The organism is Flavobacterium sp. 102 (assembly GCF_003634615.1).
In the GTDB taxonomy this organism is placed as follows: domain Bacteria; phylum Bacteroidota; class Bacteroidia; order Flavobacteriales; family Flavobacteriaceae; genus Flavobacterium.
This window is the reverse complement of sequence record NZ_RBKX01000001.1, coordinates 1,960,830-2,018,500: the sequence shown is the minus strand read 5'-3', so window position 1 is coordinate 2,018,500 and position 57,671 is coordinate 1,960,830. Positions and strand designations below refer to the sequence as shown.

At 36.8% G+C, this 57,671-nt stretch carries 47 protein-coding genes (2 of these 47 cut by a window edge); 26 read left to right on the top strand and 21 right to left on the bottom strand.

Annotation, left to right across the window (positions count from 1 at the left end; all coding sequences use genetic code 11):
• The 3 genes from C8C84_RS08700 to C8C84_RS08690 all read right to left on the bottom strand — a co-directional run.
• Positions 1-509, bottom strand: the 5' end (the start) of a protein-coding gene (locus C8C84_RS08700) for an FAD-binding oxidoreductase (RefSeq protein ID WP_121313160.1). Its footprint begins 895 nt before the window's first position; 509 of the gene's 1,404 nt are visible here — the first part of the coding sequence; it begins with the start codon at positions 507-509; the stop codon falls past the left edge of the window.
• Positions 510-583: 74 nt separating this feature from the next.
• Complete coding sequence (locus C8C84_RS08695) at positions 584-1,801, bottom strand: MFS transporter (protein WP_121313159.1); 1,218 nt, start codon at positions 1,799-1,801, stop codon at positions 584-586.
• On the bottom strand, positions 1,802-2,713 hold the full coding sequence (locus C8C84_RS08690; protein WP_121313158.1) for an AEC family transporter: 912 nt from the start codon (positions 2,711-2,713) through the stop codon (positions 1,802-1,804). It lies immediately after the preceding gene.
• 141 nt (positions 2,714-2,854) lie between these two features.
• On the opposite strand from C8C84_RS08690, the gene meaB reads away from it, so the two are divergent.
• Positions 2,855-3,940 carry a methylmalonyl Co-A mutase-associated GTPase MeaB gene (gene meaB, locus C8C84_RS08685; protein WP_121313157.1) on the top strand — a complete coding sequence of 362 codons (1,086 nt, stop codon included), beginning with the start codon at positions 2,855-2,857 and terminating at the stop codon, positions 3,938-3,940.
• A 54-nt stretch (positions 3,941-3,994) separates the two neighbouring features.
• Here meaB and C8C84_RS08680 read toward each other — a convergent pair whose 3' ends face one another.
• Together C8C84_RS08680 and C8C84_RS08675 are read right to left on the bottom strand one after the other, a co-directional pair.
• Positions 3,995-4,222 carry a hypothetical protein gene (locus C8C84_RS08680; protein WP_121313156.1) on the bottom strand — a complete coding sequence of 76 codons (228 nt, stop codon included), beginning with the start codon at positions 4,220-4,222 and terminating at the stop codon, positions 3,995-3,997.
• 55 nt (positions 4,223-4,277) lie between these two features.
• Positions 4,278-5,651: an MATE family efflux transporter gene (locus C8C84_RS08675; RefSeq protein WP_121313155.1), complete on the bottom strand. Its 1,374-nt coding sequence runs from the start codon at positions 5,649-5,651 to the stop codon at positions 4,278-4,280.
• Positions 5,652-5,867: 216 nt separating this feature from the next.
• Between C8C84_RS08675 and C8C84_RS08670 the strand changes: the two genes are divergently transcribed.
• The 3 genes from C8C84_RS08670 (at position 5,868) to C8C84_RS08660 (ending at position 7,837) form a co-directional block, all read left to right on the top strand.
• Positions 5,868-6,416, top strand: coding sequence for a hypothetical protein (locus C8C84_RS08670; protein WP_121313154.1), 549 nt, complete (start codon positions 5,868-5,870; stop codon positions 6,414-6,416).
• Between the two features lie 78 nt (positions 6,417-6,494).
• On the top strand, positions 6,495-7,013 hold the full coding sequence (locus C8C84_RS08665; protein ID WP_121312279.1) for a helix-turn-helix domain-containing protein: 519 nt from the start codon (positions 6,495-6,497) through the stop codon (positions 7,011-7,013).
• Complete coding sequence (locus C8C84_RS08660) at positions 6,968-7,837, top strand: IS3 family transposase (protein ID WP_121312278.1); 870 nt, start codon at positions 6,968-6,970, stop codon at positions 7,835-7,837. The genes C8C84_RS08665 and C8C84_RS08660 overlap by 46 nt, the downstream gene beginning before the upstream one ends.
• 51 nt (positions 7,838-7,888) lie before the next feature.
• On the opposite strand, the gene C8C84_RS08655 is transcribed toward C8C84_RS08660, so the two are convergent.
• A complete protein-coding gene (locus C8C84_RS08655; RefSeq protein ID WP_121313153.1) occupies positions 7,889-8,764 on the bottom strand; it encodes a PPK2 family polyphosphate kinase in 876 nt (291 codons plus the stop codon).
• A 147-nt stretch (positions 8,765-8,911) separates the two neighbouring features.
• Here C8C84_RS08655 and C8C84_RS08650 point away from each other — a divergent pair, with 147 nt between their 5' ends.
• The 4 genes from C8C84_RS08650 (at position 8,912) to C8C84_RS08635 (ending at position 12,145) form a co-directional block, all read left to right on the top strand.
• Entirely contained in the window at positions 8,912-9,742 is an 831-nt protein-coding gene (locus C8C84_RS08650; protein ID WP_121313152.1) for a hypothetical protein, read from the top strand.
• Between the two features lie 131 nt (positions 9,743-9,873).
• Positions 9,874-10,374, top strand: coding sequence for an RNA polymerase sigma factor (locus tag C8C84_RS08645; protein ID WP_199717122.1), 501 nt, complete (start codon positions 9,874-9,876; stop codon positions 10,372-10,374).
• Between the two features lie 2 nt (positions 10,375-10,376).
• Positions 10,377-11,309, top strand: a complete 933-nt coding sequence (locus C8C84_RS08640; RefSeq protein ID WP_121313150.1) for a hypothetical protein — start codon at positions 10,377-10,379, stop codon at positions 11,307-11,309.
• A 128-nt stretch (positions 11,310-11,437) separates the two neighbouring features.
• The gene (locus C8C84_RS08635) at positions 11,438-12,145 is read left to right on the top strand and encodes an SIMPL domain-containing protein (protein ID WP_121313149.1); all 708 of its coding nucleotides are present in this window, start codon (positions 11,438-11,440) and stop codon (positions 12,143-12,145) included.
• A gap of 76 nt (positions 12,146-12,221) precedes the next feature.
• On the opposite strand, the gene C8C84_RS08630 is transcribed toward C8C84_RS08635, so the two are convergent.
• Positions 12,222-13,304, bottom strand: coding sequence for a PAS domain-containing sensor histidine kinase (locus C8C84_RS08630; RefSeq protein ID WP_158592558.1), 1,083 nt, complete (start codon positions 13,302-13,304; stop codon positions 12,222-12,224).
• Between the two features lie 52 nt (positions 13,305-13,356).
• Positions 13,357-14,991, bottom strand: coding sequence for an ABC-F family ATP-binding cassette domain-containing protein (locus C8C84_RS08625; RefSeq protein ID WP_121313147.1), 1,635 nt, complete (start codon positions 14,989-14,991; stop codon positions 13,357-13,359).
• A 145-nt stretch (positions 14,992-15,136) separates the two neighbouring features.
• On the opposite strand from C8C84_RS08625, the gene C8C84_RS08620 reads away from it, so the two are divergent.
• Positions 15,137-18,376 (top strand): reprolysin-like metallopeptidase, encoded by a 3,240-nt coding sequence (locus C8C84_RS08620; protein ID WP_121313146.1) that lies wholly within the window; start codon positions 15,137-15,139, stop codon positions 18,374-18,376.
• Between the two features lie 98 nt (positions 18,377-18,474).
• A complete protein-coding gene (locus tag C8C84_RS08615) occupies positions 18,475-19,698 on the top strand; it encodes an MFS transporter (protein WP_121313145.1) in 1,224 nt (407 codons plus the stop codon).
• Here C8C84_RS08615 and C8C84_RS08610 read toward each other — a convergent pair.
• The 5 genes from C8C84_RS08610 to C8C84_RS08590 all read right to left on the bottom strand — a co-directional run bounded on the left by C8C84_RS08610 (position 19,691) and on the right by C8C84_RS08590 (position 22,726).
• Positions 19,691-20,002, bottom strand: coding sequence for a hypothetical protein (locus tag C8C84_RS08610; RefSeq protein WP_121313144.1), 312 nt, complete (start codon positions 20,000-20,002; stop codon positions 19,691-19,693). The genes C8C84_RS08615 and C8C84_RS08610 overlap by 8 nt on opposite strands.
• Entirely contained in the window at positions 20,003-20,218 is a 216-nt protein-coding gene (locus C8C84_RS08605) for a putative signal transducing protein (protein WP_121313143.1), read from the bottom strand.
• 69 nt (positions 20,219-20,287) lie between these two features.
• On the bottom strand, positions 20,288-20,908 hold the full coding sequence (locus tag C8C84_RS08600; protein ID WP_121313142.1) for a DEAD/DEAH box helicase: 621 nt from the start codon (positions 20,906-20,908) through the stop codon (positions 20,288-20,290).
• 60 nt (positions 20,909-20,968) lie between these two features.
• Entirely contained in the window at positions 20,969-22,132 is a 1,164-nt protein-coding gene (locus C8C84_RS08595; protein ID WP_121313141.1) for a sigma-54 dependent transcriptional regulator, read from the bottom strand.
• A gap of 87 nt (positions 22,133-22,219) precedes the next feature.
• Positions 22,220-22,726, bottom strand: a complete 507-nt coding sequence (locus C8C84_RS08590) for a hypothetical protein (protein WP_121313140.1) — start codon at positions 22,724-22,726, stop codon at positions 22,220-22,222.
• A gap of 126 nt (positions 22,727-22,852) precedes the next feature.
• On the opposite strand from C8C84_RS08590, the gene panB reads away from it, so the two are divergent.
• The 8 genes from panB to C8C84_RS08550 all read left to right on the top strand — a co-directional run bounded on the left by panB (position 22,853) and on the right by C8C84_RS08550 (position 34,070).
• Positions 22,853-23,671 (top strand): 3-methyl-2-oxobutanoate hydroxymethyltransferase, encoded by an 819-nt coding sequence (gene panB / locus C8C84_RS08585; RefSeq protein ID WP_121315012.1) that lies wholly within the window; start codon positions 22,853-22,855, stop codon positions 23,669-23,671.
• A gap of 58 nt (positions 23,672-23,729) precedes the next feature.
• Positions 23,730-24,083: a four helix bundle protein gene (locus C8C84_RS08580; protein ID WP_121313139.1), complete on the top strand. Its 354-nt coding sequence runs from the start codon at positions 23,730-23,732 to the stop codon at positions 24,081-24,083.
• 33 nt (positions 24,084-24,116) lie between these two features.
• Positions 24,117-24,806 carry an RluA family pseudouridine synthase gene (locus tag C8C84_RS08575; protein WP_121313138.1) on the top strand — a complete coding sequence of 230 codons (690 nt, stop codon included), beginning with the start codon at positions 24,117-24,119 and terminating at the stop codon, positions 24,804-24,806.
• 80 nt (positions 24,807-24,886) lie between these two features.
• On the top strand, positions 24,887-26,233 hold the full coding sequence (locus tag C8C84_RS08570; RefSeq protein WP_121313137.1) for a hypothetical protein: 1,347 nt from the start codon (positions 24,887-24,889) through the stop codon (positions 26,231-26,233).
• Positions 26,234-26,290: 57 nt separating this feature from the next.
• The gene (locus tag C8C84_RS08565) at positions 26,291-27,622 is read left to right on the top strand and encodes an aldehyde dehydrogenase (protein ID WP_121313136.1); all 1,332 of its coding nucleotides are present in this window, start codon (positions 26,291-26,293) and stop codon (positions 27,620-27,622) included.
• 106 nt (positions 27,623-27,728) lie between these two features.
• Complete coding sequence (locus tag C8C84_RS08560) at positions 27,729-31,685, top strand: PAS domain S-box protein (protein ID WP_147406829.1); 3,957 nt, start codon at positions 27,729-27,731, stop codon at positions 31,683-31,685.
• Between the two features lie 13 nt (positions 31,686-31,698).
• Positions 31,699-32,556, top strand: a complete 858-nt coding sequence (locus C8C84_RS08555) for a neutral zinc metallopeptidase (RefSeq protein ID WP_121313134.1) — start codon at positions 31,699-31,701, stop codon at positions 32,554-32,556.
• Positions 32,557-32,714: 158 nt separating this feature from the next.
• Entirely contained in the window at positions 32,715-34,070 is a 1,356-nt protein-coding gene (locus tag C8C84_RS08550) for a hydroxymethylglutaryl-CoA synthase family protein (RefSeq protein WP_121313133.1), read from the top strand.
• 2 nt (positions 34,071-34,072) lie between these two features.
• Here C8C84_RS08550 and C8C84_RS08545 read toward each other — a convergent pair whose 3' ends face one another.
• From C8C84_RS08545 to C8C84_RS08530, 4 genes are all read right to left on the bottom strand, one after another.
• Positions 34,073-35,608: a YifB family Mg chelatase-like AAA ATPase gene (locus C8C84_RS08545; protein WP_121313132.1), complete on the bottom strand. Its 1,536-nt coding sequence runs from the start codon at positions 35,606-35,608 to the stop codon at positions 34,073-34,075.
• Between the two features lie 82 nt (positions 35,609-35,690).
• Positions 35,691-36,596 (bottom strand): patatin family protein, encoded by a 906-nt coding sequence (locus C8C84_RS08540; protein WP_121313131.1) that lies wholly within the window; start codon positions 36,594-36,596, stop codon positions 35,691-35,693.
• The gene (locus C8C84_RS08535; RefSeq protein WP_121313130.1) at positions 36,593-38,656 is read right to left on the bottom strand and encodes a M1 family metallopeptidase; all 2,064 of its coding nucleotides are present in this window, start codon (positions 38,654-38,656) and stop codon (positions 36,593-36,595) included. Before C8C84_RS08535 ends, C8C84_RS08540 begins: the two co-directional genes overlap by 4 nt.
• 22 nt (positions 38,657-38,678) lie before the next feature.
• A complete protein-coding gene (locus C8C84_RS08530; protein ID WP_121313129.1) occupies positions 38,679-39,731 on the bottom strand; it encodes an acyltransferase in 1,053 nt (350 codons plus the stop codon).
• 123 nt (positions 39,732-39,854) lie between these two features.
• Between C8C84_RS08530 and recG the strand changes: the two genes are divergently transcribed.
• The 7 genes from recG (at position 39,855) to C8C84_RS08495 (ending at position 52,017) form a co-directional block, all read left to right on the top strand.
• The gene (recG, locus tag C8C84_RS08525; protein WP_121313128.1) at positions 39,855-41,960 is read left to right on the top strand and encodes an ATP-dependent DNA helicase RecG; all 2,106 of its coding nucleotides are present in this window, start codon (positions 39,855-39,857) and stop codon (positions 41,958-41,960) included.
• A 110-nt stretch (positions 41,961-42,070) separates the two neighbouring features.
• Entirely contained in the window at positions 42,071-43,123 is a 1,053-nt protein-coding gene (locus C8C84_RS08520) for an efflux RND transporter periplasmic adaptor subunit (RefSeq protein WP_121313127.1), read from the top strand.
• A gap of 2 nt (positions 43,124-43,125) precedes the next feature.
• Positions 43,126-46,239 carry an efflux RND transporter permease subunit gene (locus C8C84_RS08515; RefSeq protein WP_121313126.1) on the top strand — a complete coding sequence of 1,038 codons (3,114 nt, stop codon included), beginning with the start codon at positions 43,126-43,128 and terminating at the stop codon, positions 46,237-46,239.
• Between the two features lie 11 nt (positions 46,240-46,250).
• Positions 46,251-47,558 carry a TolC family protein gene (locus C8C84_RS08510; protein ID WP_121313125.1) on the top strand — a complete coding sequence of 436 codons (1,308 nt, stop codon included), beginning with the start codon at positions 46,251-46,253 and terminating at the stop codon, positions 47,556-47,558.
• 31 nt (positions 47,559-47,589) lie between these two features.
• The gene (locus C8C84_RS08505) at positions 47,590-48,453 is read left to right on the top strand and encodes a bestrophin family protein (RefSeq protein ID WP_121313124.1); all 864 of its coding nucleotides are present in this window, start codon (positions 47,590-47,592) and stop codon (positions 48,451-48,453) included.
• Positions 48,454-48,664: 211 nt separating this feature from the next.
• On the top strand, positions 48,665-51,124 hold the full coding sequence (pheT, locus tag C8C84_RS08500; protein ID WP_349680459.1) for a phenylalanine--tRNA ligase subunit beta: 2,460 nt from the start codon (positions 48,665-48,667) through the stop codon (positions 51,122-51,124).
• Between the two features lie 182 nt (positions 51,125-51,306).
• Complete coding sequence (locus tag C8C84_RS08495; protein ID WP_121313122.1) at positions 51,307-52,017, top strand: hypothetical protein; 711 nt, start codon at positions 51,307-51,309, stop codon at positions 52,015-52,017.
• Positions 52,018-52,055: 38 nt separating this feature from the next.
• On the opposite strand, the gene C8C84_RS08490 is transcribed toward C8C84_RS08495, so the two are convergent.
• The gene (locus C8C84_RS08490; RefSeq protein WP_121313121.1) at positions 52,056-52,577 is read right to left on the bottom strand and encodes a helix-turn-helix domain-containing protein; all 522 of its coding nucleotides are present in this window, start codon (positions 52,575-52,577) and stop codon (positions 52,056-52,058) included.
• Between the two features lie 228 nt (positions 52,578-52,805).
• Positions 52,806-54,581: a 30S ribosomal protein S1 gene (rpsA, locus tag C8C84_RS08485; RefSeq protein ID WP_121313120.1), complete on the bottom strand. Its 1,776-nt coding sequence runs from the start codon at positions 54,579-54,581 to the stop codon at positions 52,806-52,808.
• Between the two features lie 349 nt (positions 54,582-54,930).
• Between rpsA and C8C84_RS08480 the strand changes: the two genes are divergently transcribed.
• Positions 54,931-56,193: a cation:dicarboxylate symporter family transporter gene (locus tag C8C84_RS08480; RefSeq protein WP_304465958.1), complete on the top strand. Its 1,263-nt coding sequence runs from the start codon at positions 54,931-54,933 to the stop codon at positions 56,191-56,193.
• A gap of 44 nt (positions 56,194-56,237) precedes the next feature.
• Here the strand turns inward: C8C84_RS08480 and C8C84_RS08475 are convergent, their stop codons facing one another.
• Together C8C84_RS08475 and cmk are read right to left on the bottom strand one after the other, a co-directional pair.
• On the bottom strand, positions 56,238-57,494 hold the full coding sequence (locus C8C84_RS08475) for a nucleoside permease (protein WP_121313119.1): 1,257 nt from the start codon (positions 57,492-57,494) through the stop codon (positions 56,238-56,240).
• 67 nt (positions 57,495-57,561) lie between these two features.
• Positions 57,562-57,671 carry the 3' portion of a (d)CMP kinase gene (cmk, locus tag C8C84_RS08470; RefSeq protein WP_121313118.1) on the bottom strand. Its footprint extends 586 nt past the window's final position, so 110 of the gene's 696 nt are visible here — the last part of the coding sequence; its start codon lies off the right edge, out of view — the gene reads right to left on this strand; it ends in the stop codon at positions 57,562-57,564.

The window sequence follows — 57,671 nt, the reverse complement described above, 5'->3', positions numbered from 1 at the left end:
ACTTCTAAATTCAGCACATAATCTTTGGTTACACCATATTTGACCGCTCTTGCGCCGCCAGAATTTTCGGCGATGTTACCGCCAATCCAACAACTGCCCATGCTGCTCGGATCCACAGGATATAACAACCCTTTTTCAGAAACCATTTCGCGTAATATTTGGGTAATCACAGCCGGTTCAACGGTTACTTGCAGATTTTGCTCATCAATTTCAATGATTTTATCCAAGCGTTCCATTGACAAACCGATACCTTGATAAATGCTCAATGCACCGCCACTCAAACCGGTTCGGGCACCAATAGGTGTTGTTGGAATTTTATAATCGTTGGCCAATTTTAAAATGGCTGAAATTTCTTGAGCATTTGCAGGTTTTACCACAACACTTGGCGGAAAAACATAATCTTCAGTTTCGTCGTGACCGTAATGATTTCGGGTTTCTTGGTCGGTAAAAATATTAGTGTCGCCAACTATGGCAGTTAGTTTTTGAATTATTTCGGGATGAAGTGACATGGTGTAAAAATTGAGAAGTAAATATAATTTATTTCACAGAGATACACAAAGAAGTACTGAGATTCACAGAGAATTTATTGGGCATTTTTGTTTTTCAAATTGGGAAGATAATAACAGATAATTCCAATTAGCGGTAGAAAAGAACAAACGTGATACACATATTGAATCGAAGTATAATCGGCTAAAGTGCCTAGTAAAGCCGAACCCAAAGCGCCCATTCCAAAAGCAAAACCATAGAACAATCCTGAGACCATGCCGAGTTTTCTAGGCAATAATTCTTGGGCATAAACCAGTATTGCCGGGAAAGCGGAAGAAATGATGATTCCGATGATAATCATTAAAACATCGGTCCAAAACAAATTGACATAAGGCAATAATAAAGCAAAAGGCGCCGCACCAAAAACTGACAACCAAATCACATATTTGCGTCCGATTTTATCACCTAAAGGTCCGCCCATAATAGTTCCGGCCGCATAAGCGAACAAATAAATAAACATGTGAAACTGTGCTTCTTTGATGGAAAGATTGAATTTGTCTATCACATAAAAAGTATAATAGGTTGACAAACTCGCGGAGTAGAAAAATTTGGAAAAAATAACAATTAACAAGATTGCTATCGCCCATTTCACTTTGCTTTTGGACAAACGTTGAAAATCAGCAAACACGACTTTTTTAGGTTGGCGATTGATCAAATGGTCACGGTACCAAAAAGCAATCTTACTTAGAATTCCCAAACCGATTGTCGCCGCAATGATAAACCAAAGAATGTAGACTTGAGAATTGGGCACAACGATTAAAGCTACTAACAAAGGACCAAGTGCCGTTCCGAAATTACCGCCAACTTGAAAAATAGACTGGGCCAAACCACGTCTTCCGCCAGAAGCCAAATTAGAAATTCGCGCTGATTCCGGATGAAAAATAGACGAACCGGTTCCGATTAGCATTACCGACAGTAATATCCAATAGAAATTATCGGCAAACGAAATCGAAATGATTCCCGCCAAGGAAAACAACATGCCATAAATCTGTGAAAAAGGTTTAGGATGTTTGTCGGTATAATAACCCACGAAAGGCTGAAATATAGAAGCGGTCAACTGGAACGCGAACGTAATCAAACCGATTTGTGAAAAGGACAAATTATAATTCTGCTTTAGAATAGGATAAACCGACGGAATAATCGCTTGGATTAAATCGTTGAGCAAATGCGCAAAACTGATAGAAAAAAGAATCGAGTAAACCGTTTTTTGGGCTAAATCTTTATTTTTCGACGAAACATTTACAATCGTGTCCATTTAAAAAGTGGTTAAAATAAAATACCAAAAAGCCAAAGATATAAACGACAACGGAATTCCGATGCCAACCATCATACTGCTTAATTTGGGTTTTAATCCGTAATTAGAAGCCAAAATCGCTCCCGTAATCATTGGCGCCATCGCCGATTCCATGATGGAAACATCAACCACTAATCCATCTCCGCCCAAAATAACTTTGTATAACAAAACGAAAACTGCCGGTGTGATGATTAATTTGAATAATAATCCTAATCTTAAGAATTTCCAGTGCTGACTATCTCTTTCAATTTTTAATTGCAAACCAACGGCAATCAAAGCCACCGGAGTAACTGTCGCACCGAGTTTTAGAAACACCGTTTGGAATTGGTCGATAAAATCAAGTTGGAGCAAGTTCATTACACAAGCCAAAACAAAGGCTATAAACGGAGGAAAAAGCAATATCTTCTTGACGATTTCACTTCGGTTAGGATCGCCTTTGGCAAAAATTCCGGCAGTGATGATTCCGAGTGTGGTCATCACGACAAACGAACCGGTTTGGTCAACAATAATCGCGGTTTTTAAACCTTCGTCTCCGTAAAGTGCTTGAATGATAGGAAAACCAACAAAAGAAGTATTGCCTAAACCTGCGGTAATAATCAAACAGCCTATCAATCGATTAGGCCAACCCATTTTTTTTCCGATAAAATAGAAAAAAACGAATGACAATAAAAAACCAATCCAAGCAACGCCTAAAGGATAAAGCAAATCTGTTGAAATGCGAACTTTTGGAATATAATACAATGCCAAAGCCGGCAAAGCGATATAGATTACGAATTGGTTTAGGGCTAAGTGTCCGTTTTTAGGGAAAGCTGCGATTCTTTGCATGCCCAATCCCATAATCAAACAAAGAAAAACTAGTAGAATGTTATCCATTCGAAGTGTAAAATTATTTTGCAAAGGAACGGCAAAAAAAACAAACAGCCGAAAATTGAACACTAAAGGTTTCTTAAAAAATGGTGTCTTTCCATTTTTGCGCAAATATTATTTCACTAAATTTACACAAACGATTTTCCTTTGAAAGACCAATCCCATAAAAAAAGTGCGTTACACGAGAAAGACGGAATCTCACAACCTGAGAGTTTCAGCCAATCTTCTTTGAATAAAGTGATTCGCAGTCGCAAAATTCAACCCAGTTCTACAGCATTGGTCAACGGCATTTTGGCAGGCGATATTGCTGCGTTGAGTCGTGCAATTACTTTGGTGGAAAGTACGAATGTTACTCATTTGGCGAAAGCCAACGACATCATTAAGGCTTGTTTGCCGCATGCTAATCAATCCGTTAGAATAGGAATTACGGGTGTTCCCGGTGTTGGAAAAAGTACGTTTATAGAAGCCTTTGGTAAACACTTAACCTCTTTAGGGAAAAAAGTCGCTGTCTTGGCAGTTGATCCAAGTAGTACGATTTCGCATGGCAGTATTTTGGGCGACAAAACCCGTATGGAAGAATTGGTCAAAGACAAAAATGCTTACATTCGACCGAGTGCTTCGGGTGAAACCCTTGGCGGTGTGGCTCGGAAAACGCGTGAAACGATTATCCTTTGCGAAGCGGCGGGATTTGATACGATTGTCATTGAAACCGTTGGCGTAGGTCAAAGCGAAACGGCTGTTCACAGTATGGTCGATTTCTTTTTGCTGTTGAAAATTTCCGGCGCCGGCGATGAATTACAAGGCATCAAACGCGGAATCATGGAAATGGCGGATGCGATAGTCATCAACAAAGCCGATGGTGATAATGTCGCTAAAGCCAAATTAGCGAAAACCGAATTCAACCGTGCTTTGCATTTATTTCCGGCGAAAAGTTCGGGTTGGATTCCAACAGTCTCGACATGCAGTGCTTATGAAAAAACCGGTATTGATGATGTTTGGCAAACGATTTCCAACTATTTAGAATTGGTCAAAAGCAATCATTATTTTGAAGAAAAACGCAAAGACCAAAACCAATATTGGATGATGGAAACCATCAACGAGCAGTTGAAAAACAACTTCTACCATCATCCTGAAATCATTGCTTTATTGGAACAAAACAAAAAAGCCGTGCAAAACGATGAATTGTCACCATTTGCAGCAGCTATGAATTTGTTGGAGAAGTATTTTAAATAAGTTGCAGTCACAGTCGCAGTTTTTTACTGAGCACTGAACACTGAGCACTGACAACTACTCCTCGTAAGCTTCCATTTCTTTGTCGTAAAACTCTCCGGCGAGTGTAATTAAATGCTCCATTTCTGCTTCTAGCTCAGTTTCATCTTCTCCTTCTAAATCTTCCATAAATTCTACTTCATCGTCTTTTAGATTGATGATAAATCGTGGAAAATCAAGGTGAATGACAAAAATATCATCCGGGTAATTGGAGTTATCTGCGAGTACGAATTTTGGTAATTCCATTTTTTGAGTTATAAATTATGAGTTATGACACGAGCCTTAGGCGAACTGAGCGGAGCTAGTTTTGTTTCAATAACTTCTTGGTTAAAAAATTAAAGCGAATATACAAAAATATGGCGGCGGCTGTTAATCCGGCTAATAATCCTAACCAAACCCCTACGGCTTTCATATCTGTATACAATCCTAAATAGATTGAAACCGGAAAACCAATAATCCAGTAAGCTACAAAAGTAATATACATCGGAATCTTTACGTCTTGCAAACCGCGTAACGCGCCAAGAACTACGACTTGGATTCCGTCTGATATTTGGAAAAATGCCGCTACTATAAGCAATTGCGCTGAAATTGTAATTACTTCTTGATTTTCTAACAAAGTGGTTGCCTCATCCATATTGACAAAAATATAGGGCAAAACGTTGTGCAACAATATAAAAAGTAAGGCAAAAACAATTTCCAACAAAACGGTCAAAAGAAAAATCGACAATCCGACGCTACGCAACATCACGTAATCTTGTTTGCCTTTTTGGTTTCCGACTCTAATCATTCCGGTAACACTCAATCCCATAGCAAACATAAAGGTTAATGAAGCCAAACTCAACGCGATTTGATTCGCAGCTTGACTGGTTGTTCCAATCATTCCGCACAACCAAATGGCTCCGGTGAACAAAGCGACTTCAAAAAACATCTGCATCGAAGAAGGAAATCCTATTCTGATGATTTTAATATTGATTTCTCTTTTGATTTCCTTCAATGTAAAACCCTCAAAATAATAGTGAAACTTGGCTTTGCTTTTCATGATATAGTGCATAAAAAGCAACATGATAATTCGGGAAGCAATCGTACCAATAGCCGCACCAATGATTCCTAACTTTGGAAAAAACCAAATACCGTAGATCAATAAATAATTGATAATTATATTAACCACGTTACCTATGATGGTTGCCCACATCGAATACTTGGTTTGACTCATTCCGTCGGCAAACTGCTTATAAGCCTGAAAGATAATCAACGGAACCAATGAAAACCCAACGATATCCAAATAAGGTTTCGCCAATTGAACCACGGCTTCAGGTTGTCCCATATAAGACAACAGCGGTTTCGAAAAAAAGATAACGCCAAAAAGAAACAATCCTAAAATTGTACACAAATACAAACCATGGTGAAAAGCCAATCGGCCTTCTTCTCGATTTGCTTTTCCATGCGCTTCGGCAACCAATGGCGTAATGGCGGTTGAAAAACCAATGCCAAGTGACATCGCAATAAAAACAAAACTGTTCCCTAGAGAAACAGCTGCCAATTCGGTCGGGCCAATTTTCCCAACCATAATATTATCAACGATACCCACTAAGGTATGACCAATCATACCCAAAATTACGGGATAAGCCAGTTGGAGATTGTATCGGAACTCTTTGGTGTATTGTGCTAAATTCACTTTGCAAAAATTTGACTGCAAAAGTACTTAGGTTAACTGAAATAAAGCAACAAACTTTTAATTAATACAGATAATCCTGTATGAGCATAAAGAATTATATAACAAACAATAATAAATGTGTAACAAAGTCGGTTGGTAATCCCAATACTTTTGCACCGTCAAATTAATACCGACTATGGTTTTAAAACAAGACAAAAAATAAAAATTATACTATTTATGAAAATTTCAACTACGATTAAAATGCTTTTGGTTTTAGCAATAACTTTAGGTTCAGCTACTAAAACTATCGCCCAAGAAACTACGCCTACAGAAAACTATGATCAAAAATTTAAATTAGGTATCGGAATCAGCGGTGGCTATGTTTTTCAAGACCCTTATGAATTGGCGCTTGGAGTAGATGCCAGATTACAATATGATTTATCAAAAAGAAACTCTTTAACGCTTACAACCGGTTTTTCTAACCTTTTTGTTAGCGGAGACGACAACGATTTAGGATTTATCCCGGTAAAAGCAGGTTTTAAAGCGTTTATTTGGAATGACCAATTCTACATCATGGGTGAAGTTGGAGCAGCTATTGCTGTGACCAATGATTATGACAAAACTTCATTCTTAGTGGCTCCAAGTATCGGATATGCTACAAAATATGTGGATATTAGTTTGCGTTACGAACATTACACAGATTTCCCAAAAATGAATGACAACGGAACTGTTGGTAAAGGTATTGGTCAATTAGGTGTTCGTTTGGCTTATGGTTTCGAACTGTAAACTAAACATTCTGTTAAACAAAAAAGGTGCTGAAATAGACTGCCCCCAAAAAGTTAGACACTTATTGGGGGCATTTTTATGAGTAGAAAAATCAAGTATGACATTGACTTCAAGAAGTCAATCGTTGAGAAAGTTATTAATGGAAAATCTGGTTGTAAGTCAATAGCGATTGAGTTTTCCTTGCAACATGGTATGGTTAGGCGTTGGGTTTCTTTTTACCACAAGTATGGTATTGAAGGACTTAAACCAATAAAAAACAGCTATTCTGCTGAGTTTAAACTAAAGGCTATTAATGAGATGAGAAATAAATACTTATCTTTATCTGAAACCTGTATCCTTTTTAAAATTCCTAGTATTGGTTCTTTGATGAAATGGATAGCGATTTATGATAGTGAGGGTTCAGCAGGTTTAGCATTAGAAAGAAGAGGAAAACATAAAGCTATGCCTAAAAAATCTAAAAAAGCCTTAACCCGAGAGGAAGAACTACTGGAAGAGTTAGCCGATTTAAAGGCAGAGAATGCCTATCTAAAAAAGCTTCATGCCTTAGTTCAATCAGAAAAAGAGAAAGAAGAAAAACGCAAATCATCCAAGAACTAAGGCAACAGCATGGATTAGCCACGCTACTCAAACATGCTGGGATGGCCAGAAGTACTTTCTATTACCATCGAAAAGAGCTAGGTAAAGAAGATAAGTATAAATCTGCTAAAGAGGAAATTAAACTTATATATCATCAGCACAAAGGTCGCTTCGGATATAGAAGAATATTGTTAGAAGTTAAGAAAAGAGGATATGTAATCAATCACAAAACGGTTTACAAACTTATGAAGGAGCAAGGCCTAAAGAGCCTGATTAGAGGCAAAAAGTATGTCTCTTATAAAGGGGAACTAGGTAAAATAGCGCCAAACTTACTTCAGAGAAACTTCAAAGCAGCACAGCCTAATGAAAAGTGGGCTACTGACATAACCGAGTTCCGGGTTAAAGAAAAGAAACTTTATCTATCGCCGGTTATTGATTTGTTTAATGGAGAGATTATTAGTTATACAACTTCGGAGAGCCCAAATATCAAACAGGTTATAGATATGCTAAAAAAATGTAAGCGTAATAAAAGTGATAAAACATTGATATTGCACTCAGATCAAGGTTGGCAATACCAAATGAAAGCATATCAATTTATGCTTAAACGAAAAAACATAAGTGCTAGTATGTCCAGAAAAGGAAACTGCCTAGATAATGCAATTATAGAGAACTTCTTTGGAACGCTAAAATCTGAACTGTTTTATCTTAAAAAGTATGATTCTATAGCAGAATTAAATAAAGATATTATAGAGTATATAAAATACTATAACAACGATAGAATAAGGCTTAACTTAAATGGAATGAGCCCGATACAATACCGAGCTCATTCAAAAAATCTTAATTAATTTTTAACCGTCCAACTTTTGGGGTTAAGTCCAGAAATTCAGCGCCTTTTTTTATGCTTTTAATTGATTGCGGTAAACCTCAATATTGGCTTTTACTTTTGGATCCAATTCGGGTTCCGTAATATCCGTCAGTTTTTCTAAAGCTTCCCAAATCGTTTGCGCCACTATATAACGCGCCACGCCTTTGTCATCAGCCGGAATTACATACCACGGCGCATGGTCTTTGTTGGTGTTATTAATCGCTTCTTCGTAATATTTCATATAATCATCCCAACGCTCGCGTTCTTTCAAATCACCGGTCGAAAATTTCCAATTGTCTTCTGCATTTTCCAAGCGCTTGAGTAAACGTTCTCTTTGCTCCTCTTTGCTCATGTGGAAATAAAACTTTAAAATTGTTGTCCCGTTTTGCGCTAAGTGCTTTTCAAAATCATTGATTTGTTCCATACGGTTTTCCCAAAACTGTGGTGTAATGTCTTCCACTTTTTCAATTCCGGGTAAATTTTCGAATAAAATATATTCCGGATGCACTCGTGTCACCAAAACATTTTCATAATGCGTTCGATTGAACACAGCAAACTTCCCTTTTTCGGGCAAAGCCAAATAATGACGCCACAAATAATCGTGCTCCAACTCAGTTGAATTCGGTGTTTTAAAACTGTGAATCACGACACCTCGCGGATTGAATTCCTTAAAAACTTCGCGAATTAAACTGTCTTTCCCACTCGTATCCATGCCTTGCAAACAAATCAAAAACGCATGCCGATTGTGCGCATACATCGCATCTTGTCGCTTGCTCAACTTCACTTGGACCTTATCCAAAGCCAAGGCTTCCTCATCCTTATCAGTATCAATGTCAAGTCTGGTCGGTAATTTTGACAAATCGATTTTGCCTTTTACTCTAAAATCTTCAGGATTGATGTTTTTCATAGTGTCAATGTTTATATTTGTAGGAGCTGATTCCCGCTGTCCGTTATATCTTTTATTGCTTTGTCACCCTGAGCGCAGTCGAAGGGCTTTTTATTTAAAGCAATAAAAGGATGCCGCTTCCATCGGGGCTAAAACAATTGCTAACTTATGGAAAAATTTCAACTTTCGCTACTATTTAAAATCATCGGAATTGGTTCTGCATCAGGATTAGTTTACCACGAGGACAAACTTTACATTATTTCAGACAACAGTACTTTTCTTTATGAATACAGTATTCCAACAGAAAACCTCAACAAAATAGCTCTGGTAGAAAATGCTCAAGATAACATCGTCAAAAAAGACAAACCCGATTTTGAAGCCATCGCTTTAAAAGGAACCGACTTAGTGCTTTTGGGTTCCGGCTCGACGGAAAACCGAAATATGATTTTCAATTATGCGATTCCAACCGGTAAAATTCAAAAAAACAACATTGGTGTCATTTACCAAAAAATCAAACAAGAATTCGCTATCTCAGACGATGAATTGAATATTGAAGGTTTAATCATGGACAATAACCAGATCTATTTCTTCCAACGTGGTAATGGTCTTAAAGGAAAAAATGCCGTAATTTTCAGCAAAGACACTCCACAAAATCAACAATTCGAATATGTTTCAATCGATTTGCCTACAATCAAAAACATAACAGCTACATTCACCGATGCCATTTTAGTAGAAGATAAAATCTATTTCCTGGCTTCCGCCGAAGATACCGCTTCAACCTATCTCGACGGTGAAGTTTTAGGAAGCATCATCGGACGTATGGATGCCAAAACTTTAAAAGTAGAATTCACCCAAGAAATTTCGAATACGAATAAATTTGAAGGCCTGACTTTATACAAACAATCCGAAAAAGAAATCGAATTTTTACTCTGTGAAGACACTGATTCGGAAATTTTGGAATCAAATATTTATAAATTAGTTCTCGATAAAACAAAATAAACTGAATACTGAATACTGAACACTGCCAACTTTTTTTTCACCTCATCCCAACCTTTTTAAACAAATAGTCCTCTTTACTTATAAAGACATCCATAGTGATCACCGAAACGCAAATATCAGCCTGTAAAAAAATGCAACGTGAAGCGCAGCGGCAAGTATATGAATACTTGTCACCCAAGCTATACCGAACGTGCAAACGCTATTTAAAAAAGGAAGAAGAAATTGAAGAAGTATTGGCCGATGCTTTTTACACGATTTTCACCAAATTGGATCAGTTGAAAGAAGTAGGCGCTTTTGAAGCTTGGGCTCGAAAAATAACCGTAAACCAATGTTTGTTACAATTGAAACGCAATGTAAATTTCAATTTGTATTTAGAGGAAACATCGTTTAGCATTCAGCCTCAAAGTCCACAAGAAACGCCTTTAGAAGAAGAAGATTTGCTCAACTTACTCAATTTGATTCCGGAAGGTTGTAAAACCATCTTTAACCTTTTTGTTATTGAAGGCTACGGTCACAAAGAAATAGCGGCTATGCTTCATATTTCCGAAGGCACATCGAAATCACAGTTGAATGTTGCGAAGACCAAGTTAAAAGATTTAGTCAATAATCTTTATTATCAAAAAGCAAAGTAATCATGGAAAATCAAGATATTTTTAATCAATTTAAAAAGGCAGCCGACAACGCTGAATCGCCCGATTTTGCTTCTATGGAGAAAGTCTGGAACAGAGTTGAAGAAAAACTCGACAAAAAAGAATTGACAAAAGCCAATAACCTTTGGAAGAAAATTGCGGTGGCTGCGTCAGTTCTACTGGTTGCTACATTGGGTTACCAATTTTTGAAAAATGACCAGCCGAATATGAAGACTAATGAGGTTATTGTCCAAAAAGACAGTATTCCAAAACTAAGTACGCCAAATAATGACGCTATTGTTACGACTGAAACGGTTCATCCGGATATTAAAAAAGACGCTGATGTCATTTTGAAAAAACAAATTGTTACCGCAAGTCAGGTAGCTGTTCAAGAAAACATTCAGATTGAAGAAGATAAAAATATAACTCCTGTAGCTGACAAAGAGCTCAACAAAGACTATCTTAATCCTCTTCCTCAAACGAACCAAGGTTATATCGTTGCAGAAAAACGAGAAGATAGAAAAGCAAAATCGCAAGATGTAGAACTCTTTATCAACAAAGAAAATAAAGTCTCGAATGCCAAAAAAGAAAAACCTTTACTGGTTTTTGATGACAAAGTAACCAATAAACAAACAGTGAAAGAAGTAGAAATGGATGAAATTGAATCCATCATCGTACTTCCCGATCCTCTCTATATTATCAATGGTATTGAATATACCGAACAACAATTATTTGGGCCCAACCCAACCAGTCCTTATACACCTTTAAACGAACAAGAAATCGATTCTATTTCCATACTGCAGGATGAAAAAGCGACTTCCATTTATGGTGAAAAAGGCAAAAAAGGCGTCGTAATTATCTCGACTAAAAACGGAAAACCGGCTGAAAAAAAAACAAATAGGAGCCTTTTAAACATTATAGAAAAGAGCAAAAAATAATTTCGAAGTTTGGTCTGTCAGAAGTAAAAACCCACCATTTTTTTCATGCGGGTTTTATTTTAATCATATACTATTTTTAAAAATAATTCGTTTACTAATTATAGTAATCATAAATACCTATACTCAACATGAAAAAAATCTTTGTACTAATCGCCATTTTTACTTCAATTACTGCTTTCAGCCAAGAGAAGAATTTTATTGACAAACCTTATCTTGAAGTACAAGGCAAAGCCGATACTTTGGTCACACCTAACCGAATTTACATTGATGTTTTGATTTCTGAAAAAGATACTAAGGGTAAAAAATCGGTTGAAGACTTAGAAAATGAAATGCTGACCAAATTGAAATCATTAGGCATTGACACTGAAAAAAATGTGACTATGCAAGACATGATGAGTAATTACAAAAAATACTTCTTGAAACAAACTGATATTCAAAAAGCAAAATCTTATTCTGTTCTAGTTTACGATGCTAAAACAACAGCAAAAGTTTTTATTGGTTTAGAAGAAGTTGGGATTTCTAATATATCAATTGATAAGCTGGAACATAGTGAAGAAAAGAAAATCCAACTAGTTATCAATAGTAAAGCGATGGAAAATGCTAAGGCCAATGCGTTGAGTTTTACCAAACCATTGGGACAAAACATAGGCAAAGCCTTATTTATCAATCAGACTAAAAATATTGCTTACAGAGGTAGCGGAGATCAAATCAGAATTCGTGATGCTGCTTTACAAGAAGTTGCCTATAAAACAAAAAGTCAGGATTACAATGAAAATATTGAATTTGAAAAAATAAAAATCTCAAGTGAAATAGGCGTTCGTTTCGCTTTGGAATAATTAAATTGTGGTAATTTGTTAATGTGAAAACCCGCCAAGTTCTTAGAATTTGACGGGTTTTGTTTGTATCATGAAATTAAAAAATCAAACTGATGGTTGTTCCTTTTTGAAGTTGACTTTGAATAGTAATCCTGGCTTCAATTTTATCCGCTAAATTCTGCGCCAATTGCATGCCCATTCCCATTCCTATTTCGTTATTCGTGCCTCTTGTAGACCTGTAATTGTTATTTAAAATAGTACTAATCATCTCATCCGACATACCGATTCCGTTATCGGAAACTGTTAAAACATTGTCGTTAAAATGAATAGTAATCTCTCCATTTATTGGTGTAAACTTAATCGCATTGGTAATCATGCTTCTGGCAATAATGGTCACAATTTCCATATCGGAAAACAAATTACCTTCAGCATCTAGTGCTAAATTTACAGTGATATTTTTTGTTTTGCAATCACTTTTATAAATGCTCAAAATGGATTGAATGATAGACTTCATATCTAAACCAACTTTATTGACCTTGATGGTATTAAAATTAGATCTCGACCAATTTAAAGTGGTTTCCAACATATCTAAAACTTCTGTAGACTGTTTGTTGATCTTCTCAATAAATGGCGCGAAATCTTCTTGAGACATATTATCTTCCAAAGCCATTGAAGAGATTGTGGTCAAATTGTGTAATGGAGCTCTCAAATCATGCCCTAGTACCGATAACATTCGGTCATTATTGCTATTGATACTTTTTAATTCTTCTTGTAAAGCGATTTCTTTATCAATATCAACAAAAGCCACTACATGTAATTTATCTACGACTGAGGCTTTGATTTCATACCACTTTTTTAGGCTGTTCTTACACGTAACTTGTGATTTCATCTTTACAAAAACCTTTCCTTCTTGTTTCGAATTAACCTCTTCTTGATCCCAAGCAGTTATGACCTTTTCTCGGTAAATATCATCCGGATAAGCATGTTCATACCATGTTTCTATGGTTGGAATTTCTCCCAAAGTATATCCTATTTCCTCTAAAAATTTTTCATTCAAAAAGGTATTCAGATGAACACCATCGATAACTTCAGCTATAATAAACGGATAAGGCAAAAAATCAGCTACCTTATGAAGCTCAAATCTGGAAATTTGCAACTCACTCTTCTTCTCTTTCTTCATAAAAAACATTTGATTAGAATAAAGTAACTTTATCCAGCCTAAGATAATAAAATTATTTCTCTATTTCTCGCAAATTTTCCATCTTTTTCAAAGCCAAGAAACCTTTAATATCTTCAAAATGTTCTTTCACGCGTTTGTTTCCAAATTCGAATACTTTGGTCGCCAAACCATCTAAGAAATCACGGTCGTGAGAAACTAAAATTAACGTTCCGTCAAAGTCTTTTAAAGCGTCTTTGATGATGTCTTTCGTTTTCATGTCTAAGTGATTCGAAGGCTCATCGAGAATCAGTAAGTTCACCGGTTCCAATAATAATTTGATCATCGCCAAACGCGTTTTTTCACCACCGGAAAGCACTTTTACCTTTTTGGTAACATCATCCCCATGGAACATAAATGCGCCCAAAATATCTTTGATTTTCGTACGAACATCGCCTACCGCAATATCATCAATGGTCGAGAAAATAGTAGCGTTCTCGTCTAACAACGATGCTTGATTTTGGGCAAAATAACCAATCTGTGCATTGTGCCCAATTTCTACTGAACCGCCATTAATTTCAATTTCCTTCATGATGGCTTTAATCATCGTCGATTTTCCTTCGCCATTTTTACCTACGAAAGCCACTTTTTCGCCACGTTCAATCACCATATTGGCATCTTTAAAAATCAAATGATCGCCATACGATTTGTGCAAGTCTCTAACAATTACAGGATATTGCCCAGAACGAACCGAAGGTGGAAATTTCAATTTCAAAGCCGAAGTATCGATTTCGTCAATCTCTACCGGAACAATTTTTTCCAGCATTTTCACACGCGATTGCACCGACAATGTTTTGGAAAATGTGCCTTTAAAACGATCAATAAATTCCTGATTTTCAGCAATCATTTTTTGTTGCTCGTCATAGGCTTTTTGTTGGTGAACTCTGCGGTCTTTACGCAGTTCTAAATAATGAGAATATTTGGCTTTGTAATCGTAAATTCTTCCCATTGTCACTTCGATGGTACGATTGGTAATATTGTCAACAAACGCTCTATCGTGGGAAATCACTACAACCGCTTTCGCAGAATTGATTAAGAAATCCTCTAACCACTGAATACTTTCGATATCCATATGGTTCGTCGGCTCATCCAGCAAAATCAAATCGGGTTTTTGTAAAAGGATTTTAGCCAATTCGATACGCATTCTCCAACCACCGGAAAACTCCGAGGTTTGGCGCGCAAAATCTTCTCTTTCAAAACCCAAACCTACTAATATTTTCTCTACTTCCGCCTCATAATTGATTTCTTCAATCGCATAAAACTTCTCGCTCAAATCAGAAACGCGTTCGATTAATTTCATGTACTCATCGCTTTCATAATCAGTGCGAATGGTCAATTGCTCATTGATTTCGTCGATTTCGGCTTTCATTTTAAAAATTTGGCCAAAAGCTTTTGAAGCTTCTTCCATCACAGTCGCACCATCCGTCGTAAGCAAATGTTGTGGCAAATAGGCAATCACCGCTTCTTTCGGAGCCGAAATATTTCCGGTCGAAGGTTTGGCTTCACCGGCTATTATTTTTAAAAGTGTTGATTTTCCGGCACCATTTTTACCCATTAAGGCAATTTTGTCATTTTCATTAATGGCGAAAGAAACATCGCTGAATAAAGTAGTTCCGCCAAAATTTACGGAGATATCGTTAACTGTAATCATCTTAGATTGTTAGACTGCTTAGATTGTTAGACTTCTTGAATTTTTGAAGGTGCAAAGATAGTATAGAAACAAGTATTGACAATGTTTTATTTGAGCATGAAACTCAACTTAAATCGTTATCTTAGTTACCTCAAAACCCCACCCAATGAAAAAAAACCTACTTCCCCTACTGTGTTCTCTTTTTATTTTGAATGCCAATGCCCAAGAAATATGGCAAAAAGTTTCCCAAATCGAAGCCTCCGCTTCAGGTAAAAAGAATCGGATTTCTATCCCGCAAACGGAACACTACTTCAAACTCGATCTATTCACTTTTAAAAAAGCACTTCAAAATGCACCCATGCGAGGCCAAATCTCTACATTAGTTTTACCTTTTCCCGATGGCAATGGAAAACTGCAATATTTCCGAATCTACGAAGCACCGGTGATGCACCCTGATTTGGCTGTCCGTTATCCTGATAATAAATCGTATGTAGGACAAAGTGTTGAAAAACGTTCGGCAATAATTCGCTTTAGCGTGACCTTATTTGGGCTTCATACGATGACACTTGCGGTCAACAATGGCACTTCATATACTGAACCCTTTTCAGAAGACGGAAAATATTACGTGAGTTATTTGCGTGAAGGAATGACAACTAATCATATATTCCAATGCCATACGGAGGAAATGCAACCTAAATTAAATATCAATGAAATTAACGCACAACCATTAGACAATGGTGTTTACAGAACATATCGCACAGGAATTGTAACAACTATTGAATATTCGGCATTTCAAATTGCACAAGCCGGACTTCAATCAGCTCCTTTGGCAGAAAAAAAAGCCGCTGTTTTGGCTGCTGTTGTTGTTACACTCACGCGTGTCAACTCGATGTTCGAACGTGATCTTTCGGTTTTTCTGCAATTGATTCCCAATGAAGACGAGGTTATTTTTATTGATACAGACAACCTAACCAATGACGATGTTGGCGCTCTTATCGGAGAAACACAAGAAACACTTGACGATATTATTGGTACGGCTAATTATGATTTCGGACATGGCGTAGGAACATCCGGTGGTGGATTGGGCGGCGGACAACCATGCGCAGAAGGGGCAAAAGCATTTGGTGCAACCGGTCTCGGTTCCCCTGTTGGAGACCCTTTTGATATTGATTATGTAGCACACGAAATGGGTCATCAGTTTGGCGCAGCTCATACTTTTAACAACGAATGTGGTGGCAATCGTGACAACAATTGGTCTTACGAACCCGGAAGCGGAAGTTCTATTATGGCCTATGCCGGAATTTGTGATCCCAATATCCAAAGCAATTCAAACGCACAATTTTTCGCAGGCAGTATCGCACAAATACGAAATACCATTAATAGTGCCGGCGGCAGTTGTGTCGCAATCACTTCAAATATGAACATACCGCCTATAATCAGCGCGGGAATGGATTACACTATTCCGAAAGGAACGGCTTTCATCCTGACCGGAACAGCTTTAGATGATGATAGTGATGCGCTAACCTATACGTGGGAACAATATGACCGCCAAATTTCTGTACAGCCTCCTGTAGCAACGGCAACCGAAGGACCAAATTTCAAACCACAGGTCATTACAGATATTCCTGTGCGTTATCTTCCACAACTTTCAGATGTTTTGGCTAACAATCTTGCACCAACTTGGGAAGTGATTTCAAATGTGGGACGCGAATACAATTTTGCTTTTACTGTACGTGACAACAATATAAATGGGGGTGAATCAGCAACAGATTTTATGAAAGTGACCGTTTCTGACACCTCCGGTCCTTTCATGATAACAGCGCCAAATACTACTGTGGATTGGGTTGCTGCTTCTAATCAACTCGTTGTTTGGGATGTGGCCGGAACAACATCGAATGGTGTCAATACCGCGACTGTAGATATTTTGTTGTCGACCGATGGTGGGCTTGCTTTTTCAATTCCGCTTGCCATTAATGTTCCAAATGATGGTAGCGAAACGATTACCGTTCCGAACTTACCCGGTAATGCCAATCGAATTATGGTGCGCGGTCACGAAAACATTTTCTATGATGTATCGAACCTGGATTTTACCATATCAACAGCAACAGCAACTTTCCTATTGGAAAACAACAGTGTACAAAATGTTGATGCGTGTTTAGGAACTGAAGTGAACTATATCTTTGAATATGAAACCTTTTCCGGATTTACAGGCACAACCAATTTTTCAATTTCAGGTATGCCTGCAGAAATTATAGCTTCTTTTACTCCAACTGTAATTAATGAAAACGGAACGGTTACCTTGACTCTAACCAATACACAAAATGCTGCTGTTGGTTTTTATCCGTTGACCATTACTGCGGTTTCGGGTTCAATTACCAAAACAGCATCCGTTTATCTGAATCTACTTAGTAACACTTTTGGAACATTGGCTTTGATTAGTCCTCCCAACGGTGCAACCGGAGTTGTATTTTCACCTAATTTTACTTGGTCAGCCGATTCCAATGCTTCCCAATACACCATTGAAATTGCAACTGATTCTGGGTTTAACAATATTATCTCAACTGCGGTTACCTCAACAAACGCTTATACAGTAACCGGATTGAATGAAGCTACGGTATATTACTGGAGTGTACGTCCGGAAAATACTGCTTGTAATGGTAGTTTAAGTGCTACTTCACAATTTACCACGGGTGATTTTGTTTGCTCCGATTTTGCTTCCGCAAATGTTCCTGTGGTTATTCCCTCAGAAGATGTGGCTACAGTCTATTCCACTTTAAATATCGCTGAAAATTTTAATGTCGAAAGCGCTACCGTGTCACTTGACATTTCGCATACTTGGCTCACTGACATTGCTGTAAAATTGATTAGTCCATCCGGAACGGTAATCAATCTCTTTAGTCACAAATGCGGCGATGCCGATGATGCTGAGGCCATTTTTGCGGATAGTGGAGTCATTTTAACTTGCAATGGAACAACCCCTGTAATTTCAGGAACAATAAAACCCGAAACACTATTGAGCACGCTGGCTGGTGAACCAAGTTTTGGAACCTGGCAACTTGAAGTATTTGATGAATTTCCACAGGATGGCGGTTTCATTAATTCATGGAGCTTGAATCTTTGCCATGTAATACCTGCCTTGTCAACACCAACTTTTATTACTGCGATAGATTTTACCATTTATCCAAATCCGAACAACGGTTCATTTAACGTTGAAGCTAACAACCTAACAGGATTATATGAATTGGCCGTTTATGACATGCGAGGGCGTAAAATTTACCATCACCAACCGATTTTAAATGGCGGGAATTGGATAGAAAATATTCAGTTGGAAGCACAAGCCGGAATGTACCTGATTGAATTATCAGGCAACGGAACAAAGGCAGTAAAAAAATTCGTGGTAAAATAATAACGATAACGTTGTAATTGGTTAGTAAGTTAAACTAGTCTATTGAAAGCATTATTTTCAAAAATATTTTGGTTACTTTTAAACTAAGATTTGAAAATATGCCTTTAATAGATTATAGTTTCCTGAGTAAAATTTTACCCAAAGCCAAGATTAAAAAAGGCTTTAGAAAAGCCAAAAAATCTTATCTCAATAGGGTTCGATTGGCAACATCACTGTTTTTCTTTGGTATGGGATTCTGTTTTTCCACTTGGGCAAGTCGCATTCCGGACATGAAATCTATGTTGCAACTAAACGAAGCTGAATTGGGAACAATGCTTTTTGCTTTACCGATTGGTCAATTGGTAGCAATGCCTTTTTCGGGTAGAATTGTTACTAAGTACGGTAGCCGAAATATTGCTATTTTAGGATTATTCTTTTATGCTATTTGTTTGACATTATTAGGATTAGCTTCGACGAGTTGGCACTTGGCCGGCGGATTATTTTTGTTCGGCTTCTTTGGCAATTTTTGCAATATTGCTGTGAATACACAAGGTGTTTATACCCAACAATTGTTTGACAAACCTATCATTGGTTCATTTCATGGTTCGTGGAGTTTGGCCGGATTTTGTGGTGCTTTGGTGGGTTTATTAATGCTGGCCTTTAAACTAACACCATTTCAACATTTTTTAGTGGCTTTTGGATTTGTAGTGATTATCCTTTTAACCAATTACAAATACATCATCAAAGCCAAATCAAAGCAAGAAGAAGAAAAATCGAGTTATTCTTTTTGGAAGAAGCCGGATAAAACCTTATTGTGGTTGGGTGTGATTTGTTTTTGTGGTATGGCGAGCGAAGGCATCATGTTTGATTGGAGTGGCGTTTATTTCAAGGAAATTATAAAAGCTCCGGGCGCTTTAGTGGTTTTGGGTTATACTACCTTTATGATTAGCATGGCTTCGGGACGATTTTTGAGTGATATTTTAGTGGGGAAATATGGTGCCAAAAAAATCCTAATCATCAGTGGTTTAGTAATTTCAAGCGGATTATATATGGCGGTTTTATTGCCTTATATGATTCCGTGTATGATTGCTTTTATGTTGGTTGGTTTTGGCGTTTCTAATGTCGTACCCATCATTTTCAATGTCGCAGGAAATAATAAAAACGTACCAACAGGAATAGCCTTAACGATAGTTTCGAGTATTAGTTTTCTTGGTTTTTTAATTGGTCCACCATTAATTGGCTTTATCGCAGAATTGACGAGTTTAAGATATTCGTTTGCGATAATTGGCGTTTTTGGGGTATTTATTTCTTTGCTAGTACTTAAGTTGAAGATTTTTAAATAGAATCACTTCTTTCAAACTTGACATATTTAGTGTATTCTAAGGTCTCTTTGTTCAACAAATATAAGTTCCCAAAATAACAGCCAACGAGATAAAAAGAATCCAATTTTTTATCGTCTTGAATTTTAATTTCAAAGTTATCGACGATATCAATGTTATAAGTAAACGAAATCGGATTACCTATAAAAGTACCTTGTTCATAATCCCATGTTCCTTCCATTCTGCCGGGTAAAAATAAAAACCTGTCTAAAACCAAGATGGTCAATGCAAAAAGAAGGAATGGTATTATTTCAACTCTTTTTTTCATTTAAATACTCAATCGGAACTCCTCAATTACCGGATTGGCTTTGCCGTAATCAATTTCGTGAATAAACAATTCCACGGGTTTACTCGTTTGAATACTCGGAATTACATTCGCCTGATTGTTATCTCTGATGACCACATTGATACTGGCTTCTTCCAATTTTTCTTTTAAAGTAAAGGCGAGAATAGCTTCTCCTGAAAATATTTTTATAAGTCCCATTTGTATTAGTTATGAGTTAATGAATTATAAGTTATGAGTTACTGATCACTAAAAACTGAGCACTGATCACTACGCTTCTTCTTCCATCTCAAAGAAAAGCGGTTCAATCATGACTTTCTCAGCCAGTACTTCTACCCTTTCGGTGATTTGAGAACAAAAGAAAATTCGTTGTGTTTTTTCAACACTCATCATCAATCGTTGAATGATCGCATCATGACGCAAACGGAAAAGTATGTCAGCATCATCTACAACAAACATTTTTACGGTATTGATATTAAATCCGGCAGAAGCAAACATGGCGTTGATTCTGTTTGGTGTTCCGATAAGAATATCTAAACCCATTGAAATCACATTTTTATCGTAATCGATATCACCTTTTTCATGTACCCCGAGTATACTTAAATCTGTATAAGTACCGAATTTCAAAAATAGCTCTTCCATTTCCAAAACACGCTCTTTGTTTTCTACAATAATTAAAGTTCTGGTGCTTTCACCTATGGATTTCTCCATTCGTTGGATCACATTTAAAACAATGGTCGTCGTTTTTCCGGTCCCATCCGGTGATTGAATAACGGCATCTGCACCACTTTTGATGGTTGAAAAAGTCTCTTGTTGCATTTCATTGGCTTCGGTTAAACCGTGTTCGATGAGTGCTTGTTGGAGTTGTGGGTTTATTTTTTTTAAGTTCATTATTTAAGGGATAAGTTAAAAGGGATAAGGGAATAGACTTTTGCCTAATCCCTTATCTCTTTATTTACTCGCAAATAGTTTTACATCAGTTTCAGAAATCTCACTTCCACCAAGAATAATTAAGCGTTCTACTACGTTTCTCAGTTCGCGTATATTTCCGGTCCAATCGTACTCTTGTAATAATTTAATGGCGTCTTTGGAAAATGATTTTGGAGCGTTTCCTTGCTCTTCAGCGATTTTTACCGCGAAATGTTCAATCAATAAAGGAATGTCATCGCGTCTGTCATTTAGCGAAGGTACTTTAATTAAAATTACCGCCAAACGATGGTATAAATCTTCTCGGAAACGACCTTCGGCAATTTCTTTTTTCAAATCTTTATTCGTTGCCGCAACGACACGCACATTGATTTTAATGTCTTTATCGGCGCCAACTCTTTGAATTAAACTTTCTTGTAACGCACGCAATACTTTGGCCTGCGCTGACAAACTCATATCACCAATTTCATCTAAGAAAATGGTTCCACCATCGGCAGCTTCGAATTTTCCGGCACGGTCTTTTACGGCGGAAGTAAACGCTCCTTTTACGTGACCAAACAATTCACTTTCGATTAATTCAGACGGAATCGCAGCACAATTGACCTCAATCATTGGCGCAGCAGCTCTTTCACTTTTTTCGTGTAATTGATGGGCAACCAATTCTTTTCCGGTTCCGTTTGGTCCTGTAATCAAAACACGAGCATCAGTCAGCGCCACTTTGTCAACCATCTGTTTGATTTGATTGATAGGTTCGCTTTCTCCAATGATTTCGTAGTTTTTAGAAACTTTTTTCTTGAGGATTTTATTTTCAACGACCAATTGTTTTTTGTCCAAAGCATTGCGGACAGTATTAAGAAGTCGATTTAAATCAGGTGGTTTTGAAATATAATCAAAAGCCCCTAAACGCATCGTGTTAACAGCCGTTTCCAAATCACCGTGACCGGAAATCATCACCATTGGAATTTCGGGTTTGATTTTTTTTACGGCTTCGAGTAGTTCTTCACCGCTCATTTTAGGCATTTTGATGTCGCAAAGGACTAAATCGTAATCTTCATTTTTGATTTTTTCAAAACCTTGTTTTCCGTCTTCGGCTTCTTCAACAGTATAAGTATCGCTTTCTTCTGAAAGTATTTTGATTAATACTCTTCGGATGGCAGCTTCGTCTTCGATGATTAATATCTTCGGCATTTTTGATTAATTTGATAAAAATGCAAAGTTAAGCATGTAAAGCATTTTATCACTATATAAATGCAAGAATCAAGTAATTTTATTGGTTTATAAAGACATTAGTAAACTTTGAAAAACCAGGTTATCGCCTGCATTTTCCTGAGCAATGGGTTGGAATAGATACCAAAGTAGAAAATCCAACAAATAATCATTGTTTTCCGGTAACGAAATTATGTTGGTAACAACCGTTCCGCCATTGGTTTCCAAACTATAAGAAAGCAATTCCGAAGCTTCATTGGTAATCACAAACTCTGCCAAAGGGTTATTTCTGATTTTGAGGTGAAGCTTAACACCTTTATATTCGATTGTCGTTTGGCTGGAAAACCATTTTTCGGAATACGCTTTTAAAACCACATTGCTCTTGTAATTCAATATCTGCAATTTACTTTTCCAAAAACCTGAATGTTGAATGGAATAAAGTTGCCCTTCAATATTAATTATAGCAGAGCGGTTCCATTTAGAGGTTTGATACTCTAATTCGCCTATCTTCTTTTCACCAACGTAAAAAAGATACTTTTCCTCGCTTAGCTTTTTCCAATTTCTATTAGTTTCCATAACTACTTTTTTTTCAAATTAGTACATCACTTAAAAAAATAGTTACACCTTTGTTGTCCGTAAGAAAGTGATTTGGTCAAATTTTACAATTCCTTTTTATTAACTTTACTTTTTAAAAACACAACGATGTCTACAGCAAAAAAAGATTACAAAAGAATCACTACAAAGTCATTATTTGACATGAAAGCCAATGGCGAAAAAATATCGATGCTTACTGCTTATGATTTTACCATGGCGAAGATTGTCGATACTGCCGGAGTTGATGTAATCTTGGTGGGCGATTCTGCGAGTAACGTAATGGCCGGACACGAAACTACTTTGCCGATTACTTTGGACCAAATGATTTATCATGCTTCTTCGGTGGTAAGAGCCATAGAAAGAGCTTTGGTTGTGGTGGATTTGCCTTTTGGAAGTTACCAATCAGATCCAAAAGAAGCCTTGCGTTCTGCGATTAGAATCATGAAAGAAAGCGGCGGTCATGCAGTAAAATTAGAAGGTGGAAGCGAAATAAAAGAAAGTATCAAACGCATTCTAAATGCCGGAATTCCGGTAATGGGTCATTTGGGTTTGACTCCACAATCTATATACAAATTCGGAACTTATACCGTTCGCGCCAAAGAAGAAGCCGAAGCAGAAAAGCTAATTGAAGATGCTAAATTGTTAGAGAGAATAGGCTGTTTTGCGTTGGTTTTGGAAAAAATACCCGCTTCTTTAGCAGAGAAAGTAGCTAAGACGATTTCGATTCCTGTAATCGGAATTGGTGCCGGCGGCGGTGTTGACGGACAAGTATTGGTAATTCACGATATGTTGGGCATGAACAATGAATTTAGTCCTCGATTCCTTCGCCGTTATTTAAACTTATACGAGCAAATGACTTCGGCTATTGGCAATTATGTGGCTGATGTAAAGTCGAGTGATTTCCCTAATTCGAGTGAGCAATATTGATCAGACTTCTTAGAAAAGTTAGATGGTTAGACTTCTTAGATAAATTTAGATTTTACATATGCATCAATTTAAAGAACTGGAAATTTGGAAAAGGAGCAGACTATTTTGTTCTAAAATTTATCTAATAACATCATCATTCCCTGCTGATGAAAAATTTGGTTTAACCAATCAACTGCGAAGAGCTAGTGTATCAATTCCTTCTAATATAGCTGAAGGTTGTTCAAGAAGCAGTAACAAAGATTTTTCTAGATTTCTTGAAATTGCAATTGGTTCAATTTATGAAATCGAAACACAATTATTGATAGCTTTTGATTTAGGTTATATCAATCAATTAGAGTTGGATAAATTAGTTAATGATTTAGACACAATCATCAAAATGATATCTAAATTTCGTTCTTCATTAAAAATCTAACAATCCAACAATCTATAAATCTAACAATCGATTTTGAAAATAGTTTCCACCAAAGATAATCTCCAAATTCTTCACGAAGACAATCACATCATTGTGGTTAACAAACGTGTAGGCGATATTGTTCAAGGTGATAAAACCGGTGACAAACCGCTTTCAGAAATCGTCAAAGAATATATCAAAGAAAAGTACAACAAACCCGGAGAAGTCTTTTTGGGAGTGGTTCACAGATTAGACCGACCGACGACAGGCATTATTGTTTTTGCCAGAACCAGCAAGGCTTTGACACGTTTGAATGAATTGTTTAGTAACAGAGAAACACAAAAAACGTATTGGGCTGTCGTGAAAAACAAACCACCAAAAACAGAAGATAATTTAGTTCATTTTCTGAAAAGAAACGAAAAAAACAACACTTCTAAAGCGCATCTCAAAGAAGTTTCCGAAAGCAAAAAAGCGAGTTTGGATTATAAAATCATCTCCGCACTCAACAACTATTTTGCTTTAGAAATCAATCTTCACACCGGAAGACACCACCAAATCAGAGCACAATTGTCCGCAATCGGCTGTCCAATTAAAGGCGATTTAAAATATGGCTTCGATCGAAGTAATCCCGATGGTGGCATTCATCTTCATGCTCGAAAATTGGTTTTCATCCATCCGGTTACCAAAGAAACCCTTGAAATCATTGCGCCAACACCAAATGAAGTTATTTGGAATGCTTTGTAAACTAAAATAACTACTTTTACGTTTATAGTTACGTTAGGGTTATTGAAAATCCAACTGTTACAAACCTAAATCAATCTAGTATGAAGAAAATCATTTTAACCGTAAGTCTGTTTATTGGACTAAGCACTTTTGCTCAAGACCATTTTTCGGGTATTAGCACTTCTAATCGAGTTGGTATTTTAAATGCCAATATCAATCCGGCAGAATTAGCCAATTTGTCTAAAAAATTCGAAGTCAATATTTATGGCTTGAGTTTTAATGTAGCCAATAACAAAATTGCTTTTAGTGATTTTAATTCGGATACCGATTTTGAGCAACTGCTTTTTCAAGGCTCTAGCCCTGTAAATGCTCGTGTTGACGCGGAAATTCTCGGCCCCGGATTTGCTATGCGTTGGCAAAAATGGGGATTCGCCATTACTACAAAAGCGCATGCCAAATTTGACATGGTAGATATTGACCCAACCATTGGAAATGCAATTACCAATGACAATTTTATTCTAAACACAACGCTTTTAGACAATCCCGGCAATCAAAGGTTAAGTGGTACTTCTTATGGAGAAGTGGGTTTGTCTGCAGCACGAACTTTTTTTGAAACTGAAAACCACCGATTCAGTGCCGGCGTTACTTTAAAAATATTATTTCCGGGATCTTATTCCAATTTTGGTTTGAGCAACCTCAACGGAACCGTTAATGAAAATGCTTCAGGTGCATATTTGACAACTAATTCGCCTGCGACTTTAAACATTGCTTATTCGGGAAATTTGGCGGAAAGTTTTACCAATTTTGATGACTACAGCAAATCCATTTTTGGAGGATTAAATGGTTTTGCCGGAGATATCGGGTTTAATTACCAATGGAAAAAAGGAAAAGACTATAAATTAAATGCTGGCTTAGCCATCAGAAACATTGGAAGCATGACTTTCAAAGAAGACAACAATTCGTCTACTAATTATGTTTTAGACATTCAACCCAATACACAAAACCCACAAGGTTTGGATTTGAGCTCATTTGAAAATGTTGATAGCCTGAGAGATGTAGAGCAAATACTTACTGACAATGGTTATTTAACGCAAACCAGCGGTCAAACTGATTTTAAAGTAAAATTACCAACAGTGCTTTCGACTTATGCTGATTTCAAGTTGGTTCCGAAAGTTTATATCACAGCTTATTTACAACAGAAAATAAATAAAGATTCGAGCAATAGCCAAATCACCGTTCCGAATATTTTCAGCATTACACCGAGAGTAAATTTAGGTTTCTTTGAAACTTATGTTCCGGTTACTTTCAATGAAATATCGGGAACTAATGTTGGCTTCGGATTCAGATTAGGCGGTTTCTATCTTGGAACAAGTTCATTAGTATCAGCCTTAATCAGCGACAGCAAACAAGGTGATATTTACACCGGATTCCGTTGGGCATTTCTATAATAAAAATAACATTGTCTGCTAAAAAATCCTATATTAGCCTAGCTAATAGAACCTACCATGATTTTTAAGACGGATATCAATTACAGAAAACAATCGTTACTGAAATTACTAAAAGCCGTTCAGGAGCAAGAAGCCGAAATCATACAGGCTTTGTATGATGATTTCAAAAAACCGGCTTTTGAAGCAGTGGTAACCGAAACGAGCTATGTCTTAGCTGAATTAAACCATACGATTAAAAATATCAATAAATGGGCAAAACCTACTTGGGTTTTGCCTTCTTTTTTAAATTTTCCTTCTACCGATTATTTGTATAAAGAACCTTACGGCAAAGTACTCATTATTGCACCTTGGAATTATCCGTACCAACTGGCTTTAGCGCCATTAATTGCCGCCGTTGCTGCCGGAAATCAAGTCGTAGTAAAACCCTCGGAATTGACTCCGAATACTTCAAAAATCATCGCTAAAATCATCAGCAAAAGCTTTGATGAAAATCATGTGGAATGTGTTGAAGGCGGAATTGATGTCGCTCAAGAATTATTGGCAAAACGCTGGGACTATATTTTCTTTACCGGAAGTGTTGCCGTTGGAAAAATGGTAGCCAAAGCTGCTGCGGAAAATCTAACGCCGGTTACTTTGGAATTAGGTGGAAAAAATCCGTGTATCATTGAGCAAAGTGCCAATTTGAAATTGACTGCCAAGCGAATCGTTTGGGGCAAATTTCTGAATGCGGGACAAACTTGCATTGCACCGGATTATCTTTTGGTTCACCAAAGTATAAAACCAAAATTGATCGATTTTCTCAAAGAAGAAATTATTTTGGCTTACGGAGAAAATCCGGAAGTATCGCCTGATTTTCCTCGCATCATCAATGAAAAAAACTGGAAGCGACAAGTTTCATTTTTAGAAAACCAAACCATTCTCTTAGGTGGAAAAGCAAACTCAAAAGATTTTTATATTGCTCCTACTTTATTGGACAATCCAAGCTTAGAAAGTTTGGTCATGAAAGAAGAAATTTTCGGACCAATACTGCCAATTTTGAGTTATGATTCTGAAGCCGATTTGGAACAAATAATAACCCAATATGAGAAACCACTTTCACTGTATGTTTTTACCAAAAATAAAACTTTTGCTCACAAAATAATTTCGAAATATTCCTTTGGTGGTGGTTGTATCAATGACACCGTAATTCACTTTGCCAACAAGCGTTTGCCCTTTGGAGGCGTTGGTCAAAGTGGCATTGGTGCCTATCACGGCAAGTTAAGTTTTACTCTTTTTTCGCATCAAAAAGCGATGGTAAAAAAAGCCAATTGGCTCGACATTCCAACAAGATATGCACCCTATAAAGGCAAAATAACGGCAATGAAAAAGTTATTAAATTGGTTTTCTTAAATTAAGATTTTAAAAAGTGAACAGAGTTTTTATTTTTGTGTATATTTAATGCGAAAGTTTCTATTTTAAATTTAAATTGTTTAATTGGTTAAACACCTACTATACATTGAATTATCTTTTTTCATTTGCCAATATCAATAGCTATATAATAATCTGTTTATTATTGATTATCTCTTTGTTGTTTTACGTAGCTATTCACAAGACTTTACAAAAAAAACTAAATCTCAGCAAGAAATACTCTGAATTTGAACCCAAGGAAGAACAATTTCGTATCTATTTTCTTTTTTTTGGTATCACTATTCCTTTAATTGAAACGATAGTTGATATTTTTGAATTAAGAGTTACACATCATGTCATCATCAATTTTACCGTTGGCGCAACGATGTTACTGTTCTATTTTCTATGCAGTCGATATGACTATTTCTACAAGCGCATCACTATCTTTTTTCCGTTGTTTTACTTTGGTTATTTTTGCTACATTGGCTACCACTTATTTTTTAAACCATTTGAATTAATCTCTTACGCCAGTTTTATCGTTGCCTTTTTTCTTTCTTATTTTGTAATCAGAAACATTCTTCAATACTGGATTTTTGTCTTAAGCATTTTTATTTTTTTACTCTTTAGTTACCAAACTGAGTTAATTGAAACCAAATTGACTGTTTTGTTGGTTTGCACCTTTCTCTCGACTGTAGCCATCCATATTTCAAGACACCTAGCGTTATTAGAAACAAAAAATAAATTTCTTTTTTCCGACATCATTGTTAACAATGGAAATTCACTGATTATAACCACTAATAAAAAAGGAGAACTCTCTTTTTGCAGCAAATCTGTAGAAACTATTTTGGGATACACTGTAGAAGAAGTTTTGGGAATGGGCTATTGGAATTTGACCGAAGATCCTGAATTTATTGGAGAAGCATATCACAAAAGTTTTGTAGATGATCGCACTTATATTCGAAAACTAAAATGCAAAAACGGAGATTATAAATTCATCCAGTGGAAAGACAAAAAATACTCTGACAATGTGGTCATTGGAATCGGTCAAGATGTTACAGAGCAAGTAAAAATCAAAGACCAATACAGAAGTTTGATCGAATCAGCAGCCGATTTAATCTATGAAATTGATTTGAATGCAATCGTAACTTATGTCAACCAATTTGCTGTCAAAACACTTATTTCAGAAAAGGAAGATATTTTGGGCAAGCATTTTTCCAAGTTTGTTCGAGCTGATTATCTTGATTATGTAACCGATTTTTACAAAGAAATACCAGAAAATCAAGAATACAATGATTTGGTTTTTCCGTTGCTAAAAAAAGACGGAGAAACGATTTGGGTTTCGCAGAAAGTGACTTTAAAAAGAAATGATTTTGGAGAAGTCATTGGCTATTCAGCCATTGCCCGAGACATTACACTGGTTAAAAATCTAGAAATTGAACATTACAATCGCAGTAAAAAAGTTAGGATTCACAATGAAACACTGAAAATATTAACCTCTCAAAGTTATTCTAACAAAGATACATTTAACGGAATTCTTAAAAACATTCTGAAAGTAGCTTCAACCAATTGTTCCATAGATAGGGTTGGTTATTGGTCATATATTCCGGAAGGATTAAAGTGTGATAGTATTTATTACTTAAAAAGTGATCGCTTTGAAAAGAACTTTTTTCTAGGCAAAGAAACTTATCCAAACTATTTTGACAACATAGAAACCGGTATGCAAATTGTCGCTTCTAATGTTTATAACAACACTATTACCCAAGAACTTTGTTATGATTATATTCCAAAAAACGGCATTATGTCGTTGCTTGATACACCCATATTTATCAACGGTAAAATAATTGGAATTCTGTGTTTCGAAAAAACAGACATCGCTTTCGAATGGGACAATGAAGATATCAACTTTGCGCGCTCTATTGCCGATTTGATCGCCATTGCCATTGAGGCGCAATTACTATTGGAATCGGATAAAAAATTATCCTATAAGAGCGAAATCCTTACGGTAATCAGTAAAAACATTGATAAGTTCCTACTCAACAAAGATACTGATGAAACCCTGAAAGGCATCGTCAATGAAATTGGAAACGTGCTAAAAGTAGATAAGATATCCTTTTTCGCAAAAAATGTAAAAGAAGATAATTATTACCAAAGATTGCGTTGGATTGCTGCTGAAAAAGGCTTTACAGAACCTAATCCACAACTACAAAATATCAGTCCGGGATTGCTTTCATATGTACAAAATTTTTTAATTGACGATTATTACTATGCTGCAATCGTCAAAAAAATAAAAGACGACACAACCAAAAGTTTCTTAGAAGCTCTAAACATCAAATCAGTTTTATTCCTTCCTATTTTTGTAAAAAATGAAATGCATGGGTTTCTAGTTTTTGATGACTCCACTTTAGAAAGAGTATGGTCTATAGACGAAATAACAATCTTGCAATCATTGGCTAATAACATTTCTTCCGCTTTTGAAAGAAACATTAACGAAGACATTATTAAAGAAAGTGAAGAGAAATTCAGGCTTTTAGCCAATAACATTCCGGGAACGGTTCATCTCTCTAAATATGATGAAAAATGGTCTAAAATTTATCTCAATGACGAAATAGAAAAACTGACCGGTTATCCTAAAGAAGACTTCCTGCTCAATAAAATATTCTATATAGATTTAGTACATCCGGATGACATTAATATTGTTAAAGATAAAGCTGATGAATTGTTTAAAAACAAACAAAAAATTCATTTAATCTACCGAATAGTCAATAAATCAGGACAATCAATTTGGGTTGAAGAATTTGGTGAACCCATCTTCAAAGACAATGAAATCGTATACATTGTTGGAATTTTTATCGACATCACCACCAGAATGGAAGCTGAAGAAGCCATTAAAGCTAAAAATTATGCCGAAGCCGCCAATAGAGCCAAATCGGAATTTTTAGCCAATATGAGTCATGAAATCAGAACACCTTTGAACGGAATCATAGGTTTTACAGAATTGTTGATGAATACCAATTTGGAAAATATCCAGAAAAAATACATGGATACCATCAACCAATCGGCCAATTCCTTAATGGAAGTAATTAATAACATACTCGATTTCTCTAAAATAGAATCGGGTAAATTGGAACTCACAGTCGACAAAATAAATATCACCGAATTGCTGAACCAAGTAGTCGATTTGATTCAGTATGAAGCCAATCTCAAGAATCTGAAACTCAATTTAATTGTTGGAAAAGAAGTTCCAAAATACATTTGGGTAGATTACATTCGCCTGAAACAAATCTTAATTAACTTGTTGAGTAATGCTGTGAAATTTACCGAAAAAGGCAGTATTGACTTATCAATTTCAACATTCAAATTAATTGACGAAGACAGCGTTCAATTACAATTTTCAGTAAAAGACACCGGAATTGGTATCAAAAAAAGCAACCAGTTAAAAATATTTGAGGCATTCTCACAAGAAGACAATTCTACTTCTAAAAGGTTTGGCGGAACCGGTTTAGGACTTTCCATTTCAAACCAACTTTTAAGTTTGATGAACAGCAAACTGGAGTTAAGCAGCGAACCTAATAAAGGAAGTGAGTTTAGTTTTATATTAGACGTAACCTATTCAAATTTGTCTACAGAAAACAATAAATCAATTGATAATTCGGCTAAACCAAGTCATCCTTCAAAAGTTATCACTACAGCGGACAAAGTTGTTTTTATAGTAGAAGACAACAAAATCAACATGCTTTTGGCTAAAACACTAGTCAAACAAATTTTGCCCAATGCCCAAATTATCGAACTCGCAAATGGTAAAGAAGCGGTTGATAAAGTACAAACTTTAGTCCCCGATTTAATTTTGATGGATATTCAAATGCCAATAATGAATGGCTATGAATCGACTGTGGCCATAAGACAATTGCCAAACGCAGAAAATATTCCAATCATAGCATTAACCGCAGGAACAGTTATTGGTGAAAAAGAAAAATGTCTTGAAAACGGCATGAACGATTACATTCCAAAACCAATAGACAAAGAACTTTTAGAAAGAATTATTAAAGATTTAATGAAGTTAAACTAAAATCACAAATATCATGAAATGGCAAAAAAAAGAGAGCGGCAATTTTGAAGACCGAAGAGGTATGTCAGGTGGCGGAAAAGCACTTTTAGGTGGTGGCGTTATAGGAATTATAGTTTTGTTACTTAACATGTTTGGCGGCGAAACCGGACAAACGATAGGCAATATAATAGAACAAACCCAAGGAACACAAACGCAGACAGAAGGGACAAAAACCCGAGAATTATCAGCAGAAGAAAAAGAACTTGGTGAATTTTCAAAGGCGTGTTTTGTGTACAACAATGAAACTTGGTCCAAAATCTTCCAAGAAAATAATATGGACTTTGAAGAACCCGGAATGGTGATATTTGATGATGGTGTAAACACTGCTTGCGGTAGTGCCACCTCAGCTTCGGGACCTTTTTATTGTCCGGGAGACAAAAAAATCTATATGGATTTGCGTTTCTTCGAAGAACTAAAAACCCGATTTGGAGCAGAAGGTGGCGATTTTGCCATTGCTTATGTGATTGCTCATGAAATGGGTCACCATTTGCAGACCATCATGGGAACTTCAGGAAAAGTGAGACAATTGCAACAAAACAAAAGCGAAACCGAAGCCAATAAATTATCCGTTTGCCTAGAATTACAAGCCGATTTTTATGCAGGCGTTTGGGCACATTACAATAAAAACCTTTTAGAAGAAGGCGATATTGAAGAAGCTTTGAGTGCAGCTCATGCCGTTGGTGACGATGCTATTCAAAGCAAAATGCAAGGTCAAGTCAAACCTGATAGTTTCACTCACGGAACGTCTGAACAACGCATGTATTGGTTCAAAAAAGGCTATAACTCAGGCGACATTAAACAAGGCGATACGTTCTCAGCACTTTTGGATTAAAAAAATCAGTTATTTTTAGCAAAAATCACAATTCAAAAATTTAAAGTCCTCTTTTTTGAATTAATCATAAATCGTGTTTGATACCCTAATTTTAAAGACAATTTCAATTCATTTTGAAGTTGTCTTTTTTAATTTTACAAATCAAAAATCGAAAATAAATGAAAGCAGGCATCGATAGCATCGCATTTGATATTCCGCAAATATACCTTCCCATAACCACTTTAGCCGAAAACAGGAACATTGAAGCCGACAAGCTTGTTAAAGGTTTGGGTTTGCACAAAATGAGTTTCCTCGATGTTCATCAGGATGTGGTAACCATGGCGTCAAATGCGGCTTTAAAGCTTATTCGACAAGAGGATTTGAGTCCAAAAGAAATCAACCGAATTTACGTTGGAACCGAAAGCGGCATCGATAGTTCAAAACCGGTGGCTTCTTATGTTTTGTCAAATTTAGAAAATGTCTTAGGCGAAGGCAGTTTCCGAAACTGTGATGTAGTCGATTTGACTTTTGCCTGCATCGGTGCGATTGACGCGTTGCAAAATTGCCTCGATTACATTCGGTTAAATCCAACAAAAAAAGCGATGGTAATTGCTTCCGACAATGCTAAATACGACTTAAATTCAACCGGAGAATATACCCAAGGTGCCGGCGCTATTGCGATGTTAATCACTGCTGAACCGAAAATTTTAAGTTTCTCAAATGAAGTTGGCGTTTCAACCCAAGGCGTATTCGATTTCTTTAAACCCCGACGAACGGTCAATAAACTTGAGAATTTACAATTAGAAAATAATCCCGACTGGAATGGTGTTTTAGAAAGCGAAATTACCATTTACAAAGAGCAACCAGTTTTCGACGGACAATATTCAAATCAATGTTATATTAACCGAATTTCTGAAGCCTACGAACATTACAAATCCGAAAGCAACCAAAGTGGGAAAATCTATGAAAACTGGGCAAACATTTTAATGCATCTTCCCTATTGTTTTCAAGGCAGAAGAACATTTATCGAAATTTTTGCCAAAGAAAATCAGGAGTTATTAGAAGCTCAAATCGGAGAAACGACTAAAGATAAAATCAAAGCTTTAGCCAAAAGCGCAGAATATTTAGCTTTAGTAAACGATAAGATTTTGCCTTCCGAAATTGCCTCGGGTCAAATTGGTAATATTTACACCGGTTCTATTTTCTTAGGATTGTTATCAACCTTATGTTATCATTTCCAACAAAAATCAGATTTGACGAATAAAAGATTCGGATTCATAGCCTACGGAAGTGGTTCCAAATCAAAAGTCTTTGAAGCGGAAGTTTCCCCTGAATGGCAATCGGCAATTGAAAAAGTAAAACTTTTCGAAACTTTGGAACAAGCTATAGCCATTGATTTCCCAACTTATGAAAAGCTCCATAAAAAAGAATTAAAAAACTCCGTTATTGCTCCTACAACTGAGTTTTATTTGGATTCGATTGAGAAAGAAAATCCGGTTTTGGTTGGCGCGCGGTATTATAAATTCAAATCATGAAATCATCCCAACCAACCTTCTCTATCCAAACTCCTATACTGAATCGCTTCCGCAATATGATTGGAACTAACAACTTCAGCCTGCTCCAAATCGGCTATCGTTCGCGCTACTTTTAGGATTCTGTCATACGCTCTGGCGGAAAAATTCAATCTTTCCATCGCAGTTTTCAAAAGCTGTAACGAAACGGCATCCAAAACACACCAAGTTCTAATTTGCTTCGTGGTCATTTGCGCATTGTAATGAATGTTGTCCAATGCCACAAAACGTTGTGATTGAATTTCTCTGGCTTTCGTCACACGCTCCCGAATCAACACACTACTTTCAGCCGGTCGCGTTTCCGTAAGTTTTTCAAAAGGCACCGGTGTGACTTCAATGTGAATGTCAATTCTATCTAACAATGGTCCGGAAATCTTGCTTAAATACCGTTGCATTTCCGCTGGTGACGAACTAACAGGCGCATCGGGATCATTGAAATAACCGCCCGGACTCGGATTCATACTCGCTACCAACATAAATGATGATGGATAAGTAATCGTAAATTTGGCTCTCGAAATCGTCACTTCACGGTCTTCTAAAGGTTGGCGCATGACTTCCAAAACTTCTCGTTTGAATTCCGGCAATTCATCCAAAAATAAAACACCATTGTGTGCTAAGGAAATTTCGCCCGGTTGCGGGTAACTGCCGCCGCCAACCAAAGAAACCGAGCTTGCCGTGTGATGCGGACTCCGGAAAGGTCTTTGGTTCATCAATCCGGCATCTTTTATTTTACCGGCAACGCTGTGGATTTTGGTAGTTTCCAAAGCTTCTTTTATTGTCATTGGCGGTAAAATGCTCGGTAATCTTTTGGCCAACATCGTTTTTCCTGAACCCGGCGGACCAATCAAAATAATGTTATGACCACCTGCTGCCGCAATTTCCATACACCGTTTGATGCTTTCTTGCCCTTTCACATCAGAAAAATCAAATTCCGGGAAATCTAAAGTTTTGTTGAATTCGTCATGTGTATTAATAATTGTCGGCTCAATAGTTCCTTTGCCTTCAAAAAAATCAATGACTTGCAATACATTTTCCACTCCGTAAACATCTAAACCAGTAACGATTGCCGCTTCTTTTACATTTTGTATCGGTAGAAAAAAACCTCTAAATCCTTCTTCTTTGGCTTTAATTGCAATAGACAAAGCACCTTTTATCGGTTGTAAACCGCCATCAAGCGACAATTCACCCATAATGACGTATTGATCAACTTCATCTGCTTTGATTTGGTTGGTCGCTGCCAAAATACCGATGGCCAAAGTCAAGTCGTATGCCGAACCCTCTTTCCGTAAATCGGCTGGTGCCATATTGATAATGATTTTCTTTACCGGTAAACTATAACCGTTGTTTTTTAGTGCAGCGGCAATGCGATAACTGCTTTCTTTGATAGCGTTATCAGGCAAACCAACCAAATGATAACCAACACCTTTATCAATATTGACTTCCACCGTTATAGTGGTTGCTTCAACACCAAAGACGGCACTTCCAAAGACTTTTACCAACATATCTTACTATTTATTAAATAAAAATAATAAAATAGTTACAAAAAAACGATTTAAAAGTAAGATTATTTTCAACAGAAATGTGTTACTGCAAATTATCACTCATCAATTCGCTCTTATTTTTAGCGTATTGATAGCCTTTGTGCCACCAACCCTTCATCTTGTCTTTGTTAAAAATCAAAGCGTTGTCCGTGAGTTGTGTTGGTGTATAGTATAAATTGAGTTTGGCCTCTTTATTTTTGGCCGCCAGTTTTCCAATGGTAATGTCGTGCTTTTCTACTTGTGTCAAAAGCGTTTGAAACAAATCAATCATCAAGGAAAAAGGATTTCTGCCAATTTTTTTGGTACGAACTTGGACTTCGGTCTCTAAGATTACAACATCGACTTCAGTGGCACCGCGGTTAATAGCTTCCCGAATCGGAACCAAACTCGAAAATCCGCCATCGCCATATTCATATCCGTTTTTGGTCACCAAGCTCATGAACGGAATGTAATTACAGGAAATCCAAATCCATTCGCAAAACTCATCGTAATCGTAATCCTTAATCGATTTGTATTCGACTTCATTTTTGGAAAGATTGGTCACAGTAACCACTACTTCACAGGCTGTTGATTTAAGTAAAACAAACTCTTCTCTAGTGAAATTTTCTTTAATATATTCCAAAAGTTTATGGCTTTCACCAAAAGTTCTTCTGCCTTTTAAAAACTGTTTCAAAACGTTCCAGTGGTTGATGGAAACCATTTCATTGGGCGTATTTTTGTTTTTGACTACAAACGGACTGATGTCAAAAATACTGCGCATATTGACATTAGAATAGATATTGTAAATCTTATCGACTTCACCTAAAGCCAAATGCGGAATCAACAAACTTCCGGTCGAACTGCCAATTAGAATATCATATTCACAACCGTTTTCCTGCATTAAATATTGCGCAACGCCGCCTGCAAATGCACCTTTACTTCCACCACCCGAAATCACTAAGGCTCTCATGGTTTTTCGTTTAACAGTTTTTGCAATTGGCTTTTATCGGTTTCGGGTAATGTTGGCAATAACGACTCAAACAATCCACGAATAGTTTCATCTTTCATTAACTGCCGAATCTTATCACGTCCAAACTTGCTGAACTGCCATTTGTGATGCGTTGTCGCATTGACCAAGCTTTTTAAAACTGCTGTATCTTTAATATTTATGGACAACATATTGCTGATAGCATTTTGGCGTACTGAACTTTCATATTTGGCCGAAGTATAATCGACTAATTCATTATAATAACTTGTTTTTTCAGCACTTTCTTTTTCATCAGATAAAATCGAGAATGTCAAAAACAGTATTCGCAAACTCTTGTCGTTTCCGCCTATCCAGTTTTGGGCTTTCGCCAAATAAGTTGCTCGACTTTCCGGAAAATTTTTCCATAAATTCATAAAAGCAATTTCTTTGGTTTCATAAGAAGCATCGTCTAATAATGACTCGTATTGCAATTTAAACGCTATAGGAATTTCAGTAGTAAATTCTGCCACAGCTTGGCGAACTTTAACATTATTAGTTTGCATAGCCAAAGTCAAAAACGCTGCTTTATCTTCAAATGAAACGGCTGCTAATTGGTACAAAATCTCCGTTTTCACCGGATAAAAAACATCGGTTTCTAATAACGTCGAGAATTTTTGTCTGTTTTCTGCCAAAGATTTTTTACGCAATTGTTGGGTTTCAAAAAGCGTTCGCATAAAAGCATTTTTCCTCAACAATACATTGGCTTCATCGGTTTGAAAATGATAATCTTCCAGCCAAACTTTTTTGAACTCTTCTGTGTCAAATGCCGGAGCTGCTTTCTTTATTTCGGCTAAGAAATCATCCGTTTCTACATTTTTAAATTGGTGCTTTTTCAAATAGGTTTTCACTGCTTTTTGAAACAACTTCGGACCGATAGCTTCGCGAATAACATGCAAAGCCCAAGCGCCTTTTTGGTAAAATGACAACGAACTTGCTTTCTCATTCATCACCGGAATCGTATCGGTTTTAGCAGCATTTTTCAATTGCAAGGAAGTTCGATACAATTGATGGTAAAAATAATCATCGCCAAAAACTTCGCGTTCTGCCAACAAAGCATAATAAGTCGCAAAACCTTCTTGCAACCAATGGTCTTTCCCTGATTTTGCCGTAACCAAATCGCCAAACCACTGGTGTGCCAACTCATGTGCGTTGACATTCACATAATTTCTATCGTTGAAACCAATATCATCTACGACGAAATCTTGCGCAAAAATGGTACAACTTGTATTCTCCATTCCCGCGTAAAGAAAATCTTCTACCGGGATTTGCTTGTAGATTTGCCAAGGATATTTAAAACCAATTTCTTTCTCCAAATAATCAAACATTTTCTTCGAATGGCGATAAGTTGACTCAAACTTGGCTGTGTCTTTCGGCTGGATAAAAAACTGCAACGGAATACCCGATTTGGAAGCAATGACTTTATTTCTGAAATCACCGATGACCATTGCCAATAAATAGGAACTCATTGGTTTTTGCATTTCGTAAAGCCATATTTTTTTGTCTTTATCCGGAAAAGTTTCCTTTAAAATGCCATTCACCAATACATTATAATTCTCATCATAGGTAACATTCAAATTAAAAACCAATTTCTCATTAACATCATCAAAACTCGGCAACCAATGACTGGTATATTTGCCTTGTCCTTGTGTCCAAATTTGGTTGCTTCCGACATTAAAATACATGGTTTGCTTGGGAAAAGCTTGGTAAATAAATTTGAGTTTGTTTTTGCCTTTTACAAAACCTTCGAACAGCACTAACTCTTTGTTGTTATTTTTAAATTTTACCGATTTTCCATTAATTTCAACTGTGCTAAAAGTCATATTCACAGCATCAATTCTAATCGAATCAATAGCCGAAATCACTTTGAATTCATAGGTAACAACGCCATCCACTTTTTTAGTTTCCATTTCCGGATATACGGAAGCATTGCATTTGATAAAATCCACTTTTGGGGTTTGTTGGGCAAAAGAAATAAAGGAAAAGAGAAAGAAAAAGTATTTCATAGCGATAGGGTTTCGATTTGAACTAGGTTAATTTATCTTTCCATTTTAAGATGGGTTTTTCAATGATAACCCAAGACAAATAGCTGATAAAAATAACGAAAGCAGTTTGAATAAAAAATTCTAAATAAGAAAAATTACCCAAAGTTGAAGGCGTTTTCACGTCTAATCGATTCAGTACAACAATCCAGTATCTTGGTACTATATTGTGATATAAATATACTCCATAACTGATTAAACCAATAAAACTTAACATTTTGTTTTCAAGAATTTTAGTAACTAAAAAACTATCTTGATGGTAACGACAATAGGCAATAATAGCCACTGCAATACAAGACACCAAAAAGCGGTCAAAAAATATTGAGAACTCGTAAACAAAATAGTGCACAAAAATAAAAATCACCGAAACAACAGCGAGCACCGATACTATTTTAATAAAAACCGATTTCCATTGTGGTTTAATGACTTCTACGTAAGCCAATAAGGCGCCAATTCCAAAAGCATTAATACACGAAACGGTCAACACATAAGTAATTCCATCCATAAATAACGGAGCCAAAGTTCCAACCAAAATGGCTGTCAATAAAAGTCCTAAAATTCTATTTCTGAAAAACACCAATACCAAAAAGGGCCAAACCAAATAAAACTGTTCTTCAACAGCCAGTGACCATAAATGCGCCAAACAGCCAAACCATCTTCCTTCATTATAAATTAGATAATTGCTGGCATAAAAGAAATACCAAGCAAAATTATCCCGAAAACTATTGCCGATAATCCCATCTGTGAAATACATTAAAAACAGCACTATATAATAGATTGGAAATATTCTTAGACTACGCCTTATCACAAAACTTTTAATAAGTTGGTAGCTTGTTGCCGTTTTTGCTTTAATTTTTAACACCCCTTCAAATAAAATCCTAGAAATCAAGTATCCACTTAAAACAAAAAAAATATTAACCCCAAAAGGGCCAACAGGTATCATTTTCATAAAATGACCCTCAGGAAATCTATGCCAAATAATTACCATAAGAACAGCTATTGCCCTAATACCATTTAATCCGGAGATGTATTTAGTCATAAAAATAGTAAGTCAGAAAAAAAATAAATATAGAATTTCAAATCAATATAAAATGAAATTTAAGCTAAAAAAATAAACTATATTCGCATGTACATACTTTTTAAGTGTCTTCTATAGTATTTCATGAATAATCTTCTGCAAACTCCCATCGAATACCTCAAAGGCGTTGGTCCGCAACGCGGAGAATTGTTGCGCAAGGAAATTGGCATTCACCGCTATGAAGATTTACTTAATTTTTACCCGAATCGTTACATTGACAGAACGCGTTATTACAAGATTAACGAACTGAATAACAATCCGGCTGAAGTACAAATCATTGGCAAAATTATCAATATTAAAACCGTCGAATTTGGCAAAGCCAAAAAAAGATTAGTCGCTTCTTTCGTAGACGAAACCGGTCAAATGGAACTCAACTGGTTCCAAGGTCACAAATGGATTCGCGATACGTTAAAACTCAATACACCTTATGTCATTTTTGGAAAAGTAACCAATTTCAACGGTCAATACAGCATGGCGCATCCGGAAATGGAACTGCTCAACGAACACGAACAAAGTTTGCGTTCGGCGATGCAACCGGTTTATCCATCAACCGAAACTTTGACCAATCGCGGCATTTCCAATCGCGTGGTGAATAAAATGATGCAACAAGTTTTTTTGGAAACCCAAGCCCAATTTTCAGAAACGCTACCGCAATATTTAATCGAGGAACTAAAGTTGATTCCGAAAAACGCAGCGTTATTCAACATTCATTTCCCTAAAAGTCCCGAACTTTTGGCGAAAGCGCAATTCCGATTGAAATTTGAAGAATTGTTTTTTATCCAATTGCAATTGATTACCAAAAACCTGGTTCGCAAGCATAAGATTAAAGGACATCCGTTTACGATTGTTGGTGACAATTTCAATAATTTCTACCAAAACCATTTGCCGTTTGAGTTGACGAATGCGCAGAAAAAAGTGCTTAAAGAAATTCGAAACGACATGGGCACAAATGCACAAATGAACCGATTATTACAAGGCGATGTTGGTTCGGGAAAAACGATTGTTGCTTTAATGGCGATGTTGATTGCGTTGGATAATGGTTTCCAAAGTTGCTTGATGGCGCCAACGGAAATTTTGGCCAACCAACATTACAACGGCTTAACCGAATTGGCTAAAGATCTTAACATCAATATCAAAATACTCACCGGTTCAACCAAAACTGCGGAACGGAAAATCATTCACGAAGCGTTGGAAAATGGTAGTCTTCATATACTTATTGGAACTCACGCTTTACTCGAAGACAAAGTAAAATTTAATAATTTGGGTTTGGCGATTATTGACGAGCAACATCGTTTTGGAGTAGAACAACGTTCCAAACTTTGGCAAAAAAACGACATTCCACCACATGTTTTGGTGATGACTGCTACGCCTATTCCGAGAACACTGGCGATGAGTTTGTATGGCGATTTGGATATTTCTGTCATCGACGAATTGCCACCGGGAAGAAAACCAATCCAAACCGTACATCGATATGACAGCAACCGTTTGAAAGTGTGGAAGTTTATTAAAGACGAAATTGCAAAAGGCCGCCAAATCTACATCGTTTATCCTTTGATTAAAGAAAGTGAAACAATGGATTACAAAGATTTGATGGATGGCTACGAAAGCATTTCGAGAGATTTTCCTTTACCACAATACAGTATTTCCATCGTTCACGGCAAAATGAAACCTGCTGATAAAGATGCCGAAATGAAACGCTTCGCAGAAGGCAAAACCAATATTATGGTGGCGACTACTGTGATTGAAGTTGGGGTCAATATTCCGAATGCCAGTGTCATGATTATTGAAAGCGCCGAACGTTTTGGCTTGTCACAATTACATCAGCTTCGCGGTCGCGTTGGTCGTGGTGCCGAACAAAGTTATTGCATTTTAATGACTTCTTTCAAATTGTCGAGCGATAGTAAAATTCGCTTAGAGACTATGGTAAAAACCAACGATGGTTTTGAAATTGCCGAAGTCGATTTAAAACTCCGCGGTCCGGGCGATATTATGGGCAAACAACAAAGTGGTGTGTTGAATTTGCAAATTGCCGATTTGGTCAAAGACAAAGACATTTTGCTTTTGGCACGACACGAAGCCTTAAAACTTCTGAAAAAAGATGCTTCAATGACTTTACCCGAACACCAAAGTCTTCGAGCGGTCTTTATTGAACTCACTAAAAAGAAAAATATCTGGAATTATATCAGTTAAAGATATTTGTACCTACAAGTGTTAAATAAAAACTAAGTGTACCGCCGTTTTCATTGGTAAGAATTAGATTTGCATGAACAACTATCATCTAATTAAGACGAAGAATTTCAATGAAAGTAAAAAATATTGTCATCGCCATTTTAGTCATTGCTCTCGGAGGAATGATTGTATACAGAATCACCAAGAACAAAGCCGAAAAAGGAAAAGACAAAAATGATAAAAAACCGCCTATTGGGGTTAGTGCGTTTGTTGTTAAAGGTCAAGATTTTTCCAATACCATTTCGCTTTCCGGTTCTATTGAAGCCAATGAGCAAATTGAAATCAGAAGTGAAGTTTCCGGAATTGTAGAAACCATTTCTTTCACAGAAGGCAGCAATGTCAGCAAAGGGCAAGTCTTATTTAAAGTCAATGATATAGAACTCAGAGCGCAATTGGCTCAAGCCAAAACCAGAGAAAGTTTGTCTTCAGAAAACGAACGAAGAGCCAAATTACTGCTACAAAAAGAAGCCATCAGCCAAGAAGAATACGACATCGCCAGTGCCGATTTCAGAACCGCTAAAGCACAAACCCAATTGATACAAGCACAAATTGGTAAAACCACGGTAAGAGCACCATTTTCCGGAAAGATTGGTTTGAGAAGTATTTCTCCGGGAACTTATGTCACGCCGGCGACTTTGATAGCCAAATTAGTTAGTACTAATCCATTAAAAATCACGTTCTCTATTCCTGAAAAATACGCTACAGAAATCAATAAAAATGCTGTAATCACTTTCACGGTGCCAAATGTAACCGACAAATTCACTGCCAAGATTTACGCTTTGGAACCTGCCATTGAAGCCACTACAAGAACATTGCAAATCAGAGCATTGACAGACAATTCTAACGGAAAATTATTGCCCGGAACTTTTGCGAATATCGAATTGCCTTTAAAAAACATCAAAGATGCTATCATCATTCCAACGGAAGCGATTGTTCCGATTCAAGATGGTAAAAAAGTGTTTATTGCCAACAACGGTAAGGCGAAAGAAATAAAAATTACAACCTTAACCCGAACCGATAAAGATGTTGTTGTTACTTCAGGGCTGAAAATCGGTGATACGGTACTGACTTCCGGTGTAATGTCCTTAAAAGAGGAAGCAGACATTAAAGTAAAACTTAAATAATTATGAGTTTATCCACTTTAAGTATCAAACGACCGGTTTTTACGATTGTAATTAACCTGACCATTGTTCTTTTCGGAATTATCGGTTACAGCTATTTGGGCGTAAGAGAATTTCCTTCAATTGATCCGGCGCAAATTTCGGTACGTACCAATTACACCGGTGCGAATGCCGAAATTATCGAATCGCAAATCACCGAACCTTTAGAAAAAGCCATCAATTCCATCGACGGAATTCGAAATATCACTTCTTCGAGTAACCAAGGTTCCAGTAATATCACCATCGAATTTAAGTTAGAGAAAAACCTGGAAGAAGCGGCCAATGATGTTCGTGATAAAGTATCGCAAGCGATTAGAAGTTTGCCGCAAGATATTGATGCGCCGCCGGTAGTTTCTAAGGCAGATGCCGATTCTGAAGCGATTATTTCAATGACGGTTCAAAGCGATACCAAAAACGTATTGGAATTGAGCGATTATGCCGAAAATGTAATCGCCGAACGTTTGCAAACGATTCCCGGTGTGAGTAGCGTTCAAATTTGGGGACAAAAAAGATACTCAATGCGCATTTGGATTGATCCTGTAAAATTGAGTTCTTACGGCATTACCGTTTCGGAAGTCAGAGCCGCTTTGGAAAAACAAAATGTCGAATTACCCTCGGGAAAATTAACCGGTGCCAACACCGAGTTGATGGTTAAAACCATGGGGAACTTGTCGAATGAAACCGAATTCAACAATATCATTATTATTGCCAATGGAGATAAAACTGTTCGTTTGAGTGACATTGGTCGAGCCGAATTAGGTCCGGAGAATATTGAAACCCAGCTGAAAGCCAACGACCAACCGATGGTTGCTTTGGCCGTTATTCCGCAACCGGGAACCAATTACTTAGATATAGCTGAAGAATTTTACAAACAATTCGACCTTTTCAAAAAAGATTTGCCTAAAGACATTCAAATTAATGTTGCTTTAGACAATACGCTATTTATCAAAAAATCTGTTATTGAAGTAGCCGAAACCCTTTTGATTTCTATCATTTTGGTAATCTTGATAATCTTTTTATTTTTCCGTGATTGGTCCATCGCTTTCCGTCCGTTAATTGATATTCCGGTTTCCTTGATTGCTACTTTTTTCATCATGTATTTGTGTGGTTTTTCGATAAATGTGTTAACCTTATTAGCCATCGTTTTAGCTACCGGATTAGTGGTTGACGACGGAATTGTAGTCACCGAAAATATCTTTAAAAAAGTCGAAGAAGGCATGTCGCCCATAGAAGCAGCAATCAAAGGCTCGAATGAGATTTTCTTTGCGGTGATTTCTATTTCCATCACTTTAGCGGCCGTATTTTTACCAATCATCTTCTTAGAAGGTTTTGTCGGTCGATTGTTCCGAGAGTTTGGCGTCGTCATTGGCGCAGCAGTGTTAATTTCTGCTTTTGTTTCGTTAACGCTTACGCCAATGTTGAACGCGTATTTGATGAAAGGCGGCGAACAAAAGAAAACCAAGTTCTACACTTTTACCGAACCTTATTTTGAAGGTTTAAACAAAGGATATGCCTCGGCTTTGGAAAGCTTTATGCAAAAAAAATGGTTGAGCTTTCCCATTGTAATTGTCTGTCTTGGACTCATTGCGCTATTCTTTTCTATTTTACCAAAAGAAACCGCACCTTATGATGACCGAAATCTGGTCGTTGTCGGTGTAACCACACCGGAAGGATCAACTTATGATTACACCGATCGTTTTATGCAGGATATGTCCAACTTAATCAACGACAGTATTCCTGAGAAAAAAATAGCCTTAGTCATTACTTCTCCCGGTTTCTTGTCTTCCTCAGTAAATGCAGGAAGAGTTCGATTAGCACTAAATGATCCTGAAGATCGTGAGCGTTCGCAAAAAGAAATTGCCGATGATTTCACCAAATGGACTAAAAAATATTCCCAAGCCAAAGTAACCGTTTCAGAACAACCTACCATTTCTGTAAACCGTCGTGGCGGTTTGCCTATACAATATATTATTCAGGCGCCCAACTTTGAACAATTGCGTGAAAAGATTCCGCTGTTTATGGAAGAAGCCAATAAAAATGAGACTTTCTCCAATGTAGATGTAAACCTGAAATTCAATAAACCCGAAATCAATGTAACTATCGACAGAGAAAAAGCAGAAAGTTTAGGCATTTCCGTTTTGGATGTGGCGCAAACATTGCAATTATCGTTAAGTGGACAACGTTTTGGTTACTTTATGAGAAACGGTAAACAATACCAAGTCATTGGACAATTTGACGAAAAAGACCGAGATGAACCGTTGGATTTAACTTCAATGTTTGTCAAAAATAATTTAGGCGAATTGATTCAGTTAGACAATGTCGTAAAAGTCGATGAACAAAGTAATCCACCGCAATTGTATCATAACAATCGCTATATGTCAGCAACCGTTTCCGCAGGTTTAGCACCGGGAAAAAGTATGGTTGACGGAATTGAAGCGATGGATGAAATCAAAGCCAAAGTCTTAGATAATAGTTTTACAACCGACTTAGGCGGAGAATCTCGTGACTTTGTAGAAAGTAGTTCGAATACCTTATTTGCTTTTGGGTTAGCCTTATTGTTAATTTATTTGATTTTGGCAGCGCAATTCGAGAGCTTTATCGATCCGTTTATTATTATTTTAACGGTGCCAATGGCGGTTGCAGGAGCATTGTTATCACTTTGGTTGTTTGGCCAAACTTGGAATATCTTTAGCCAAATCGGAACTGTAATGTTAATTGGACTCGTCACGAAGAACGGAATTCTGATCGTCGAATTTGCCAATAAATTGCGAGAACAAGGTTTGCCTAAATACGATGCTATTATTCAAGCTTCTGAAGCGCGTTTGCGTCCTATTTTGATGACTAGTTTAGCTATTGCTTTAGGCGCGTTACCAATTGCTTTATCTCTTGGTGCCGCTTCAACGAGTAGAATTGGAATGGGTGTTGTGATTGTTGGCGGAACTGTTTTCTCCTTGATTCTGACTTTATTCGTAATTCCGGCGTTCTATTTAATGTGGTCGAAAGCAAAGAAACACCGACCGGAATTTGACAATTTAGAAGCTTTAGACTCGAGGCTGAAAGCCCAACAGAACGCAAGTTAAAAGTAAAAACTATGAAATTCAATTCATTATATATCATCTTATTGTTGTTGGTTTTTGTGCCAAAAATACAATCACAAGAGTTATTAAAACTGGAAGATGCCGTTAAAATAGCTTTGGAAAACAACTATGAAATTAAGTTGTCCAAAAACGACTTAAAAATTGACGAACTCAACAATACCATCGGAAATGCCGGAATGTTGCCTACCGTTAGCGCCACTGTGGTAAACAACAACAGTATTTTAAATACCACACAAACCCAATCTGATGGTTCGGAGAGAACTTTGGATGGTGCTCGAAATTTAAATTTAACTTATGGTATTGGCTTAGATTGGACGGTTTTTGACGGCATGAGAATGTTTGCTCGAAAAGAGCAATTGAACATTTTACAAAAGCAAGGCGAAGCCGAATTGAAATTGGCTATCCTGACCAGAATCAGTGATGTGTATCTAAACTATTTCGACTTGGTACAACAGCAACAACAATTGGCTGCGATTGATACTGCAATTGTGATTTCAGAAGAAAGAGTGAATACGGCTCAAAACCGTTACAGCATTGGTAAAGCGGCAAAATTAGAAGTCCTAAACGCACAAGTTGACCTCAATGCTGACAAAAGCTTACGTCTCAAGCAAATTGAATTAATCAAAACTGCTAAAATTCGTTTGAATGAAATTCTAGCCCGCGATGTACAAACCGATTTCATAGTAACCGATGAAATTACTGTTGATGAGCAACTCAAATATGACGAACTCAAGTCATCTGCTGACCAACAAAACCCACAACTACAAGCGCAACTATTGAACAAAAATATCGCAGAACAACAACTCAAGCAAGTCAAAGCCGGTCGTTATCCGACAGTTAGGATTACTTCAGGTTACAATTTTACGCGTTCGGAAGCTTCGTTGGGTTTTGTTACGCAATCTTCGGGTAGAGGTTTGGTTTACGGCATCAATGCTTCGGTTCCTATCTTCAATGGTAGCCTCCAAAACCGAAATGAAAAAATTGCCAAAGTACAATTGGAAAGCGCCAACGTTACGTTGGAACAACAAAAAAGAAGTTTGGAAAGTCAATTGAATTCGGCGTTTGCGAGTTATGAAACCAATTTAGAACTTAGCAAAGTAGAAGCCAAAAACTTAGAGATAGCCGAGCAAAACTTAGACATTACGTTGTCTAAATTCAAAATCGGAACCATTACGCCTATCGAATTCAGAACAGCCCAACAGAATTTTTTGGATGCCAAAGTACGTTACAGCAATGCGATGTATTTGACTAAAATTCACGAAATCACCTTAAAAGAATTAGCAGGAAGTTTGAGTTTTTAATGTATTTTTGGTCTCAAATTTCGATATCAAAATGGTAAAATACAACCCAAAAGACTGGATTACTTTTATTTTCAGATTCCACAAAGCCGATACTTTCCGACAATTATTTCCGATGATGATTTTCATTGGATTGTATTCTGCCGGAATTTGCTATTTGGAAGTCGAATATTGGAAATTGTCCCAAGAAAGTCATGTCAAAAACATCTCCATCATGCATGGCATGTTAGGTTTTGTAATTTCTTTATTATTGGCTTATCGCACGAATACTGCTTACGACCGTTGGTGGGAAGGCCGAAAACTTTGGGGTTCATTGGTAAACAACAGTCGAAACTTAGCCATCAAACTTTCGGCTATGTTGAACGACGAGCACGATAAAAGGTACTTGCGCTTTTTGATTCCGACTTATGCTTCCATTTTATCCAAACATTTGAGTAATGAAGAAGTCGGCCAAATTCTTTTTGAAGATGTTGAATTAAAAATCAATCACGAAAAGCACAAACCGAATCAAGTAGCACAAGTATTGTTTAAAAAGATACACGACTTACACCAATCGGGTAAAATTTCCGGTGACCAATTGATTATTTTGAACTCCGAGTTACAATCGTTTACTGATGTTTGCGGTGCTTGTGAACGTATCAAAAACACGCCTATTCCCTACTCTTACAGCGCTTTTATCAAGAAGTTTATTTTCTTTTACGTAATGACATTACCTTTTGGTTACGTATTTAGTTTGGGTTATTATGTGATTCCTGTCGTGGTTTTTATTTTTTATGTTTTAGCAAGTTTAGAGTTAATTGCCGAAGAAATTGAAGATCCTTTTGGTACTGATGCCAACGACTTACCAACGGGTAAAATCGCGGAAAACATCAAACGACACATAGAAGAAATACTGTAACCATTGTATGTTTCAATTGCGATTTATTTTGAAAAGCCAAACGTTTTCATTAGCCCCGATTCCTTCGGCAGTCGCTTCGCTCGTGTGGAGCTAGCTACCGTGTAGCGCGGATAGCGGGAGGAGGTTTTCTTAAATAAGAAAATGCGATGCTTCTAATTGAAAATATTACCCAACAATCATCGATAAACGACACAATTTTGTTTTATCTCTCATCAGCAATAACTATATTTGCACCCTTAAAGTACAATACATGAGAATCTCTTACAATTGGTTAAAACAATTCATTAAAATAGATTTAAAATCAGAAGAAACCGCAGCCATCTTAACCGATTTAGGTTTGGAAGTGGAAGTGGTTGAAAAATACCAATCGGTTCGCGGCGGATTAGAAGGCGTTGTCGTTGGTCACGTCCTGACTTGCGAAAAACATCCCGATGCTGACCGATTAAAAATTACTACCGTTGATTTAGGCGAAGGTTCTCCGGTGCAAATTGTATGCGGTGCTGCGAATGTAGCGGCTGGTCAAAAAGTACCGGTAGCGACTATCGGAACCAAATTGTTTGACGCAGCAGGCGTTGAATTTGAAATCAAAAAAGGAAAAATCCGCGGACAAGAAAGTCACGGAATGATTTGTGCCGAAGACGAACTTGGTTTAGGAACAAGTCATGACGGGATTATGGTTTTGGACGCCAATTTAAAACCGGGAACGCCTTGTGCCAAAGTATTCAATATAGAAAATGACGAAGTGTTCGAAATTGGTTTAACACCCAACCGTGCCGATGCGATGTCACATTATGGCGTAGCGCGTGATTTGCGTGCCAGTCTGTTACAAAAAAACAGCAACATCGAGTTGATTACACCTTCGGTAAGTACTTTCAGAATTGACAAACGAACTTTAAAAATAGACGTTGATGTTAAAGACAGCAAGTTGGCACCAAGATATTGCGGTGTTACGCTTTCAGGCTTGACCGTAAAACCTTCACCGGAATGGTTGCAAAATCGTTTGAAAGCGATTGGACTTACACCAAAAAATAACATCGTTGACGTTACCAATTATATTTTACACGATTTAGGTCAACCGCTTCACGCTTTTGATGCTGCGAAAATCAATGGAAAAATTGTGGTGCAAACTGCGGTTGCCGGCACAAAATTTACCACTTTAGACGACGTTGAAAGAACGTTACACGAAGAAGATTTGATGATTTGTGACGAAAAAGGACCATTGTGCATCGCCGGAGTTTTTGGAGGAAAAGGGTCAGGCGTTTCAGAGACTACCAATTCTATTTTCTTGGAAAGCGCCTATTTCAATCCGGTTTCTATTCGTAAATCAGCAAAAAGACATGCTTTGAATACCGATGCTTCTTTCCGTTTTGAAAGAGGAATCGACCCGAATATTACCGAATTTGCATTGAAACGTGCCGCACTTTTGATTAAAGAAGTAGCCGGTGGCGAAATCACTTCGGACATTGTAGATTTTTACCCAAAAAAGATTGAAGACTTCCCGGTTCTTTTAAATTTTGATAAAACGTCAAAATTAATTGGGCAAGAATTACCTAAAGAAACCATCAAGAAAATCTTGGCATCATTGGACATCAAAGTCAACAGCGTTTCCGATGCCGGTTTGGGATTAATTATTCCGTCTTACCGTGTGGATGTGCAACGTGAAGTCGATGTAATTGAGGAAATTCTACGTGTTTATGGTTACAATAACATCAATTTTACCAAAAAGTTGAATGCTACGGTTTCCAATTCGGCACGAACAGAAGATTATAAAGTACAGAATATCATCGCCGCACAGTTGAACGGTCTAGGTTTCCACGAAATGATGGCGAATTCCTTGACTACGCCGGATTATGTTGGTTTGTCCGAAATGCTGAAAGAAGAGTACAACGTAATGATGTTGAATCCGTTGAGCAATGACTTGTCGGCGATGCGTCAGTCGATGTTATTCTCGGGTTTAGAAGCTGTTTCGTATAACATTAACCGCAGAAATGGTGATTTGAAATTATTCGAATTAGGGAAAACTTATCATAAAGAACTTAACGGCTATAACGAACCAAAGCACTTGACGTTATTCGTTTCAGGAAACCGAAATGAAGAAAGTTGGACCAATGCTCAAAAACCTTCGGATTTCTTTTTATTCAAAGGTTATGTTACTTCAGTTTTAGACCGATTGGGCATTACCAAAGTACAAAACAAACCGGTAACCTCTGATGTATTTGCTGAAGGCTTGGCAATCGCTTCGGGTAATGATACTTTGGTGGAATTTGGTACAGTAAAGAAATCGATTTTGAAACATTTTGATATCAAACAAGAAGTGTTCTTTGCTGATTTCAATTGGAACTTAATTTTAAAACTTATCGGCAGCAAAATTAAATTTACTGACATTCCGAAATATCCTGAAGTACGCAGAGATTTAGCGCTTTTAGTAGACGAATCAGTAGCTTTTGATGCGATTTATAACATTGCGCGTCAAACAGAGAAATCACTTTTAAAAGACATTAATTTATTCGATGTTTACCAAGGTAAAAACCTACCGGAAGGCAAAAAATCATATGCGGTGAGTTTCACTTTACAAGACAATTCCAAAACCTTAACCGACGAGCAAATTGACAAAATCATGAACAAGTTGCAGAAGAATATGGAAAATGAATTGGGTGCGAGTTTGAGATAAATATTATTCGTAGAGACGTGATTAATTGTAGAGACGTGATTATTCGTAGAGACGTGATTATTCGTAGAGACGTGATTAATCGTAGAGACGCGATTAATCGCGTCTCTACGTGTTACATATAAATAGAAATGCTCGAAGAAATTCGGGCATTTTTTATACATTTAAACTTTAATCCTTTCCTTATGAAAAATATAATTGCGGTTTTCATATTACTTATTGTTGTTGGTTGTGATGATACTAAAGAAAAAACAATACAAGATTTGCTTGTACAAAACAATAAGTATTATAGCGTTCAGTTAGAAGAATACAAACTTGAATTAGAACAGCAGAGAGAAGATGATCCGGCTCATTTTGATGAAGAATATTATCAAACGATTGACAGCAGTTTTGCCGCAATTAATAAGCTAAAATCAATAGCTAATTACGACCATACTTTTGAAACGATAAAAGGGCTTGGCTATGAACTAAAGATTGACGAAAAGATAAAAGCTATCCAATCAGATGATTTGGAGGTTCTTAAAAACAACTTGTATGTCAATTTGCTAAACGTGGTCCATAGAAAAAGAGTAATAGCCTCATTAAGACAATCAACGCATTGTGTTCTTGGCAGTAATTATTTTAAGATTGTCAAAAAAAATGAAAATGATTCAGTCTCGCTGAGTATCTACACTCATAACAACTTTCAGGTAAATATTGATGAAATATCTGATGGCGATGAATACCTACAATATTTGTCAAACCCGCAAAATATGGTATGGAGTATAAAATACAAACCCAAATCAAAAAACACCCATTGCACCGGAAGAATATTTTTCAACGATCCTTATTATGGAAGAATACTAATGATTCAGGAGTTTAATGATAAAAATGCTCTGAGTGAAAACCCATTTTAAATAAAAAATCAAGGGTTCCAATTTCGTGTTATTTAAAATTATATTTCATCCAAAGCAGCTTTGAGCACTAATGCTTCCTTTTCCAAAATAGCCTGATGTATCCGGAACTTTAATAAAGGCAATCCGGTTTTATCTATCCCTTTTTTGGCTGTTGTTTCTATTGCCTTTAAGGTGTTTATCATTGGTTCAGTAATCTCCTGCGAGGAAGCTAAAAAGTCTGTCAACTGCAACATCCTTATATGAGCTTCATACTTTTTGCTGCTTGCTGCTATTTTTCGGGTTACCGTTAATAACTGGTATTGATTTTCTTTTAACAAAGCTTCCAGTACTTTTCTTTTTTCATTTTCCTGATGAATAACTGATGGCAAAGCTTTGAAATCTCGGGCTTCCGAATTCATAAGTTGCATTTTTATGTTGCCGAGTAAGATCAAGGCCGCTGTTGGCAAACTCCTTTTACCGGATTCATACATAGACCACTGAGCTCTGCTAATTTTTAACAACATGGCCATCTCCAATTGGGTGATACCTAACAACTCCCTAATATTATCGCGCTTTTCCATTGGCTTACCTTTTTATCGATTCCAACAAAAACGCTGCCAAAGTGTTTCATTTTCTTTTTCTAAAATAAATTTGAAACAGTTGTTGTTGCAAATTTTGTATTGCAATCTCATTTTGAAACAAGAAATTTTCTATTAAATTAGAGACGCGATTAATCGCGTCTCTACGTGATGCATATAAACAAAAAAAGCCCCGATTTCTCGAGGCTTTCTATTATTCAAAAACAAGAATTATTTCTTTTTCTCGTTCTTTTCCATTTTTGCTTTTAATCCGGCAAGAATGTCATTGTTATCTCCAAGAGTTGAAGCAGGAGCATTGTTATTAGAAGCTACTGATTCAGCAACCGCTTTAACGTTTTTCTCTTCTTCTTCTCTGAAAATAGCAGTGTGTGAAGCTACAACTCTTTTGAATTCTTTGTTGAACTCAATTACTTTGAATTCTGCTTCATCACCTTTTTTCAATTTCTTACCATCTTCTTTTTCTAAGTGACGTGTTGGAATAAACGCAACAACATCATCTCCGAAATCTACAGTAGCACCTTTGTCAACAATCTCAGCGATAGTTCCGTTGTGGATAGTTCCAACAGCGAAAGCATCTTCATGTTTGTCCCAAGGATTAGCAGTAGTTTGTTTGTGACCTAAAGATAACTTACGACCGTCAACATCTAATTCTAATACTACTACCTCTAATTGATCACCTACGTTCACAAACTCTGATGGATGTTTGATTTTCTTAGTCCAAGATAAATCAGAGATATACACTAAACCGTCGATTCCTTCTTCTAACTCAACGAATATACCGAAGTTAGTAAAGTTTCTAACGATACCTGTGTGTTTAGAACCTACAGGATATTTAGACGTGATATCTGTCCATGGATCTTGTGTCATTTGTTTGATACCTAAAGACATTTTTCTATCATCTCTATCAAGAGTCAAGATAACGGCTTCAACTACATCACCAACTTTAACGAAATCCTGAGCACTTCTCAAGTGAGTTGACCAAGACATTTCAGAAACGTGGATTAAACCTTCAACGCCTTCAGCCACTTCGATAAATGCACCGTAATCAGCGATTACTACTACTTTACCTTTTACTTTATCTCCAATAGTTAATTTAGAGTCTAAAGCATCCCATGGATGAGCGTTTAATTGTTTTAAACCTAATTGGATTCTTGTTTTCTCATCATCGAAATCAAGGATAACCACGTTTAATTTTTGGTCTAATTCCAATACTTCACTTGGGTGATTGATTCTTGACCAAGAAAGGTCAGTAATGTGGATTAATCCATCAACACCACCTAAATCAATAAACACACCATAAGAAGTAATGTTTTTAACAACACCTTCTAATACTTGTCCTTTTTCTAATTGACCAATGATTTCTTTTTTCTGAACTTCGATGTCAGCTTCGATAAGCGCTTTGTGTGAAACAACAACGTTTTTGAATTCGTGGTTAATTTTTACCACTTTGAATTCCATCATTTTGTTTACGTATACATCATAGTCACGGATTGGTTTCACATCAATTTGTGATCCCGGTAAAAACGCTTCGATACCGAAAACGTCAACGATCATACCACCTTTAGTTCTACATTTTACGAAACCGTTAACGATTTCTCCTGTTTCATTGGCAGCAATCACTCTATCCCATGATTTGATAGTTCTTGCTTTTCTGTGTGATAATACCAATTGACCTGTTTTGTCCTCACGAACGTCAATTAATACTTCAACTTTGTCACCCACTTTTAAAGCCGGGTTGTAACGGAACTCATTTAAAGAGATAACTCCTTCTGATTTCGCGTTAATGTCAACGATGGCGTCTCTGTCAGTGATTCTAACTACCACACCTTCTACTACTTCTTCTTGATCCGTAGAAATGAAAGTTTTAGTTACTAAATCTTCAAACTCTTGTAAGTTTTTCTGATCTACTGCATCAATTCCTTCTGCGTAATTGTGCCAGTTAAATTCGTTTAAAAACGCTTGTTGTTCTTTGTTTAATTCAGACATGCTGATAAAAAATTTGTATGCTGTGCTTCTTGAGTTTCTTAATGCGATAGACAACACAACAGTGTTAGATATAAATTGTTGAACCCTAATGGAAACTCTACTCCGCCAAAAGGTCTGCAAAAGTAAACATAATTTCTTAATTACAAAACAATTAACTACAGAAAAGCTGCTTAAAAAAAGTATTTTATTCAGGAGCGAAAGGCTTGGGAATTATCAGGTGATGCAATTCCTGCTTTCCGTTCTACTTCGTGCCACTACAATCAGGGCTAGATGAGGATTGGTCTGGTATTCTTGGCAACAAAAAAGACCTAACAGGTTTTAAAAACGGGTTAGGTCTAAATAATAATAAATGGTATCTTGTAATCCAATTACAAAACCTATGCTAAACGACACGCCAAAGAAGGAATCCATCTTATTCACCATCGCAACCAATCTTACGTTTTGGGTTTTAATCGCTATAGTTTTCGGTGTGTTACTCGGTCATTTCCAACCTCAAACCGGACAAGAAATGAAAATCGTAGGGGATTCGTTTATCCAATTGGTCAAAATTTTTATCGGACCAATCATCTTCTTAACCATCGTTTTAGGAATCGCCGGTATAGGCGATTTAAAAAAAGTCGGGCGTATCGGCATCAAAGCATTAATCTATTTTGAAATCGTAACCACTTTGGCTTTAGCCATTGGTGTCGTTGCCGCCTATATCATCCAACCCGGAAAAATTGACAAATCGGGTTTAGACATTCAGGATGCGAGCAAATATACTTCCGCCACGTCTGCTGAATTCAATTGGCTCGAGTTTTTCCTGAACAACTTTACGCTTCAAGTTTTGGTCGTTGCCATCATTTGTGGCATTTTATTAAATTATTACAGCAAAAGACAAAAAGTGGTTGATGTTTTATACATCGTTTCAAAATATGTTTTCAAAGCTTTAAAAATTGTGATGTATCTCGCTCCGCTAGGTGCTTTTGGCGGTATGGCTTATACCGTTGGAAAATTTGGATTGCATACTTTAATTCCCTTAGGGAAATTGATGCTGACCGTTTATGTCACGATGGCAATTTTTATATTTGTCATCCTTGGAAGTATTCTTCGTTACTACAAAATAAGTATCTGGGATTTTATCAAATACTTAAAAGCCGAATTATTGATTGTCCTTGGCACTTCCTCTTCGGAACCGGCTTTGCCCAATTTAATGAATAAACTCGAAAAAATGGGTTGTAGTAAATCAGTAGTTGGATTAGTAGTGCCAACGGGTTATTCGTTTAACTTGGACGGAACCGCGATTTACCTTTCGATGGCGATTATTTTTCTGGCGCAATTGTACAATGTTGAGCTAAGCTTTATGGAAATCCTAACCATAATCGGATTACTAATGATTACGTCAAAAGGCGCGGCCGGAGTAACCGGAAGTGGTTTTATTGTTTTAGCTTCGACCTTAACGGCAATTCACAAAATCCCGTTAGAAGGTTTGGCTTTTCTGTTAGGCGTCGATAAATTCATGAGCGAAGCGCGAGCCATCACCAATTTCATTGGAAACGGTGTCGCTGCCATCGTCATTTCTAAAAACGAAAATGAATTTGTAGATCCGGAAAACCCCATGGATTTGGATTAATTGATCAATAAAAAAGCCTTTCAATTTTGAAAGGCTTGTATTTTTTAATGACTCACATTCGCTACCGCATTCGGGTCATGTTTGTGTTTGAACAACACAGCAAAAGCAATAGCAATTACTAATGAATAGACTGCAAAAGCCAACCAGATGCTGTGCCAATCTCGAGCACCATCATGAGTAAAGAATTTTTCAATCGCCCATCCTGAAGTAAAACTTCCTAATATCGCACCAACACCATTGGTCATCATCATAAACAATCCTTGGGCTGACGAACGAATTTTGGCATCTGTAGAAGTTTCCACAAATAAAGAACCGGAGATATTAAAGAAATCAAACGCCATTCCGTAAACAATACATGACATGATAATCATCCATAACCCATCAGTTGGATTGCCATAAGCGAATAATCCGAAACGCAAAACCCAAGCAAACATCGAGATTAACATCACTTGCTTGATTCCGAATCGTTTTAAGAAAAACGGAATGGCTAAAATAAATAAAGTCTCCGAAACTTGAGAAATAGACATGATGATGGTTGAATATTTAACCACAAATGAATCGGCATATTCAGGAACATTTTTAAACTCATCTAAAAAGACATCTCCGTAAGCATTGGTCAATTGCAAAGCGCCACCCAAAAACATAGAGAATATAAAAAACAATGCCATTTTATAAGTTCCAAATAATTTAAACGCTTCCAATCCTAAAGATTCTACGAAAGAAGATTTTTCCGCTTTAGTGTGTTGCGGCTTACATTTTGGCAACGTAAAAGCATACAATCCTAATAAAATAGCCGCAATACCGGCAATGTAAAACTGATAAGCTGTAGCTTTATTTCCTGACAAATTAGTCAACCACATGGCGGCAATAAAACCAATCGTTCCCCAAACCCTAATCGGTGGAAAATCTTTCACAACATCACTGTCTTTACTGTTTTTTAAAGCAGTATAGGAAATAGAATTGGATAAGGCAATCGTCGGCATGTAAAAACACATTGCCAAAAGCATTACATAAATAAAATTATCAGGAGTAGTTACTTGTGGAAGATAAAATAAAACCAAGGCATACAATATGTGAAGAATGCCGTATAGCTTTTCGGCGTTAACCCAACGGTCAGCCATAATTCCGGTTAAAGTTGGCATGAACAAAGAAGCAATTCCCATAGTACCGAATACCAAGCCGAATTGTGTTCCATCCCATTGTTTGGTTCCGAACCAAAAGTTGGCAATCGTAATAAGCCACGCACCCCAAACAAAGAACTGAAAGAAGTTCATGGCAATTAATCTGTTTTTTATACTCATAATAGTGGTTTTTGGTTTTATAATAACAACCCGTAAATCTACTATTTATATTGAGATAAACAAATAGTTACAACGATTTCGAAACTTTATTGACTAAGGCCAAAACTTCTTCAAACTGTTCTTCTCGAGTTAGCGAAGAATTATCAATTTCAATGGCGCCATCTGCCATGACTAAAG

Excerpts from the sequence above, each read along its gene's own strand:
- C8C84_RS08695 (WP_121313159.1), bottom strand. The coding sequence starts at position 1,801 with ATGGACACGATTGTAAATGTTTCGTCGAAAAATAAAGATTTAGCCCAA.
- C8C84_RS08690 (WP_121313158.1), bottom strand. The coding sequence starts at position 2,713 with ATGGATAACATTCTACTAGTTTTTCTTTGTTTGATTATGGGATTGGGC.
- C8C84_RS08680 (WP_121313156.1), bottom strand. The coding sequence starts at position 4,222 with ATGGAATTACCAAAATTCGTACTCGCAGATAACTCCAATTACCCGGAT.
- C8C84_RS08670 (WP_121313154.1), top strand. The coding sequence starts at position 5,868 with ATGAAAATTTCAACTACGATTAAAATGCTTTTGGTTTTAGCAATAACT.
- C8C84_RS08665 (WP_121312279.1), top strand. The coding sequence starts at position 6,495 with ATGAGTAGAAAAATCAAGTATGACATTGACTTCAAGAAGTCAATCGTT.
- C8C84_RS08655 (WP_121313153.1), bottom strand. The coding sequence starts at position 8,764 with ATGAAAAACATCAATCCTGAAGATTTTAGAGTAAAAGGCAAAATCGAT.
- C8C84_RS08650 (WP_121313152.1), top strand. The coding sequence starts at position 8,912 with ATGGAAAAATTTCAACTTTCGCTACTATTTAAAATCATCGGAATTGGT.
- C8C84_RS08645 (WP_199717122.1), top strand. The coding sequence starts at position 9,874 with ATGCAACGTGAAGCGCAGCGGCAAGTATATGAATACTTGTCACCCAAG.
- C8C84_RS08640 (WP_121313150.1), top strand. The coding sequence starts at position 10,377 with ATGGAAAATCAAGATATTTTTAATCAATTTAAAAAGGCAGCCGACAAC.
- C8C84_RS08635 (WP_121313149.1), top strand. The coding sequence starts at position 11,438 with ATGAAAAAAATCTTTGTACTAATCGCCATTTTTACTTCAATTACTGCT.
- C8C84_RS08630 (WP_158592558.1), bottom strand. The coding sequence starts at position 13,304 with ATGAAGAAAGAGAAGAAGAGTGAGTTGCAAATTTCCAGATTTGAGCTT.
- C8C84_RS08625 (WP_121313147.1), bottom strand. The coding sequence starts at position 14,991 with ATGATTACAGTTAACGATATCTCCGTAAATTTTGGCGGAACTACTTTA.
- C8C84_RS08620 (WP_121313146.1), top strand. The coding sequence starts at position 15,137 with ATGAAAAAAAACCTACTTCCCCTACTGTGTTCTCTTTTTATTTTGAAT.
- C8C84_RS08615 (WP_121313145.1), top strand. The coding sequence starts at position 18,475 with ATGCCTTTAATAGATTATAGTTTCCTGAGTAAAATTTTACCCAAAGCC.
- C8C84_RS08610 (WP_121313144.1), bottom strand. The coding sequence starts at position 20,002 with ATGAAAAAAAGAGTTGAAATAATACCATTCCTTCTTTTTGCATTGACC.
- C8C84_RS08605 (WP_121313143.1), bottom strand. The coding sequence starts at position 20,218 with ATGGGACTTATAAAAATATTTTCAGGAGAAGCTATTCTCGCCTTTACT.
- C8C84_RS08600 (WP_121313142.1), bottom strand. The coding sequence starts at position 20,908 with ATGAACTTAAAAAAAATAAACCCACAACTCCAACAAGCACTCATCGAA.
- C8C84_RS08595 (WP_121313141.1), bottom strand. The coding sequence starts at position 22,132 with ATGCCGAAGATATTAATCATCGAAGACGAAGCTGCCATCCGAAGAGTA.
- C8C84_RS08590 (WP_121313140.1), bottom strand. The coding sequence starts at position 22,726 with ATGGAAACTAATAGAAATTGGAAAAAGCTAAGCGAGGAAAAGTATCTT.
- panB (WP_121315012.1), top strand. The coding sequence starts at position 22,853 with ATGTCTACAGCAAAAAAAGATTACAAAAGAATCACTACAAAGTCATTA.
- C8C84_RS08580 (WP_121313139.1), top strand. The coding sequence starts at position 23,730 with ATGCATCAATTTAAAGAACTGGAAATTTGGAAAAGGAGCAGACTATTT.
- C8C84_RS08570 (WP_121313137.1), top strand. The coding sequence starts at position 24,887 with ATGAAGAAAATCATTTTAACCGTAAGTCTGTTTATTGGACTAAGCACT.
- C8C84_RS08565 (WP_121313136.1), top strand. The coding sequence starts at position 26,291 with ATGATTTTTAAGACGGATATCAATTACAGAAAACAATCGTTACTGAAA.
- C8C84_RS08555 (WP_121313134.1), top strand. The coding sequence starts at position 31,699 with ATGAAATGGCAAAAAAAAGAGAGCGGCAATTTTGAAGACCGAAGAGGT.
- C8C84_RS08550 (WP_121313133.1), top strand. The coding sequence starts at position 32,715 with ATGAAAGCAGGCATCGATAGCATCGCATTTGATATTCCGCAAATATAC.
- C8C84_RS08545 (WP_121313132.1), bottom strand. The coding sequence starts at position 35,608 with ATGTTGGTAAAAGTCTTTGGAAGTGCCGTCTTTGGTGTTGAAGCAACC.
- C8C84_RS08540 (WP_121313131.1), bottom strand. The coding sequence starts at position 36,596 with ATGAGAGCCTTAGTGATTTCGGGTGGTGGAAGTAAAGGTGCATTTGCA.
- C8C84_RS08535 (WP_121313130.1), bottom strand. The coding sequence starts at position 38,656 with ATGAAATACTTTTTCTTTCTCTTTTCCTTTATTTCTTTTGCCCAACAA.
- C8C84_RS08530 (WP_121313129.1), bottom strand. The coding sequence starts at position 39,731 with ATGACTAAATACATCTCCGGATTAAATGGTATTAGGGCAATAGCTGTT.
- recG (WP_121313128.1), top strand. The coding sequence starts at position 39,855 with ATGAATAATCTTCTGCAAACTCCCATCGAATACCTCAAAGGCGTTGGT.
- C8C84_RS08520 (WP_121313127.1), top strand. The coding sequence starts at position 42,071 with ATGAAAGTAAAAAATATTGTCATCGCCATTTTAGTCATTGCTCTCGGA.
- C8C84_RS08515 (WP_121313126.1), top strand. The coding sequence starts at position 43,126 with ATGAGTTTATCCACTTTAAGTATCAAACGACCGGTTTTTACGATTGTA.
- C8C84_RS08510 (WP_121313125.1), top strand. The coding sequence starts at position 46,251 with ATGAAATTCAATTCATTATATATCATCTTATTGTTGTTGGTTTTTGTG.
- C8C84_RS08505 (WP_121313124.1), top strand. The coding sequence starts at position 47,590 with ATGGTAAAATACAACCCAAAAGACTGGATTACTTTTATTTTCAGATTC.
- C8C84_RS08495 (WP_121313122.1), top strand. The coding sequence starts at position 51,307 with ATGAAAAATATAATTGCGGTTTTCATATTACTTATTGTTGTTGGTTGT.
- C8C84_RS08490 (WP_121313121.1), bottom strand. The coding sequence starts at position 52,577 with ATGGAAAAGCGCGATAATATTAGGGAGTTGTTAGGTATCACCCAATTG.
- rpsA (WP_121313120.1), bottom strand. The coding sequence starts at position 54,581 with ATGTCTGAATTAAACAAAGAACAACAAGCGTTTTTAAACGAATTTAAC.
- C8C84_RS08480 (WP_304465958.1), top strand. The coding sequence starts at position 54,931 with ATGGTATCTTGTAATCCAATTACAAAACCTATGCTAAACGACACGCCA.
- C8C84_RS08475 (WP_121313119.1), bottom strand. The coding sequence starts at position 57,494 with ATGAGTATAAAAAACAGATTAATTGCCATGAACTTCTTTCAGTTCTTT.